This window comes from Flavobacterium sp. A45, from assembly GCF_002001005.1.
Classification (GTDB): Bacteria; Bacteroidota; Bacteroidia; order Flavobacteriales; family Flavobacteriaceae; genus Flavobacterium.
In genome coordinates this window covers 1-57671 of record NZ_MUNX01000065.1, presented here as the reverse complement: position 1 = coordinate 57671, position 57671 = coordinate 1, and the positions used below count along the sequence as shown (strand labels likewise).

At 33.6% G+C, this 57671-nt stretch carries 46 protein-coding genes (1 of these 46 running past the window's edge); 19 read left to right on the top strand and 27 right to left on the bottom strand.

The genetic code is table 11. The features are described from left to right. The 5 genes from B0E44_RS06285 to B0E44_RS06265 all read left to right on the top strand — a co-directional run. Positions 1 to 1033: the 3' portion of a glycosyltransferase gene (locus tag B0E44_RS06285; RefSeq protein WP_217341295.1), read on the top strand. It extends 410 nt beyond the left edge of the window; 1033 of the gene's 1443 nt are visible here — the last part of the coding sequence; its start codon lies beyond the left edge, outside the window; its stop codon occupies positions 1031 to 1033. Positions 1034 to 1101: 68 nt separating this feature from the next. Further along, positions 1102 to 2319, top strand: a complete 1218-nt coding sequence (locus B0E44_RS06280) for a YaiO family outer membrane beta-barrel protein (protein WP_165688774.1) — start codon at positions 1102 to 1104, stop codon at positions 2317 to 2319. Positions 2320 to 2387: 68 nt separating this feature from the next. Further along, the gene (locus tag B0E44_RS06275) at positions 2388 to 4550 is read left to right on the top strand and encodes a DUF4838 domain-containing protein (RefSeq protein WP_124019296.1); all 2163 of its coding nucleotides are present in this window, start codon (positions 2388 to 2390) and stop codon (positions 4548 to 4550) included. Positions 4551 to 5005: 455 nt separating this feature from the next. Beyond that, entirely contained in the window at positions 5006 to 5428 is a 423-nt protein-coding gene (locus B0E44_RS06270; RefSeq protein WP_077371669.1) for a response regulator transcription factor, read from the top strand. Between the two features lie 189 nt (positions 5429 to 5617). Then, positions 5618 to 6967, top strand: coding sequence for a DEAD/DEAH box helicase (locus B0E44_RS06265; RefSeq protein ID WP_077371666.1), 1350 nt, complete (start codon positions 5618 to 5620; stop codon positions 6965 to 6967). A gap of 133 nt (positions 6968 to 7100) precedes the next feature. Here B0E44_RS06265 and B0E44_RS06260 read toward each other — a convergent pair whose 3' ends face one another. Then, positions 7101 to 8210 (bottom strand): lactonase family protein, encoded by a 1110-nt coding sequence (locus tag B0E44_RS06260; RefSeq protein WP_077371663.1) that lies wholly within the window; start codon positions 8208 to 8210, stop codon positions 7101 to 7103. A 180-nt stretch (positions 8211 to 8390) separates the two neighbouring features. Between B0E44_RS06260 and B0E44_RS06255 the strand changes: the two genes are divergently transcribed. From B0E44_RS06255 to B0E44_RS06240, 4 genes are all read left to right on the top strand, one after another. Then, positions 8391 to 10319: a BatA domain-containing protein gene (locus B0E44_RS06255; RefSeq protein ID WP_077371660.1), complete on the top strand. Its 1929-nt coding sequence runs from the start codon at positions 8391 to 8393 to the stop codon at positions 10317 to 10319. 31 nt (positions 10320 to 10350) lie between these two features. Beyond that, positions 10351 to 11604, top strand: a complete 1254-nt coding sequence (locus tag B0E44_RS06250) for a dihydroorotase family protein (protein WP_077371657.1) — start codon at positions 10351 to 10353, stop codon at positions 11602 to 11604. A 9-nt stretch (positions 11605 to 11613) separates the two neighbouring features. Next, on the top strand, positions 11614 to 11943 hold the full coding sequence (locus B0E44_RS06245; RefSeq protein WP_077371654.1) for a hypothetical protein: 330 nt from the start codon (positions 11614 to 11616) through the stop codon (positions 11941 to 11943). Positions 11944 to 12019: 76 nt separating this feature from the next. Further along, on the top strand, positions 12020 to 12667 hold the full coding sequence (locus B0E44_RS06240; protein ID WP_077371651.1) for an alpha/beta hydrolase: 648 nt from the start codon (positions 12020 to 12022) through the stop codon (positions 12665 to 12667). Positions 12668 to 12837: 170 nt separating this feature from the next. Here the strand turns inward: B0E44_RS06240 and B0E44_RS06235 are convergent, their stop codons facing one another. Both B0E44_RS06235 and B0E44_RS06230 read right to left on the bottom strand, forming a co-directional pair. Beyond that, entirely contained in the window at positions 12838 to 13338 is a 501-nt protein-coding gene (locus tag B0E44_RS06235; RefSeq protein WP_077371648.1) for a hypothetical protein, read from the bottom strand. A 7-nt stretch (positions 13339 to 13345) separates the two neighbouring features. Then, entirely contained in the window at positions 13346 to 14110 is a 765-nt protein-coding gene (locus B0E44_RS06230; protein WP_077371645.1) for an MBL fold metallo-hydrolase, read from the bottom strand. Positions 14111 to 14210: 100 nt separating this feature from the next. Between B0E44_RS06230 and B0E44_RS06225 the strand changes: the two genes are divergently transcribed. Beyond that, positions 14211 to 15671: a nicotinate-nucleotide adenylyltransferase gene (locus B0E44_RS06225; protein ID WP_077371642.1), complete on the top strand. Its 1461-nt coding sequence runs from the start codon at positions 14211 to 14213 to the stop codon at positions 15669 to 15671. Positions 15672 to 15784: 113 nt separating this feature from the next. On the opposite strand, the gene bcp is transcribed toward B0E44_RS06225, so the two are convergent. Further along, the gene (bcp, locus tag B0E44_RS06220; RefSeq protein WP_077371639.1) at positions 15785 to 16237 is read right to left on the bottom strand and encodes a thioredoxin-dependent thiol peroxidase; all 453 of its coding nucleotides are present in this window, start codon (positions 16235 to 16237) and stop codon (positions 15785 to 15787) included. A 120-nt stretch (positions 16238 to 16357) separates the two neighbouring features. On the opposite strand from bcp, the gene nth reads away from it, so the two are divergent. After that, positions 16358 to 17008, top strand: coding sequence for an endonuclease III (gene nth / locus B0E44_RS06215; RefSeq protein ID WP_077372030.1), 651 nt, complete (start codon positions 16358 to 16360; stop codon positions 17006 to 17008). A gap of 234 nt (positions 17009 to 17242) precedes the next feature. Here the strand turns inward: nth and B0E44_RS06210 are convergent, their stop codons facing one another. The 8 genes from B0E44_RS06210 to B0E44_RS06175 form a co-directional block, all read right to left on the bottom strand. Further along, positions 17243 to 17827: an RNA polymerase sigma factor gene (locus tag B0E44_RS06210; protein ID WP_077371636.1), complete on the bottom strand. Its 585-nt coding sequence runs from the start codon at positions 17825 to 17827 to the stop codon at positions 17243 to 17245. Positions 17828 to 18202: 375 nt separating this feature from the next. Further along, entirely contained in the window at positions 18203 to 18958 is a 756-nt protein-coding gene (locus B0E44_RS06205) for a family 16 glycosylhydrolase (RefSeq protein ID WP_077371633.1), read from the bottom strand. A 6-nt stretch (positions 18959 to 18964) separates the two neighbouring features. Then, positions 18965 to 21253 (bottom strand): beta-glucosidase BglX, encoded by a 2289-nt coding sequence (gene bglX / locus B0E44_RS06200; protein ID WP_077371630.1) that lies wholly within the window; start codon positions 21251 to 21253, stop codon positions 18965 to 18967. A gap of 73 nt (positions 21254 to 21326) precedes the next feature. Further along, entirely contained in the window at positions 21327 to 22979 is a 1653-nt protein-coding gene (locus tag B0E44_RS06195) for a family 16 glycosylhydrolase (protein WP_077371627.1), read from the bottom strand. A 16-nt stretch (positions 22980 to 22995) separates the two neighbouring features. Further along, on the bottom strand, positions 22996 to 24603 hold the full coding sequence (locus tag B0E44_RS06190; protein WP_254423260.1) for a hypothetical protein: 1608 nt from the start codon (positions 24601 to 24603) through the stop codon (positions 22996 to 22998). Positions 24604 to 24705: 102 nt separating this feature from the next. Beyond that, a complete protein-coding gene (locus B0E44_RS06185; RefSeq protein ID WP_077371623.1) occupies positions 24706 to 26184 on the bottom strand; it encodes a RagB/SusD family nutrient uptake outer membrane protein in 1479 nt (492 codons plus the stop codon). A gap of 10 nt (positions 26185 to 26194) precedes the next feature. Continuing rightward, a complete protein-coding gene (locus tag B0E44_RS06180) occupies positions 26195 to 29239 on the bottom strand; it encodes a TonB-dependent receptor (RefSeq protein ID WP_077371620.1) in 3045 nt (1014 codons plus the stop codon). A 245-nt stretch (positions 29240 to 29484) separates the two neighbouring features. Beyond that, positions 29485 to 32286 carry a triple tyrosine motif-containing protein gene (locus B0E44_RS06175; protein WP_077371617.1) on the bottom strand — a complete coding sequence of 934 codons (2802 nt, stop codon included), beginning with the start codon at positions 32284 to 32286 and terminating at the stop codon, positions 29485 to 29487. Between the two features lie 320 nt (positions 32287 to 32606). Here B0E44_RS06175 and uvrA point away from each other — a divergent pair, with 320 nt between their 5' ends. Beyond that, positions 32607 to 35402 carry an excinuclease ABC subunit UvrA gene (gene uvrA, locus B0E44_RS06170; RefSeq protein ID WP_077371614.1) on the top strand — a complete coding sequence of 932 codons (2796 nt, stop codon included), beginning with the start codon at positions 32607 to 32609 and terminating at the stop codon, positions 35400 to 35402. A gap of 257 nt (positions 35403 to 35659) precedes the next feature. Here the strand turns inward: uvrA and B0E44_RS06165 are convergent, their stop codons facing one another. The 8 genes from B0E44_RS06165 to B0E44_RS06130 all read right to left on the bottom strand — a co-directional run bounded on the left by B0E44_RS06165 (position 35660) and on the right by B0E44_RS06130 (position 44552). After that, on the bottom strand, positions 35660 to 35956 hold the full coding sequence (locus B0E44_RS06165) for a hypothetical protein (protein WP_077371611.1): 297 nt from the start codon (positions 35954 to 35956) through the stop codon (positions 35660 to 35662). Between the two features lie 269 nt (positions 35957 to 36225). Next, positions 36226 to 37908, bottom strand: coding sequence for a mechanosensitive ion channel family protein (locus B0E44_RS06160; RefSeq protein ID WP_254423259.1), 1683 nt, complete (start codon positions 37906 to 37908; stop codon positions 36226 to 36228). A gap of 146 nt (positions 37909 to 38054) precedes the next feature. After that, a complete protein-coding gene (locus B0E44_RS06155; protein WP_077371607.1) occupies positions 38055 to 39524 on the bottom strand; it encodes an oligosaccharide flippase family protein in 1470 nt (489 codons plus the stop codon). Positions 39525 to 39572: 48 nt separating this feature from the next. After that, positions 39573 to 40865, bottom strand: coding sequence for a glycosyltransferase family 4 protein (locus B0E44_RS06150; RefSeq protein ID WP_077371604.1), 1293 nt, complete (start codon positions 40863 to 40865; stop codon positions 39573 to 39575). A 113-nt stretch (positions 40866 to 40978) separates the two neighbouring features. After that, entirely contained in the window at positions 40979 to 41443 is a 465-nt protein-coding gene (locus tag B0E44_RS06145) for a nucleotidyltransferase (protein ID WP_077371601.1), read from the bottom strand. Continuing rightward, positions 41424 to 41612: a hypothetical protein gene (locus tag B0E44_RS06140; RefSeq protein ID WP_077372024.1), complete on the bottom strand. Its 189-nt coding sequence runs from the start codon at positions 41610 to 41612 to the stop codon at positions 41424 to 41426. The genes B0E44_RS06145 and B0E44_RS06140 overlap by 20 nt, the downstream gene beginning before the upstream one ends. Before the next feature lie 78 nt (positions 41613 to 41690). Further along, entirely contained in the window at positions 41691 to 44105 is a 2415-nt protein-coding gene (locus B0E44_RS06135) for a YfhO family protein (protein WP_077371598.1), read from the bottom strand. Between the two features lie 165 nt (positions 44106 to 44270). Further along, the gene (locus tag B0E44_RS06130) at positions 44271 to 44552 is read right to left on the bottom strand and encodes a DUF4834 family protein (protein WP_077371595.1); all 282 of its coding nucleotides are present in this window, start codon (positions 44550 to 44552) and stop codon (positions 44271 to 44273) included. A gap of 375 nt (positions 44553 to 44927) precedes the next feature. On the opposite strand from B0E44_RS06130, the gene B0E44_RS06125 reads away from it, so the two are divergent. Next, the gene (locus B0E44_RS06125) at positions 44928 to 46856 is read left to right on the top strand and encodes a DEAD/DEAH box helicase (RefSeq protein ID WP_077371593.1); all 1929 of its coding nucleotides are present in this window, start codon (positions 44928 to 44930) and stop codon (positions 46854 to 46856) included. 182 nt (positions 46857 to 47038) lie between these two features. Further along, positions 47039 to 47806, top strand: a complete 768-nt coding sequence (locus tag B0E44_RS06120) for a carboxypeptidase-like regulatory domain-containing protein (protein WP_077371590.1) — start codon at positions 47039 to 47041, stop codon at positions 47804 to 47806. A 140-nt stretch (positions 47807 to 47946) separates the two neighbouring features. On the opposite strand, the gene B0E44_RS06115 is transcribed toward B0E44_RS06120, so the two are convergent. The 3 genes from B0E44_RS06115 to B0E44_RS06105 form a co-directional block, all read right to left on the bottom strand. Next, positions 47947 to 48129: a hypothetical protein gene (locus B0E44_RS06115; protein ID WP_077371587.1), complete on the bottom strand. Its 183-nt coding sequence runs from the start codon at positions 48127 to 48129 to the stop codon at positions 47947 to 47949. A 79-nt stretch (positions 48130 to 48208) separates the two neighbouring features. After that, positions 48209 to 48580, bottom strand: coding sequence for a hypothetical protein (locus B0E44_RS06110; RefSeq protein WP_124019295.1), 372 nt, complete (start codon positions 48578 to 48580; stop codon positions 48209 to 48211). Between the two features lie 163 nt (positions 48581 to 48743). Then, the gene (locus B0E44_RS06105; protein WP_077371582.1) at positions 48744 to 49409 is read right to left on the bottom strand and encodes an RNA methyltransferase; all 666 of its coding nucleotides are present in this window, start codon (positions 49407 to 49409) and stop codon (positions 48744 to 48746) included. A 62-nt stretch (positions 49410 to 49471) separates the two neighbouring features. Between B0E44_RS06105 and B0E44_RS06100 the strand changes: the two genes are divergently transcribed. Further along, positions 49472 to 50164 (top strand): NAD-dependent deacylase, encoded by a 693-nt coding sequence (locus B0E44_RS06100; protein ID WP_077371579.1) that lies wholly within the window; start codon positions 49472 to 49474, stop codon positions 50162 to 50164. On the opposite strand, the gene B0E44_RS06095 is transcribed toward B0E44_RS06100, so the two are convergent. Further along, positions 50154 to 51116 (bottom strand): ion channel, encoded by a 963-nt coding sequence (locus B0E44_RS06095; protein ID WP_077371576.1) that lies wholly within the window; start codon positions 51114 to 51116, stop codon positions 50154 to 50156. The two genes, B0E44_RS06100 and B0E44_RS06095, sit on opposite strands and share 11 nt — an antisense overlap. A gap of 228 nt (positions 51117 to 51344) precedes the next feature. Between B0E44_RS06095 and B0E44_RS06090 the strand changes: the two genes are divergently transcribed. The 4 genes from B0E44_RS06090 to B0E44_RS18600 all read left to right on the top strand — a co-directional run bounded on the left by B0E44_RS06090 (position 51345) and on the right by B0E44_RS18600 (position 54947). Continuing rightward, complete coding sequence (locus tag B0E44_RS06090; protein WP_077371572.1) at positions 51345 to 52106, top strand: hypothetical protein; 762 nt, start codon at positions 51345 to 51347, stop codon at positions 52104 to 52106. A gap of 154 nt (positions 52107 to 52260) precedes the next feature. Then, positions 52261 to 53535: a peptidase T gene (gene pepT, locus B0E44_RS06085; RefSeq protein ID WP_077371569.1), complete on the top strand. Its 1275-nt coding sequence runs from the start codon at positions 52261 to 52263 to the stop codon at positions 53533 to 53535. Positions 53536 to 53548: 13 nt separating this feature from the next. After that, the gene (locus tag B0E44_RS06080; RefSeq protein WP_077371565.1) at positions 53549 to 54112 is read left to right on the top strand and encodes a YdeI family protein; all 564 of its coding nucleotides are present in this window, start codon (positions 53549 to 53551) and stop codon (positions 54110 to 54112) included. 253 nt (positions 54113 to 54365) lie between these two features. Then, a complete protein-coding gene (locus tag B0E44_RS18600; protein WP_217341294.1) occupies positions 54366 to 54947 on the top strand; it encodes a hypothetical protein in 582 nt (193 codons plus the stop codon). A 79-nt stretch (positions 54948 to 55026) separates the two neighbouring features. Here B0E44_RS18600 and yajC read toward each other — a convergent pair whose 3' ends face one another. The 3 genes from yajC to B0E44_RS06060 all read right to left on the bottom strand — a co-directional run bounded on the left by yajC (position 55027) and on the right by B0E44_RS06060 (position 57615). Further along, positions 55027 to 55302 carry a preprotein translocase subunit YajC gene (yajC, locus tag B0E44_RS06070; RefSeq protein WP_077371562.1) on the bottom strand — a complete coding sequence of 92 codons (276 nt, stop codon included), beginning with the start codon at positions 55300 to 55302 and terminating at the stop codon, positions 55027 to 55029. 61 nt (positions 55303 to 55363) lie between these two features. Then, positions 55364 to 56275: a transcription antitermination factor NusB gene (gene nusB, locus B0E44_RS06065; RefSeq protein WP_077372021.1), complete on the bottom strand. Its 912-nt coding sequence runs from the start codon at positions 56273 to 56275 to the stop codon at positions 55364 to 55366. A 233-nt stretch (positions 56276 to 56508) separates the two neighbouring features. Further along, complete coding sequence (locus B0E44_RS06060; protein ID WP_077371559.1) at positions 56509 to 57615, bottom strand: Glu/Leu/Phe/Val dehydrogenase; 1107 nt, start codon at positions 57613 to 57615, stop codon at positions 56509 to 56511. Positions 57616 to 57671 lie beyond the last annotated feature (56 nt).

The window sequence follows — 57671 nt, the reverse complement described above, 5'->3', positions numbered from 1 at the left end:
CTCAAAACTTTTGGTCGTTGATAAAGAAAACCGAAAGAGCAAAGCCGATGCCTCCAACACTGGTATTAATTCTACAAAATATCCATTAATTTTATGTACGGATGTTGATTGTATCTTAAAAAATGATGCTATAATAAAACTGGCTAAACCTTTTATAGAAAGCGAAAGAAAAGTTATTGCTACTGGAGCTGGTATCCGAAGTTCCAATTCATGTGAGGTAAAAGACGGATTCCTGGTCAAAATTCATTTTCCAACCGGGTGGTATGCCCGTTTTCAAGAATTAGAATATGTAAGAGCTTTTCTTTTAGGCAGAATGGCTTTGAGCCAAATAAACAGTTTGTTATTAGTTTCGGGCGCATTGGGCATGTTCGATAAAGAAATCGTAATTAAAGCAGGTGGCTATTGGCACAAATCATTGGGAGAAGATATGGAACTCGTTATTCGAATGAGAAAATACATGTACGACATGAAACTTCCTTTTTCGATTCAATATATACCTGAATCCTTGTGCTGGACTGAGGTTCCTGGAAATAAAACCATCTTTATACGACAACGAATGCGATGGGCAAGAGGATTAATCCAAACCTTATTTTTACATAAAAATTTATTTTTTAAACCAAAATATAAAAGAACAGCTTTTTTCATTCTTCCATACTTTTTCGTTTTCGAATTTATGATGCCCATAATTGAAATAGTAGGTATAATTACCACTTTACTCTTTCTTATATTTTTTGAGGTGAATTACCTGTTCTTCTTTTACATTACATTATTGGTCTATTTATTCTATTTAATTCTCACGATTGTATCCATATTTTTGGATGATGTGATTTATAAAAATTATGCTAATACCAAGGAAATAACCATTCTGATTTTAATGGCCATTATCGAACCTTTTTTTTATCATCCAATAAACATATATGCTTCTCTAAAAGGATATTACCATTTTATTAAACAAAAAGAACAAAATTGGGGAAACATGCAAAGGCAAGGCTTTAGCACAAAACCAGAAAAAAACACAGAATTTAAAATTTAAACTCAAAATTAATTATGAGATATAGACACCACATAAAAACTTTCATAATCTTTTTTCTAATATTAGGAATGACAAAGAGCAATTCCGTTTTCGCCCAAAAAATTAATGTGGACAGCCTTTTGACTGTCGCCGTCAAAGAAACAAACCAAGATAGAAACTATGAATCAGCCTTGAAGAAAACCCAATTGGGAATGAAACTGGCACCTGATTATTTGGACTTTTATTTATTGACAGGACGGATTTATCAATTGACAAATGTCAAAGACAGCGCACGCTATTATTACAAGTATGTCATCGGAAAAAATCCTGTTTATGAGGACGCATTTGCCTACCTTATCAATATGGATATTGAAGATAAAAACTATGCAGATGCAATGATTACAGTAGACAAAGCCATTGAAGCACATCCCGGAAAAAAAGATTTCCGATACAAAAAACTCGCTATCTACGAACTGCAGGGAGAAAAGGAAAAAAGTGAGACTTACTTAAAAGAAATGCAGGCGATGTATCCAAAAGATTCCGACTTTAAACTGCATTATTTCATTGCTGATAGCCGACTAAAGTCAGACCGAATTGGGGTTAACTACAACTTCACCACCTTTGACCGATCCGGTTATGGACCTTGGCATTTTGGAAGTCTGCAATATATCAGGCAACGAAATTGGGGATCGGCAATTGCCCGAATTAATTATTCCAAACGATTTGCCGATGGTCAAAGTGTAATCGACGGCATTCAATATGAAGCCGAAGCCTACCTTTTTACAGGCAAAAAAAGCTACTCTTACATCGGCGGTGGTTACAGTTCCGATCCTGTTTTTCCTAAATTAAGACTTGGATATTCCTTTTTCCATAATTTCAACAAAGGTTGGGAAGCCGACTTAGGAGTTCGCTACATTGATACCGATGACACCAATTTTGCCACCGCAGTTGTTGGGGTTGGCAAATATTTAGGCTCGTATTGGCTTAATCTGAGATCCTATTTTCAATTTGACAATAGCACTGTTTATCCCGCCTTTACTTTAACGACGCGTTACTATTTCAATACCCGATTTGATTACTTAACATTAATTGCAGGTTATGGAACCTCGCCAGATGAGCGAACAACTATTGGGCAAATAGAGCAACGCTTATCCCTTGATTCCTTTAGAATTGGAGGAGGTTACTATCGATTATTTGGAGACCATTACGTAACAGGATTACAAATATCTGTGAACGATCAAGAATATACGCCCGGTTCGAAGCAAATCGAAACCGAAATTGCGTTAATGTTCCAATATCAATTTTAAAATATGCAACACAGACAAATCAACATACTAATCATTGTTTTTTTTTGTTCTTTTCAAATTGCAAAATTATGGCACAAAACTCCTTTAATTTAGCAAATACAAAAGACCAGGAAACTATCATATTTGCCAGTAGTGTGCAAACCAAAAACTCTGCAACCCTTTTAAAAACTTATTTGGATCAAGCTTTTGAACATGCATTCACTATTTATGTTGACAAGGTAAAAAGCAATGACAACTCAAAAATAATTCTTGAAATTGCTTCCGATAAAAAAACAATCCAAGAAAATGCTTTTACCATCAAGAGCGACGATAAAAATATTTATTTGATTGGTTCGAACGAGAAAACCTTGCGTTACGCCATATATACTTTGTTGGAAACTTGGGAATTTAGAAAGTATACCACAAAAGACAATTTCATACCTAAGTTAAAGCAAGTTTCGTTTCCTAAAAATTCAAATCAAACATACAAACCTTCATTCGAATACCGCGCTTTGTTTTATCCTGATTGTTATGATGAATCATTCAGAGATTGGCACAAACTTGATTGGCAAATCAATGATTTTGGAATTTGGGGACATTCGTTTTATAAATTACTGAGTGCCGAAACCTATTTCAAAACCAATCCCGAGTTTTTCGCATATTATGAAGGTGAGCGAAACAGTGAATCGCTGTGCATGACAAACGACACTGTTGTAGAAATTATAACAAAAAAAATGAGTGAAATAATTGCTCAAAACTCCGATGCACGTTTTTTTTCGGTTAGCCAAAATGACGATGTTGTTTATTGCGAATGCGACAGATGCAAAGCGTTAAACGAAAAACACGGCGGTCCACAAGGTTCCTTTTATTACTTTCTGAATAAAATAGCTGTTCAATTTCCAAAAACAAAAATCACGACATTAGCCTATCTCCACACCTATAGAGCTCCAGTAAATCTAAATATTGAATCCAACATTTACACTCTTTTTTGCCCAATACAATTGAACCGCGGTCAAGCCATTGCTGAATCTCCAAACAATGCAAACTTTCTCGATATAATAAATAAGTGGAGTACAACCGCACAACACTTTTATTTATGGGACTATACGGTAGAATTTACCAATTATCTTTCACCTTTTCCTAATATTCACACCTTTTCAAAAAACTACAAACTCTTTGAACAAAATCAGGTGAAAGGTCTTTTTGTACAAGGATATGCAGATGTTCCCGGAGATTTATACGAATTAAGACAGTACATTTTGGCAAAAATAATTTGGGACACCAATACTGATGTTGAAGCAGTAACAAATGATTTTCTGAATGGTTTTTATGGAAATGCTGCTCCATTTGTGAAAGGTTATATTGATTTACTCACTCAATATCAAGAAAAAGCAAATCGATATCTGGACATTTATACAGACCCAATTCAAAACAGAAATACTTTTCTCAGCCCAGAGGCTATGGATCAATACGATAAAATCATAAGCCAAGCAGAAAAAGCTGTCATTGACAATCCAACTTTGACAAAACGAGTTTTAAAAATAAGACTGGTTCTGGAATATGTATATTTTGAGCAATCCAAATTTTACGGCAAAGACAAGCACGGAATGTTTGCTGATAAGAACAAAAAAGACCAAGAAAAACAACTCAGCGAAAGAGTATTGAACTTTACAAAAAGCTGTAATGAATTTGGAATCTACGAGCTTAGCGAAGGCGGACTTTCACCCGATCAGTACTATCAGGAGTGGCTGGCTATAGAAAAAAATGCCTGCAACCATTTGGGCGAAAAATACGAAGTCCGTTTTTTAACTCCTCCTGCTGACGAATATAAAGGCAAAGGAACTTATGCATTAGTTGACGGTGTTCGTGGATACAAAAATCCTGCCATCAACTGGATTGGATGGTATGGAACTAATCCCGAAATAGAATTAACTTCAAACAAATTAAATTTCAACACCATCCGAATCAATTCTTTAAACGATCAAAGACATTGGATTTTTACACCTAAAAAAATTAGTATCTACGGACTTAAAAAAGAGAAATGGCAACTTATCACCAAACTGGAAAGTGATGAATTAACAGAGGATTCAGAAATAACCATAAAATCTTGGGAATTTAAATCAGATAAATTCAAGCAATATGAGTTTTTAAAAATTGAAGTCGAAAACCTAAAAGACTTACCTATTTGGAGAAAACGAAAAAACAAAAAACCAATGGTAATGGTTGATGAAATTGAGTTGCACAATAAATAATACTAACCTGAATTCGATTATACTTTTTTTCTTTTTTAGATGATGGCAAAAAAGCAAAACACTAACTGTTAGCCCCGGTTGAAGTGAAAATCCTCCCGATTTTTTTCGGGAGATTGTAACGGAAAACGGGACGATATTTCCAAAAAAGCCTAATCTTTCTGCTCCAAATTAACATTCTACAATTCTTGTTAATTTATATACATTTATTTAAATCCAATGGTGCTTTTTCAATCATTGGACGATTTCCTTATCCTAACTTAATCATTACTAGATACATAAAATTGGGAAAAATTTAAGACTCTTTATCAAAACTTTATGAGGTTCAAAAACAGTAAATAAATGTTTGGCATAGTTGTTGTAAATACAGAACAAATGCATTTCAACAGATTTATTTGCATTTTATGGATTTTTAAAAAATCTATAAACTTCTAAGGGAATGATTAAAAGATAGAAACATGAACAATTCAGATTTAAAAATATTGATTGCAGAGGATGATGTATTAATGATCAAAATCCTTGAATTTATTCTTAAAAAAGAGGGATATCAGGTAACGTCATGCAAAGATGGTTTGAGCGCTATAGAAAAAATTTCCGTACTTATACCTGACTTGATTATTACTGATATTATGCTTCCTTTTCGTTCCGGACTGGAAATAATAGGCTATTCTAAAGAAACTTTTGAAAACATTCCGGTTATAGTGGTTTCATCATTAGGAGAAGAAGAAGGAACAGTCATTGAAGCCTTCAATTTAGGAGCTGATGATTTCGTATCTAAGCCATTTAATCCAAATGAATTATTGCTTAGGGTAAAACGTTTGTTTGCAAAAAAGAATTACAGTATAAAACCAAAAGAATTGGAAGTGAGTATTAGTGCTTAAAACCATTTATTTTGTTTTTTTTTAAACCTCTGATTATTATTTCCCCAAGTAATTTTTCAGGGGTTTTATAAATTTAGGCATTTACTACTATTCAAAATACAACAGTCTATTACGAAATAAAACCAAAGTTAGCTTGAGCTTTCTGTCCTTAGTTTCAAAAAACCTATCTTTGCACAAAATTTACATACAATGAGCACTTTCGAACAATTCAATCTCCCTAAATCAGTACAAAAAGCAATTGATGATTTAGGCTTTACGACCCCAACTCCTATTCAGGAAAAAACTTTTTCTGTAATAATGTCTGGCCGTGATATGATGGGAATTGCACAAACGGGTACGGGTAAGACATTTGCTTATCTATTGCCTTTATTAAAATTATACAAATTTACTCCAGGTCATACTCCAAAAATTGTAATCCTTGTGCCAACACGCGAACTGGTTGTTCAAGTTGTGGAAGAAGTTGAAAAACTGACTAAATATATGTCGGTTCGAACTATAGGAATTTTTGGTGGGGTAAACATTAATACCCAAAAAACAACTGTTTATCAAGGCTGTGATATCCTTGTGGGAACTCCTGGAAGAATCATGGATTTAACATTGGATAATGTTATTCGCTTTGAGGAAATGCAAAAACTGGTTATTGACGAGTTTGACGAAATGCTGAATTTAGGATTCCGCACGCAGTTGACTTCAATTTTGGCCATGATGCCAAAAAAACGTCAAAATATATTATTCTCGGCAACAATGACTGACGAAGTAGATGCAATTTTGAATGACTATTTCGATTATCCAGAAGAAGTTACGCTATCTGCATCTGGAACACCACTTGAAAACATTACACAAATCACATATCAAGTTCCTAATTTCAATACCAAAATCAATCTTCTTAAACATTTATTAGAAACCTACGAAGACATGAGTCGCGTATTGGTTTTTGTGAATAACAAAAAGATTTCTGATATGGTTCATCAACGTATTGAAGAAGATTTTGAAGGTCAGTTTGGTGTCATTCACTCCAATAAATCTCAAAATTACCGTTTGAGTACGATGGCTGAATTCCAAGAAGGAAATCTTCGTGGGTTGATCACTACTGATATTATGGCGAGAGGTTTGGACATTTCGAATATTACTCATGTAATCAACTTCGAGATGCCGGAATTACCGGAATTATATATGCACCGTATTGGTAGAACGGGTCGTGCCGATGCTACAGGTACAGCCATCAGTTTAATTACGCCTCGTGAAGAAGAATCAAAAGTTGCGATTGAAATTTTGATGAATACCGAATTACCTGTTGAAACTTTCCCAGAAGAAGTGGAAGTATCCTTAAAATTAATCGAACCTGAAAAAGACAGACAACCTATTAAGTTTTTGATGAAAAAACAAAAACTGGAAGGTGATGGCGCTTTTCAAGAGAAAAGTAAAAAGAATAAAAAAGTCAATTTGGGGGGACCTGGTGTAACCAAGAAGAAAACACATGGTTCTGTAAATAGAAATATGCTGAAAAACCAAGCCAAAAAACGTAAGGACAAGAAATAATAGTTGGCAGTAGTCAGTTTTTAGTGGTCAGTTAAAACAAATAGCCCATAGTTCTTTTAAACTATGGGCTATTTGTTTGAGCGGAATCCAGATCACTGAATACTAATAAACTGAACTCTGAACACTTTTTTTTTTACTTTGCAAACACCAAACAAACGGGAGAACACAAATCAAAATTTTTCTTTGTATCCGTTAGTGTTCCTTTCTTTTTATTAATCTTAAAAATCACGATATTATTTGTGTATTGATGTGCTACCAAAAGAAACTTCCCTGTTGGGTCTATAGCAAAATTCCTAGGTCCTTTGCCCAAAGTACTTACTTGTCCTTTTGATTTTAATTTCCCTTTTTTCAAAATTTTAAAAATCGAAATGGTATTGGCGTCTCCTCTATTTGAAGCATATAAAAATTTCCCATTTGGAGAAACATGAATATCAGCTGAACTAAAAGTTCCTCTATAATCTTTAGCTAAAATAGTGGTTTCATTAATTTGGGTTAGTTTACCGTCTGCATAACCAAAAGTGGTCAATGCACCGTCCAATTCCTGCAATACATATACGTATTTCCCTTCTTTGCTAAATGTTAAGTGTCTTGGTCCACTTCCAGCTTTTACCGAAACACTGTCTTTTAATGTTAAAACATCAGTAGTTCCTGTTGGATTATAATTATACACATATACTTTATCAGTACCCAAATCATTGCTTAAAACATACTTTTTATCAGGAGAAAAATAAACCATGTGAACATGTGGCTTTTCTTGTCTTTCGGCATTCGCACCTTTACCGTAATGTTGGATAACTTGTTTCGCTTCGGTTAAACTACCGTCTTCATTTTTACCAAAAACTGAAATATTTCCTCCTGAATAATTAGCAACTATTACATTCTTATCATCATTGATGAGATAACAAGGGTCTGCTCCTTTGGAACTTACTGTATTTATTGAACTTGGTTTCCCGCTCACTGCATCAAATGCAAAAGAACTTACAGTACTTTCTCCACCACTTTCATTTACAGCATAAATAAATTTTTCATCCTTGGAAAGCGATAAATAACTAGGATTAACAATACTGTCGGATGATTTTTTTAATCTTATTTGAGCATTATCGGTATCAAATTCATATACGTAAATACCTCTACTGCTACAAGTGTTAGTATATGTACCTACAAGAAGATTTGCTTTGTTTTTTTGAGCCAATATTGGGGCTACAGAAGAAATTAATAAAAGAAATAGGTAAACTTTTTTCATATTTTATAGTTTTCAGAATAGCTAAAATACTTATTTTCTTTCAGAAATACCCTATTTGCTTCCTATTTTGAAAAATAATAACAACATCATACGAAACTGTCAACAAATTTGTATTTTTGACTCACAAAATCTTACGAACTTCATTGTTATAAAATCTCGTGAAGTAAACAAAAACTTAGAATGCACTTTAAACAACCCGAAATTCTATACTTTCTATTCCTTCTGATTGTTCCAATTCTGGTGCATTTATTTCAATTAAGACGTTTCAAAAAAGAATATTTCACCAATGTTCGTTTCCTAAAAGCACTTTCGATTCAAACCCGAAAAAGTTCCAGAATAAAAAAATGGTTACTTCTAGCCTGTAGAATGCTTTTGTTGACCTGTATTATCCTTGCCTTTGCACAACCTTTTTTTGAATCCAAAGACAGTAAAAATGCTAGCAACGAAATGTACATTGTCTTAGATAATTCCTTCAGTATGCAAGCCAAAGGAAAAAAAGGGGAACTACTGAAACGTGCCATTCAGGAACTGTTAGAAGAAACTCCGGAAAACGCCAATTTTTCTTTATTAACCAATAACGACAATTACTGGAATACCGATATCAAAACCATTAGAAGCGAATTGCAAAACCTGAAATATAGTGCTACTCCTTTTCAATTGGATAATATTATTGCCAAAATAAAAGCACATAAATCGGCTTTCAAGAAAGATATTGTAATTATCACCGATGCGGTGGGACTAGATCAAAGTCAATTAAAAAATATTGACACTGATAACGTTCCCTATTTTATTGTTCCAAAGGCAGAACAAAAAAATAATGTGGCTATTGACAGTGTTTTTATTCGCCAAACGCTTGATGATTTTTACGAATTAAGTATCAACACCACAAATTACAGTTCCGATTTCAAACCTGCTCCTGTGGCTTTGTACAATCAAAACAAACTGATTGCCAAAACCATCATTAATTTTAAAAACAAAAAGGAAACTATAAATTTCACTATTCCAAAACAGTCTTTTCATGGTTATGTTTCCATAGAAGACAATGATTTAGCATACGACAATAAATTATTTTTTAGCATTTCAAAAATAAAAAAGACAAACATCATCAGTATAGGAGCACCTGAAAAAAACAATTTCTTAGCCCGAATTTATACTGATGATGAATTCAATTATGGTCCTTTTACGTTAAGCACTTTGGATTATAACAGTATCGACAAACAAGATGCCATCGTTTTGAATGAATTAGACGAAATTCCACAGGCCTTGCAAACCACTTTAAAAGCATTTGTGAACAAAGGCGGAAATCTGATTATAATTCCATCTGAAACGGCTTCGATAACCAATTTAAATACTTTATTGAATCAGTTTGGCTCAACTCAATTCCAATCATTGGAATCAAATGAAAAACTGATTACCAAAATTAATTTCAGTCATCCATTGTTTGCTGGTGTTTTTGAAAATAAAACCAACAATTTTCAATATCCAAAAACCAAAAAGGAATTTACTATTTCAACCACAAGTCCTGCAGTTTTAAATTTTGAGGATCAATCTCCTTTTTTAATAGGTCTACGAAATGCTGTTTCATCAGTTTATGTTTTTTCGGCTCCGATAAATGCTTCAAATTCTAATTTTCAACAGTCGCCTTTGATTGTCCCTGTCTTTTACAAAATGGCTTTAAGTAAACTAAATAATGGCATTAACGCAAACACTATAGGCAAGAATGACTCGTATATTGTTTCTGTTCTTTTATCCAAAGATGAAATTCTGACCGTAAAAAATTCAGAAGAACAATTTATTCCTGTACAACAATTATTAAACAATAAGGTTCAACTATTCTTTAATGATTATCCTGAAAAAGCTGGCAATTACACTATATATGATTCCCAGAATCCAATAGAAAACATCAGCTTTAATTACCCAAGAACCGAAAGTAATTTGGATCAAGTCAACGAAAGTATATTATCCGATTATAAAACAAGTGATTCCATTTCAACCATTTTTGATACGCTACAAACCAGCCGAAGTGACAATCAAATTTGGAAATGGTTTATTATCTTTGCACTACTCTTCCTAGCATTGGAAATGGCAATTATTAAATTTGTGAAATAACAATCCGGTTTCTAAAAATTATAAAAACAACATGAAAATAATCATCCGAGAAGCAAAAATTATCGATCCAAAAAGTCCTTTTAACAATCAGACTGTAGATCTTTTAATTGTAGATGGTTTTATAAAAAAAATAGGAACGGCACTTCCAAATACCGATAATGTCGAAGAACTAAAACTAGACAATCTTCACCTTTCACAAGGATGGTTTGATAGTAGTGTTTCCTTGGGAGAACCAGGTTTTGAAGACAGAGAAACTATTGCAAATGGACTTGATGTTGCAGCAAAAAGTGGTTTTACTGCCATTGCTTTGCAACCCAACTCCTATCCTATTATTGACAATCAAGCGCAAGTAAATTTTGTAAAAAACAAAGCCAATGGTTTTGCGACACAACTCTTCCCAATTGGAGCTTTAACCAAGGAGAGCGAAGGCAAGGATATGGCCGAATTGTATGATATGAAAAATTCGGGTGCGGTTGCTTTTGGCGATTACACCAAAAGTTTAGACAATGCCAATTTGCTAAAAATAGCTTTGCAATACGTACAGGATTTTGATGGATTAGTTATCGCCTTTGCACAGGACGACAAAATAAAAGGAAACGGCGTTGCTAACGAAGGTGTTGTTTCAACCCGATTGGGACTGAAAGGCATTCCAGACTTGGCCGAAGAATTACAAATCGCCAGAAACTTATTTTTATTGGAATACGCAGGAGGCAAAATGCATATCCCAACCATTTCCTCAGCAAAATCGGTACAATTAATTAAAGAAGCTAAAGCAAAAGGATTAAACGTTACTTGTAGTGTAAGTATTCATCATTTGGTATTGACCGATGAAAAACTAGAAGGTTTTGATACCCGCTATAAAGTGACTCCACCACTAAAAACAGAAAGCGACAGACAAGCATTGATTAATGGAATTCTGGACGGAACCATCGATTTAATCACATCCGACCACAACCCTATTGATATTGAACACAAAAAAATGGAGTTTGATATGGCCAAAAATGGAACTATTGGTTTAGAAAGTGCTTTTGGAGCTTTGATGACTGTACTACCATTAGTAACTATAATCGAAAAATTTACTGCAGGAAAAACTATTTTCAGTATTCCAAGTAATGCCATCAATGAAGGAGAAATTGCCAATATTACTTTATTCAATCCTGAAGGCAACAGCATATTCACAAAAGAAAACATACTTTCAAAATCCAAAAATTCAGCATTTCTGGGCACCAATCTAAAAGGGAAAGCCTATGGAATTCTGAACCAAGGAAAATTAATCTTAGGGTAACCAAATAGCATGAACAACAATATTGAAGCTGGAAAAACAGCAGCCATTACCAGTTATATTTTAGGAATTGGCGTATTTATAGCAATGTCAATGAACAGTGGTGAAGACAAAAATGAATTTGCTTCCTTCCATATTCGTCAAGGACTTGGACTTACACTTACTTTTATTTCTTTGGGATTAATTATTAGCAATTTTGACAGTCTGATGATTTCTGTTCCTATGTGGATTTTCGTTTCTGTTTTGTGGACTTATGGTATTTTCAGCGCCATAAAAGGCGAAACAAAACCAGTTCCGTTACTTGGAGAGTTCTTTCAAAAATGGCTTAAAAGTATATCATAAATTTTCATTTCGAAACACATTAACTTTGTCAAAGTTTTGAACTTTGACAAAGTTTCAAAAAACAGAACATTAAAAAATGAATTTATCCTTAGAATATAAAATAAGAGAACCGAAAGTGATTCTCGACAAAAACCCATTATTACTATTGCTTCACGGATATGGCAGCAACGAAGCTGATTTATTTTCGTTTGCAAGCGAGTTACAAAACGAATATTATATTATCTCAGCTCGAGCACCATATGATCTTCAATATGGAAGTTATGCTTGGTATGCCATTAACTTTGATGCTGACCAAAATAAATTCTCCGATAACGATCAAGCTCGAATTTCTAGAGATGTAATTGCCAGATTTATTGACGAATTAGTAGCTAACTATCCTATTGATGCCAATGATGTAAATCTGATTGGTTTCAGTCAAGGCTCTATTTTAAGTTATGCCGTTGCAGTTTCATATCCTGAAAAAGTGAACAAAGTAGTCGCAATGAGCGGTTATATCAATTTAGAAATCGTAGCCGAAGATTACTTAAAAAACGACCTAAGCAAACTAAAAATATTTGCATCCCACGGAACAGTAGATCAGGTAATCCCTGTGGATTGGGCTAGAAAAACACCTGCCATTTTAGAGAAATTAGGCGTTGCAATAACCTATAAAGAATATCCTGTAGGACATGGAGTTGCTCCACAAAACTTTTTTGATTTCAAAAATTGGCTAGCTGAGAACTAGTTATCAGTGGTCAGTTTTTAAGTAATCTGACCTATAGAAACTTATAAAAAAGCGCGCAGTGACCAGTTCGTTAGCAATCTGTCCAATAAAAACTTATAAAAAAAGTGGTCATTTTTTTAGTCATCAGCAATAACTGAACACTAAAAAACTGACCACTGAATACTACCGTTTTACTTTTGGTATATAACAGACTGATTCACTTCAAAAGAAACGCTTTCATCTTCGTTGATAAAGTACTTAAGCAATACTTCGCCCCAATATTCTCCATCGCTGAAATCAGCAATTATCCAGCGGTGATTCAGCACTTTTACTTTATTAATAATAAATTTATTTGCTCCCAATTGCTCTTGTCCCGTATACGGATTTCCTTTTGGATTAGCGTTCAAATCTAATAATTGAGCCGTAACATAAGGAACTAAAGTCGCATAATTTCTGATTTTATCAGACGCAGCCGACTCAAAATAATTTTGGGCATTTTCATTTCTTTCCAATGAAAAATAATTGGAATCAGACAATTTATTGGTAACTGATTGCAAACTGTCTTTTAACTTCGTAGTTGTTTTTTTATACTTATCCTGCTCATAAGTCACCTCTTTGCTTAAATACATATAGGTATAAATATTAAAAACTAAAGACAAAATTAAAGCGTAAAGAAAGAATGATTTTTTCATGAATCTATTAAATTGTAATTTCTAAATTATCGTAAGCCAGAAAAACATTCTCCGGCAGTCGTTTTTGAACTTCTTCGTGAAAACCCAGCATGTGACTAATGTGTGTAAGATAGGCTTTTTCAGGTTGCAACAAAGCTATAAAATCGAGTGCTTCCTGCAAATTAAAATGTGTACCATGTGGCTCTTCTCTCAATGCGTTAATCACCAAAATTTTAAGCTTTTTCAATTTAGCAATTTCAGCTTTTTCAATAGTTTTCACATCTGTCAAATAAGCAAAATCATCAATTCTAAATCCAAAAACCTGAAGATCACCATGCATCACATTTATAGGTACGGCTATTTTATTTCCAATTGGGATAGGCTGGTTATTTTCGATTTCGATAGTTTTTACCGAAGGTGCTCCTGGATATCTATTGACAGTTTCAAATATGTAATCAAAACGCTTTTCAATATTGGCAAGCACCCTTTTATGGGCGTAAATCGGGATTGCACCTTGTCTGAAATTAAAAGGACGAATATCATCTAAACCAGCCGTATGATCGGCATGTTCGTGTGTAAATAAAATACCGTCTATTTTTCGGCAATTGGACGCCAACATTTGTTGCCTAAAATCGGGCCCGCAATCGATAACGTACGAATGGCCATCCCACGTGATCCAAGCCGAAACTCGGAGCCTTTTATCCTTAAAATCAGTACTTTTACAAACTTCATGATCACTCCCAATAATTGGAATTCCTTGAGACGTACCTGTACCTAAAAAATATACCTTCAATTGCGTTGTTTTTTTTTACAAAAATAGGATTAATTTCTCTTTCATTAGAAACCGAATTAGTTAACTTTGTAACATAATCGCCGAATTTAAACAAAAAAAAATGGAAGCCAAAATAAAACTAAAAGGAGACAAAGTTATTGAGCAAATTCCTTCCTTAAAGGACAAAGCACTTCGTATCAATTTGAATGAAAACATATACGGAACTTTTGCTGAAATTGGGGCTGGTCAAGAAACAGTGAGACATTTTTTTAGATCAGGTGGATCATCAGGAACAATCGCAAAAGCAATGTCTGCTTATGATAAAGACTTTAGTGATGCGGTCTATGGAATTGAAGAAGACGGTCGTTATGTAACCGAAAGCCGCCTTAAAAAGATGCTTGCTTTTGAGGTCGAATTGATAGAAGAACGATTAAGCAGAACAAAACATCCCAACAAATTGTTTTTCAGTTATGCCAATACAGTAGCTACAATAGATTTTGCAAAACAATTCAAAGGCCATGGCTGGGTAGGAATTCGATACCAATTGGATCCAACCGAAGATTACAACGAAATTATCATCCATATCCGTTTCAAAGAAACCGATTCCAGATTGCAACAAGAAACATTAGGTGTATTGGGTGTAAATCTAATTTATGGCGCTTTCTATAAATACAATGACCCTAAAAAATTACTGCGCTATTTATACGATCACTTAGACAAAGACCAACTGGAAATTGACACCATCAATTTCTCAGGTCCACGTTTTGCCGATGTTGACAATCGATTGATGAGTTTGCAATTGGTAAAAAACGGGATGACCGATGCGGTAATGTTTAACCCACAAGGAAAAAACGTACTTCCTGCTGCAATCCTGTATAAGAAAAACATACTAGCTTTTAGAGGAAGTTTCCGTCCGGTTACCAAAGTAAACATGGACATGTACAAAGAATCTTTAAAAATGTTTTTGGAAGAAAACAAAGTGGAGAAAGAAAACACTCTGGTGATTTTCGAAATAACACTGTCGAATCTTCGTTCAGATGGAGAAATTGACGAAAGAGATTTTATGGATCGTGCCGAATTGCTTTGCTCTTTGGGACAAACCGTAATGATATCCAATTTCCAGGAATACTATAAAGTTGTAGAATATTTTTCTAATTATACCAAGGCCAGAATGGGGCTTGCAATGGGAGTTAACAACTTAGTGGATATTTTTGACGAGAAATATTACCGTCATTTGAGCGGAGGAATTCTGGAAGCATTTGGAAAATTATTCTATCGCGACATGAAAGTATTTTTGTACCCAATGCTTGGCGAAGAAGGAGAAGTCATAACTTCTAAAAACTTGAAAGTTCATCCTAGAATGAAAGAATTATATAAATTCTTTAAATTCAACGGAAAAGTAGTTGACATTGAAGGTTACAATCCTGAAATACTAGAGGTATTCTCTCGTGAAGTATTGAAAATGATTGGTGCAGGAAAACCAGGTTGGGAAGAAATGCTACCTCCAGGAGTTCCCGAAATCATTAAAGAAAAACGTCTTTTTGGATATCATCCCAATTCGCTTTTGGAAGCGAGTAATTAAGATTTCATTATTCAAAAGAGACATAACTTCATTAAAAAATCCAAGAAAAACAAATTGTATTTCTTGGATTTTTTATTTTGAGAAATGACTCAGGCAAATTCTATAACGTATGGTTATTTCAATATTTGATCAGCGTGAGCTTTGGTTTTCACTTCCGAAATCACTTCATCAATGATTCCTTTTTCATCAATTACAAAAGTAGTTCTGTGAATTCCGTCATATTCTTTTCCCATAAATTTTTTTGGACCCCAAACTCCGAAAGCATTGATTACAGATTTATCCTCATCAGCCAATAACGGAAAAGGAAGTTCATATTTATCTCGGAACTTTGCCTGTGCTTTGGCATTATCGGCACTTACTCCCAAAAGTTCATAATTATTGGCTTTAAAACGCTCAAAATTATCTCTTAAATCACAAGCCTCAGTTGTGCAACCCGGTGTGGAAGCTTTTGGATAAAAGAAAACCACTAACTTTTTACCAGCATAATCGGATAATTGATGTGATTTCCCGTCTTGGTCTATTCCTGAAAATTCAGGTGCTTGATCTCCTTTTTTTAATGTAGTCATGTTTTATAATTTTAGATTGCAAAATTTAGATTTTAGAATATAGATTTCTCATTGCCATTGAATTTTGCTATTGTCATTGCAATTGAAATTTCTTTTCTTTACAATTCAAATCTAATCAAAATGACCAAACAGGAACGCGTAACATTTGTTATAAATACGTTAAATGAACTATATCCTACAATCCCGATTCCTCTAGACCATAAAGACCCATATACTTTGCTCATTGCGGTTTTACTTTCCGCCCAATGTACAGATGTACGAGTGAATCAAATTACGCCTTTACTTTTTGCCAAAGCGGACAATCCCTATGATATGGTTAAAATGTCAGTGGAAGAAATTAAGGAAATCATTCGTCCTTGCGGTTTATCACCTATGAAATCGAAAGGAATTCATGGTTTGTCACAAATTTTGATTGATAAACACAATGGGCAAGTACCGCAAAGTTTTGAATATCTGGAAGAATTGCCAGCAGTGGGACATAAAACTGCCAGTGTAGTAATGTCTCAAGCGTTTGATGTACCAGCGTTTCCAGTTGATACACACATTCACAGATTAATGTATAGATGGAATTTGACAAATGGCAAAAATGTAGTTCAAACCGAAAAAGATGCCAAACGCATTTTCCCCGAAGAATTATGGAATGATTTACACCTTCAGATTATTTGGTACGGACGTGAATATTCGCCCGCTAGAGGCTGGAATTTGGATAAAGACATTATCACTAAAACAATTGGTCGAAAATCAGTTTTGAGTGAATTTACCAAAAAGTGATTTGACCATAAATAATAAATTTCACTAATATCTTAAAAGAGAATAGTGAAATTTATTATTCAAGTCAGCATTATGAAACTTGAATTATCTTCTTATGAAGAAGCTAATTAATTGACAATAATTTCAAAAACCTTATCCTCTATTTTCACTATTTTTAATGCTTTAGAGTAGTTCTTTTCCATATGAAGTATAAATTTTATTTTATATTACAACGGAAGAATTATCCATTTATTATCAATTTGTTAAAACAATTTGATGTTTATCTATAATTTTTCGCAAATTCATTATAGCATATCGCATTCTGCCCAAAGCTGTATTGATGCTCACTCCGGTAGTTTCAGAAATTTCTTTAAAACTCATGTCTTGATACATGCGCATAATCAAAACTTCTTTTTGGTCTAAAGGTAGCTCCTCGACTAATCTACGAATATCAACCTCAACTTGATCGGCAATGATTTGGTTTTCAACTGTAAGGGAATCATCAGACATTATAGAAAAAATAGAAAATTCTTCAGTTTCTCTGAAGAGTGGCATTTTTTTTGATTTTCTATAAAAATCAATTATTAAATTGTGTGCAATTCTCATTATCCAAGGCAAAAACTTACCTTCTTCGTTATATGATTGAGTTTTCAAAGTTTTAATAACTTTGATGAAAGTATCTTGAAAGATGTCATTTGACACCTCTCTATCGGCTACTTTAGAATAGATGAATCCATAAATTTTAGATTCATGTCTTTTGATTAGTACAGCCAAGGCACTTTCGTCGCCTGCCATATAATCCTTTACTAATAAAGCATCTGATTTTTGTAAATTTGCCATAGCAATTCCTTTTTAGATTAGTTAGTTTTTGGGGAATCTTCTAAAAAGTAGTTCTATACTATAGGCTTACGAGGATATTTAGGTTAATTATTTGTCAAATTTAACAAATAATTATCAAAACTAGCAAGAAAAAAAATGATAAATGTTATTTTTTTCATTTCAAATCAATACTTGTGTGGTAAATATAATCTAAATACAAGAATAATAAACACTTGCAATACAGCGTTATACATAATTTATTCAATAAAAATAGAATATAAAAGGGTAAGAATAAATTATTCAACTACTATAAATTGCAGTAGACTATACCTACAAGGTCATAAAGACCTTGCAGGATGGAATACTTTATTTAAATCTTAACTCTTGTTTTATGTTTTACTGATAAACTTTAATATAATCGACAATAAATTCTTGTGGAAATACTGAATCATCAACTGCTGGTCCACCAAAATTGCCACCAATTGCCATATTAACCAAAAAATAAAAAGGTTTATTAAAAGGCCACGTATCTTCGTTTTTTACTGTTGGCTGGAAAGTATAAACCAAATCTTTATCAACAAAAAAATCGATTTTATCTGTAGTCCATTCTATTGCATAGAGATGAAACCCTTCTTCAATATTGCTTATCGCCGTTTTCTTGGTATTAATGGAGTTTCCGTGACTGTCTTGCGTATGCAAAGTTGTAAAAACCATATGAGGATCACGCCCTATGTATTCCAAAATATCAATTTCCCCACATTTTGGCCAACCCACTTCTTTAAAATTAGAGCCTAGCATCCAGAAAGCAGGCCACAAACCATGACCCAAAGGTAATTTGGCTCTAGCTTCAAGACGCCCATATTGAAATTCTTTTTTACTTTTGGTATTGATTCGGGTAGAAGTATATTTATCACCATCCTTTTTGGCGGTAATAATTAAATTTCCCTTTTCTATTCTATGATTTTGATCGGTGTACAACTGTCGCTCATTATTTCCCCAACCACAATTGGGACAACCATCACCAATTTCGATATTCCAAACTTTTTCATTTAAAGTTTCACCGTCGAAATTCTCTTCCCAAACCAATTTACGTTTGGTTTGTTGTCCGAATACAGTCCCGCATAAGAGCAAGATTATCATTAATTTATTCATGTTGTTTTATTTTACAAATTGAAAATCGCCTTTTAATGTCTCTACAGAATTCCCTCCTACAAATACTTTAAAATCTCCAGCTTCGGCTTCCCATTTAGAATTGGCTGTAAAAAACTCGATCGTTTTTTCATTAATAACAAAAGTGACCTTCTTAACTTCATCTGGTTGTAATTCAATCATTTCAAACCCTTTCAATTCCAAAACAGGTCGAGTAACACTTCCAATTAAATCTCTGATATACAATTGAACTACTTCTTTTCCAACTACTTTACTTGTGTTTTTTACTGAAACTGAAACTTCAATTTTACCATTTTTTGAAAAAGATTGAGATGATAATTTCAAATCTGAATACTCAAATTTTGAATAACTCAAACCAAAACCAAAAGGGTACAAAGGTGTATTTTTCTCGTCAATATAATGTGACCAAAAAACACTTTCAGGTTCATTCATCACTGGTCTTCCAGTATTTTTATGATTGTAATAAATAGGTATCTGAGCTACGTTTCGAGGAAAAGTCATAGGTAACTTTCCGCTTGGATTATAATCTCCATAGAGCACTTGAGCAATAGCGTTCCCACTTTGGGTTCCTAATTGCCAAGCCTCCACAATAGCAGGAATATGCTCTTCGGCCCAAGGAATTACTAAAGGACGTCCATTATTCAAAACCAAAACAATATTAGGATTCACTTTATATACAGCTTCTAACAATTCTTGTTGAACACCTGGTAACCCCAAATCAGTTCTGCTTCTACCCTCACCGGATTGCAAACCATATTCTCCTAAAACCATTATAACAACATCTGCATTTTTGGCGACAGTCAAAGCTTCCTCAAACCCAGATTTATCGGTTGTATTTATTTTGGTTTCGAATATAAATTTTGGCGATCCCAAAACAACATCAGCACCTTTAGCATACGTCAACTGATTGTTTTTATAGGCTTGTAATCCTTCTAAAACTGAAACTGCAGTATTATCATCGGCAGCAATTCTCCAACTCCCAAGCGGACTTGTTTTATCATTTGCCAACGCACCTATCAAAGCTAATTTTTGCCCCGACTTTTTTAAGGGCAATAACTCATTACTGTTTTTCAACAACACAATCGATTTTTTGGCCATATCCAAAACTTCCTTTTGGAATTCTGGTTTTCCAACAGTAGCCAACTCTCTTGCTTCATCACAGTATTTATATGGGTTTTCGAATAAACCCAATTCAAATTTAACTCTTAATATTCTTCGAACTGCATCATCAACAGTAGTTTCTTTTACTTTTCCTTCTCTAACCAATTGAGCTAAATAATCTACATAAGCGCTGGATTCCATATCCATATCCGAACCTGCATTTATAGCTAATTCAGCTGCATGCTTATCATTTTTAGCATATCCATGTGCTTTCATTTCTTGAATAGAACCCCAATCTGAAACTACAAAGCCTTTAAATTTCCAATCACCTTTCAGAATTTGTCTTTGCAAATAGGTATTTCCAGTAGCGGGAATTCCGTCGAGTTCATTAAAGGAATTCATAAATGTTCGAACTCCAGCATCCAAAGCAGCTTTAAAAGGAGGTAAAATAACATTCTGCAATGTGGATTCTCCCACATCTACTGTATTGTAATCTCTACCCGATTCGGCAAAAGCATACCCTGCAAAATGTTTGGCACAAGCCAAAATATTTTTATTTGAACTTAAATCACCCTGAAAGCCTTTGACACGGGCTTCGGCAATTCGGCTTCCTAAATAAGTATCTTCCCCTGCACCTTCCATCACACGTCCCCAACGCGCATCACGGGACACATCTACCATAGGGGCAAACGTCCAGTTTATCCCTACTGATGAAGCTTCATCAGCAGCCATCTCAGCAGATTTTCGAATAGCATCCAAATCCCAACTAGCCGATTCAGCAAGCGGTATTGGGCTAATGGTTTTATATCCATGAATGACATCAAAACCAAAAAGAAGTGGAATTCCCAATCGGGTTTGTTCTACCGCTATTTTTTGTAAAGCTCTTACGTCTTTTACTCCTTTTACATTCAGCATAGAGCCTACTAATCCTTTTTTGAGATCTTCATATTTCTTGGCTGCCAATCCTTCTTTTGGAGTAGGACCCGTTACATCCCAAAAACCATTGTATTGGTTAAGCTGTCCTACTTTTTCTTCAAGTGTCATTTTCTTCAAAAGTGTTTCTACTTTTTTATCCAAAGAAATGGCGTTTTTAGAATTTACTTGAGCTTGAACAGCCCCAACCACTAAGAATCCAACAGCTAAAAACAAATAGGATTTTCTAATTATTTGTATCATAACTTACAATTTAAAAAAATAAGAAGATTGAATAACATCCAATCTTCTTATTCCCAATTACTAATTCAAAAACTTATTGATACACTTTTACATAGTCAACCGTCATAGACGACTGAGTAAATGCCGGGTCAATTGCCCCTCCAAGATTTCCACCCATTGCCACATTTAAGATCATAAAGAAATTTTTGTGAAACGGTAAATTTGTATCTGAGTTATCAAAAGTGAAATATAATGCTCCGTCTAAATAAAAACGAATGGTTTTTGGAGACCAAATGGTTTTGTATATATGATATTCGGTATCGGCATTTGCAATTACAGTCGTTTTAACCTGTGCATTACCTCCTGAATTATTAGGATAATGTAAAGCTGATTGTGTTTGAGTAGGTTTTGATCCAACAAACTCCATAAAATCGATTTCTCCAATTTCTGGCCAAGTTCCAGCCGAAGCGCCAAGTGACCAAAAAGCAGGCCATGTTCCAGCACCTTTAGGCATTTTGGCTTTCATTTCGATTGTACCATATTTAAAATCATATAATCCTTGAGTTTTGATACGAGCCGAAGAATATTCTTTTCCGCCAGAAGCTTCTTTAATTGCAGTAATGATAAGGTTTCCACCTTCAACTTTTACGTTTTTAGCTGCATTAGTATAGTTTTGAGCTTCGTTATTTCCCCATCCATTTGAGCCTGTTCCTAAGTCGTAAGTCCATTTTGCAGGATCTGGTGCACCATCGGTATTGAACTCGTCAGACCAAACAAGGTTAGTATATACAGTATCGTCTGCAGCTGCTGGAGGCGATGTAGTAAAAATTTGATACCAAGCCAAATCGGGGTTGTTTGCTTGTACAAAGCGTACTTGCATACGGTTTTCGGTAATAGAAAGAATTTCATATTGAGTAGCTCCAGCATAATACCCCATAAAACCACCATCAGAGAAATTCATAACAGTACCTGTAGTTTGTTTGGCTGCTTCAGGATTTTTGGAAACCACAGAAGTTGAAGGTGCTAAAGCTACAATTTTAGTTCCCGCAGTACTGTATGGAAAACAAGCATCATCTCCACCATTGGTTCCTCCACCTACACTTTTGTATGAATTTTGGAAAAAAGTATTCCCTTTATTATCCTGTTTGTACTCAATTTTTCCATTTACCAATGCAAAGGTATAATCACCATCATAGAAACAAGTAGCTGCTTTTTCAAACGGAGCTGCTTGATACCAATTTGGGAAATAATTTTGAGTAATATCGCTACTATTAGGACCAACACCTAAATGTCCTTTTTCATTAGCTGCCAAATACCATTTTTTTCCAGTAGCAGTTCCTCCTGTAAGTAACATAGTAGATTCGTCATCGCTAAAATTACTCAAAACAGTCACATCAACAGTAGTATTAGAAATAATACCTCCTTTACCAGAAGCCACAATGGTAACCGTATAGGTATTTACCCCAACTGTAGTAAAAGCATGTTCAGCTATTCCGCCAGGAGCTGTTTCGGTAATGCCATCTCCATAAATGTATTTGTATGAAATGGCATTATCTGCAGTGGTCGTAAACTTTACTTTACCAGAACCGTCTCCATCTGGAGCTTGGCCGGTTTTTCCAACAACCTCAACAGTAACTTTGAGATTTGATGGAGCGTCTAATGCGCCAAAAGAGTAATTATCTTCTTGGCAATTCACCATTAGTAGTGCACTAAAAATGGCTATTATATTTAAAATTATTTTTTTCATTTTCCTTTTATTTTAATTAGTTATGAAAATATACATTATCGATATATACTGTATTACTTCCTGATGGAGCTCCTACATAAATAAGTTGTGCAATATGAGCTCTTGTAGTTAAACCTGTAAAATCACTCAAAGGAATATCAAGACTTACCCATGTATTTTGAGCTGGTGCATTAACTGTAATTTCATGCTCTTTGTCATCGCCACCTGCAAATTTTCCATCTGCTCCAAAATCAACCAATTTTACTTTGAAAGTGGTAAAATCTGAAGAATAAACATCGGTGTGAAAATGTGTCATTGCGGTAGCATCAATAGGTGTTGTAGTCGCTTCGATACCAACAAAATCCAAATTGATGTACTTTTTGGCATCATTTCCTCCTAGTACAACTTCTTCAAGAGTAGCATTAGACCATGAAGTTCTCCAAGTATCAACAGCAACATTTGTATAAGCATTACTAAACATCGAAATCACTTTTGAAGCTGCTACTGTAGGTGTAGGCGCTGCAGAAGGTCCTGAACTAGTCGCAGCTTGTTTATAAAAATAAATATTATCAATAAACACAGACCCTTTAGCCCAAGGTGTACCAACAAACTTCAATTGATGAATATCTGCCACAGTTAATCCTTGACTGGTAAATGCCGAAATTGGAATTTCGACAGCATTCCATTGTCCTGCTACAAGATCTTTCACAACAGGTTTTTCACCATTTGTTAAACTTATTAAAGAAGTTTCTAATTTTTGAACATCGGCCGTCCAAACATCCATGTGAATAAATTCCATTCCCGAAACATCAACAGCAGAACCAAATTGTATTCCTTGATAACTCAAGTTAATGTAATTCAACATTTTGTCCCCATTCAAATCAAATTCGGCCCAACTACTACCTTGACCACCTTGTCCCCAATCTGGGAAATAATTTGTACCCGCTACATCAGTATATTTGGAACTATAAATAGAGATTACATCGGCAGCTTGTCTATTTGGTGGTGTTGATGCTGAAGTAGCTGGTTTGTTAACAGCGGTTGCAGTAACATCTTGAGATTTTTCAGTTGTTTTAATTGCAGCACTTTTGGCTACTACACGAATAGTATAAACGCCAGAAGCTTGATAGGTATATGAAACAGATTCTCCTATGTTTGCCGAAATTGGATCTGGTTTTCCAGCTTCACCAAAATACACATCATAGAACAATGCATAATCGGCTTTGGCAGTTACAGTTACTTTATTTGAAACGGTCAAATCATTAGTAATTGTTACTACTAAATTTTCGGGTGCTTTAAATGAAACTACTACTTCTTGAATCACTTCGGTACGTTTACCGTTTAGAGTAGTACCTACAATTTTAGCTTGATACACCCCTTCTTTATAAACGTGGTCAACTGTCGCTCCTGGATTTACATATCCTGGTTCAACGGTACCGTCTCCATAGTAAATTTCATATCGAGAAACACCATCCCCTTTTGGTAAGAATGTTACTTTCCCGGTATTATCCTGCGTAACAGTCGTCAAAGCAGAAATATTTGTTGGAGCTGCAATTGAATCTATATCAACTGAGCTGCTGTCTTCTGCACAACCAATCATGATTGCCAGAACAAAAAGACTTATAATATATTGTATTTTTTTCATTTGTCGATAATTAATGTTTGTTCTTCGGTCAAATGTAATTCGCATATACTATTTGGTATTTACGACCAATTACAGGATATGCTCCTTTCATAATAATAGTTTTTAGTACCCTGGATTTTGATTCCAATTCCCATTAGAGAATTGAATTTCTTGAAGCGGAATTGGGAATAATTCATGTTTTCCTACGACAAATCCAGTAATAGCATTTGCAGCTTTACCTGTACGAACCAAATCGAAGAAACGGAAACCTTCTCCAACAAATTCTAAACGTCTTTCTTTTAAAATTGCATCTGTCAAAGCTGCACCTACTGATGTGATTCTGTGATTGGCATCACCAAAAGCACGATCTCTTACTTGATTTAAATACCCTTGAGCTTTGGTATCATTTATAGCGCCTCTATTTAAAGCTTCGGCAGCCATTAACAATACATCGGCATAACGAATGGCTCTGTAGTTATTTGGATTGGTTAAATTTAAATCCCCTGCAGCATTAGTAGTTCTTACTCTTGGCAAGTATTTTTGATTAAAATAACCTGTGTCCTCATTTCCTTTACCAAAAGTTGCGTTATTAGCAGCTGCCCATGCAGCAATATCAAGTAATGAAGCATTTAATCTAGAATCACCCACTTCAAAAGCATTGTATGTCTCTTTGGTTGGTATATTAAAACTAAATCCAGAAGTGTATTTAGGCCCAGTATAATTTCTAACGCCGCTGAATCCAACAGCAACATTTCCTTCGCTACATTGTAAACATCCAAATCCTGCACCTTCAACATCAGTATATTGTACTTCAAAAATGGATTCTTTACCGTTTTCGCCTTCCATTTCAAACTGAGAAGCATAATCAGAGACTAAAGAATATTTTGAAGAAACAATTACCTGTTCTAAGGCAGCAGCAGCTTGTGAATATTTATTTTGAAATAAATAAGCTTTACCTAATAATGCAAGAGCCGCTCCTTGAGTTGCTCTACCAGTTTCGCTAGCTGTAGGTGCTAAATTTTGTGAAGCATAAATCAAATCGGCTTCAATAGATGCGAATACTTCTTGAACTGAAGAACGTTTTACCGAAGTCTCATCCCCAGTTGTAAATCGTTTGTCTCCATTCATAGGAATTCCTCCAAACCATTTTACCAATTCAAAATGGTAGTAAGCTCTAAGAAAACGAGCTTCTGCAATTATTTGAGCTTTACCTTCAAAATCCGTTTTATCTTTAAATTCTAAAATGTAATTGGCTCTTTGCACTCCTGCAAACATCCAATCCCAAAGATTTTTCAAGTTGTCATTAACTGGCGTATGCGTCATGTCATCAATTTGCTGAAATCCAATCACATCAGTAGGACTTTCACCTCCTGCAAGAGTATTATCTGAAGCAATTTCTCCCATCAGAACATTGATGTAAGTTGATTGTAGCAAATCATAAGTAGCAATTAAAGCTTTGTCATAATCACTTTTAGAATTAAAGAAATTCTCAGAATCTATAGAATATTTTATATCGCGTTCTACAAATTCATCGTTACACGAAATAAAAACTGTAGAGAAAAGCGTTATACAAGTAACTGTAATAAATATATACTTTTTCATTTTTTACAAATTAAAAATTAATGTTTAAGCCCATTAAATACGTTCTAGGAATTGGATAAAAACCATAATCAATTCCAGCACCAATTGGAGCACCGCTTGAAGCACCAGGATCATATCCTTTGTATTCTGTAAAAGTGTATAAATTGTTTACTCCCATATACACTCTAAACTTAGTAATACCTGCTTTTGTTAAATGATTTGGATTTATGCTATAACCCAATTGAATATTTTGAATACGTAAGAAAGAGGCATCCTCTACAAAATAATCAGAGAAAACATTATTTGAAGTTGCACTAGTTGTTACTCTTGGTGCCGAATTACTTGTTCCTTCTCCCGTCCATCTGTCTAAAACGTAATCCAAACGATTTACATCAGTAAGTGATCTTTCATAATTACGTACCATATCGTTTCCATTAGAAGCAAATAAATAGGTAACAAAATCGAAATTTTTGTAACCAAACTGCATATTGAATCCCATTGTTGAAGCTGCAATTGGGCTACCAATATCAGTTCTATCTGAAGTATTAATTACACCATCATTATTCATATCTACATAACGAATATCACCTGCTTGTGCTTCAGCACCCAATGCTATTTGAGACGGAGCTGCATCAACTTCAGCTTGATTCTGGAAAATTCCGTTAGTTTTATATCCATAGAAATAACCTAAAGGTTTGCCAACTTGCATTCTACTTGGGGCTGGTTGTCCTACACCAAATGAACCTCCTTCTATAAAACCAGTTCCATTGTTTACTTCTGTAACTTCATTTTGCAAGAAAGTCACATTATACCCTAAACTCATTGTAAGTTCATTAGAAAAAGTAGTTTTGTAATCAATAGCAAACTCAATACCTGAATTTCTAACAGAACCTGCATTAATTGTTGGTGCACTAGCTCCAGGAGCAGCAGTTCCTAAAATTCCAGAAACGGGAATACTTGGTATTAATAAATCAGCTCTAGTATCAATAAAATAATCAGCAACAATATTTACTTTGTTATTGAACATTTTCAAATCAACACCAACGTCAAATTTTTGTGCTTCTTCCCATTTCAAATCAGGGTTTGGTATTTGACCTGTAGCTAATCCTTGTGTTATCGCATTATTGAAAATATAAGTCGCTTCTCCATTTAATTGAGAAACATATCCGTTGTTAGGAATTTGATCGTTACCAAGAACACCATAACTTCCTCTTAATTTCAAGAAATTCACAGTACCTTCATTACCTCCGAAGAAACTTTCATCTGAAATAACCCAACCTGCAGTTAATGACGGAAAATAACCAATTCTATTGTTTGGTCCAAACTTGGTAGAAGAATCACGTCTTAACATAGCTGATAAAAGGTATTTTCCTTTGAAATCATATTGCGCTCTTGCAAAATAGGACAATCTTCTTTCGTCATACACATAAGAAGAGTTTGGAGCAACTGTAGGTAAACCTACTGCCAAACTAATATCTGCATAGTCCCATGAATTGTAAGGAACATCAAAACCTGTAGCATACAATCCATTTCCATATTCTTTGAATACAGTAGTTCCTAAAACACCTACTACATTATGTTCACCAATTTTCTTAGTATAGGTTCCATAAACATCAACAGAATAGTTATTATCAAACTGTGCTCCTTGTGTAACTGAACTTCTATTTACATCAAAAACTTTACCGCCATAAGAAATTTGTTTTGCAAAGGTTTTTGATTGACCACTTTGAGAATTATACCCTAAAGTTCCTGACAAAACAAAAGAATCGGTAAGTTTATAATCCAACCCAATGTTTCCATTTATTTTTTTTAACTCATAATCATTATATGTATTTTCAATTTGAGCCAATGGATTGATAATCTCTATTCCTAAACCTGGAGTACTTGGTACTAAAGTATAATTACCGTTTGCATCATAAGGAGCAAGAGTAGACGGAACGTTTAATGCATTGAATAAAACAGATCCTAACCCGTTATCATTTATAGTTTTTCTTGATTGTAACGTATAAATAATATTTGTTTTCATTTTTAATTTATCAGATACATCAGCGCTTAAAGCTATTCTTCCTGTGTTTCTTTCAAAACCAGATTTGTCTCCACCAATAATACCTTCTTGATCTAAATGAGATGCACTTACAGCATAGGATATATTTTCAGACCCACCAGAGATTGACAAATCATAAGAAATGATTGGAGCTTGGTTAAGAATTTCTTTTTGCCAATTAGTACCTTTTCCCAATCCAGAAACATTTGGAAAAGGCAAAGAATTTCCACCATTTGCATAACTTTCATTTAACATTAATGCATATTCAGTTGCACTCAAAGTTGGTAATATTCTACTTGCTTCTTGAATACCTGTTTGAGTATTAAATGAAATTTTAGCTTTAGAATTTCTTTTACCTGTTTTTGTAGTTACAAGTATGATACCATTAGCTCCAATAGTTCCATATATTGCAGCCTGAGCATCTTTTAAAACGGTCAAAGATTCAATATCACTTGGATTTAGTGTACTTAAATCTCCTTGATACCCATCAATAATTGCAATTGGTTTGTTCTCTCCATTTGTAGAAATACCACGAATACGAACACTAATATCGGCTCCTGGTGCTCCACCTACTGTAGTTACATTTACACCCGCAACAGTTCCTTGTAAGGCTTGTTCAATTTTAACAGGCTTTAATTCTTCGATGGTTTTACTACTCACCACACTTACAGCTCCCGTTACATTTTTCTTTTTTACACTTCCGTATCCAATTACAACAACCTCATTAAGTGTTTTTGCTTCATCTTCTAATAGAATCGTAATGTTTGAATCGGCAGCAGTTAATTTATATTCCCTCGATTTAAAACCTACATAGGTAAAAACTAAAGTAGCCTCTGTTGCGATTCCTTTTAGCAAAAACTTACCATCAAAATCGGTAGAGAATGTGTTTCCAGTATTCTTGTCCAAGATGTTAACTCCATAAAGAGGTAAACCTGTACTTCGTTCTTTTACTGTTCCTGCTATATCCTTCTTTTGGGCAAAACCAAAAGCTGAAAAAAGCAAAAAGATTATTAATAAATGATTTGACTTCATAATTAGTATGTTTAAGTTAGTGAGTTTCAAAATTATCAAGAATACCAAATGAATTAATAAAATTAACCTCAACAAAAAACATACAATTCAAAAAAAAACTCTTTTTTTTATCAATATCTCATAAAAACTCAACGACTATAACGAATTTAAAAAAAACTATTTTGAGACAGAACCATAAAAAAACCACAACTATCACGTTAATGTTGTGGTAATGTATAGGTGATTTTATGAAAATCCCAATTGACCTATACCTCCATGATATACTCTACAAGCCCTTGATCATGCAACAATTCCATTTTTTTACGCAAACGATATCTTTTGATCTCCACACTTCGTACTGATATATTAAACAAGGGAGCTACTTCCTTGGAAGAAAGATTCAATCTAAGATAAGCACAGAGTCGCAAATCGTTTGGAGTTAAGGTAGGATGCAATTGTTTTATCCGTTTCAAAAAGTCTTTATCTGCATTATCAAAAGCTTCTTTAAAAACGCTCCAGGAATCTTCTTCAGTAATATTTTTATTAATCGTGCTGATTACCGATTTGACATTACTTGTTCCATTTTCGGATGTTTTTTTCAAATCTTCTTTTATGAAAGCTAATAATTCATTCTTGCTGTTCAAACTCATAGTCGAAACTGCCAACTCTCTGTTTTTGGAATCCACATCTTGCGAAAGTTGCTCGTTTCTCAATTTCATTAACTGTTGCTCATTTTCCAGCTCTTGTATTTCTAACAATAAATTATTTTCCTCAATTAGTTTTTCTCTTTGTTTTCTATAATAATTCAAATAGGCTTTGTTTATAAAATGTGCCAGAATCAGAAATGAAATGAAATATATAAAAATGGCTAAATTAGTATTGTACCAAGGCTTCAAAACCGTAAACCCATAAACAGCAGTATTTTGCAATGTAGCATTTGCAAACTTAGCCCTCACTTTAAACTTATAATCCCCAGGAGGAAGATTTTTAAAACTGACAGCTGTCTTAGAACTCCAATCGCTCCAATCCTCTTGAAAACCCTCTAAAGAATATTGATACTCAGCGTTGATGTATTTGTTATACTCAGGAACCGTATAACCAAAAGTGATGTTATTCTCATCGTATTCTAAAAAACCTTCTTCATTTATTGCACTATTTACGGCTCCCTCATTTAATTTATTGGCAGCAACATTAGTTATTGAAACTATATAACTTTTAAAACTCAAATCATTTATATTCATTGTATAAAAACCATCTGTAGTTCCTATAAGATACTCCGAATTGGATATTTGAGTGATATTTTCAAAACCGAGCATCGAATTGGTCAACGAAGCAGGAATTGGAATTACATTTTTCTTAAGCTGATTGCTCAATTTGCTCAACGAAAAATAATGAATGTAATTTTTAGAAAACAACCAAAACTTATTGGAATTGTCTACAATCAATTTTCCTGATGTATATTCGTCTTTTTCAAAAACAGAGCTCAGTAAATTATCCTTCTCAAATTCTTTTGTTTTAGGATTTAATTTAAAGATTCCTTCTTTGTATGCATAATAAATCGAGTTATTGAATTGTATTAAACTAGCATTTTTTCCTTTTTTTGGAGAAGAATAAGCACTAAACGGACTCGCTTTTCGCAATTTGCTATCCACTTGAAATCTAAAAACTCCTTGATTTTCATGACTTACATAAACATCCAAGTCATTCGTGACTGCAAAATACCGAGAAGAATAATCAAATCCTTTTATTTTATTTTTAAAAACCCATTGATTGTTCACTTTTTCCAATACTGACACACCATAATAATTCCCTTGCAACAAAAGGTTTTCTTGATAAGGAACTCTTTCAAATTTCCAGGTTCCAGACTGCAAAAAAATACTTTTAGCGAATGCATTTTCTATAACAAAAGTTCCCGAATCGTGACCACAAAACAAGGTGCCTTGATATTCAAACAAAGACCAAACCTGTCCTTTGGTACCAACAATAAACTTAAAATCCCCTTCGGTATTATAGTTTTTGTAAAAAAGCCCTTGATTAGTTCCTACATACAATTTTCCATTGTACAATTTAGAAGTATAGACTGTTCCCAAAGCCCCTGTGTCATCAGTAAAACTTTTAATTGGCGACTGTAAATTGATACAATTAATACCATTATCGAGTCCCACCCAAAGATTATTGTCCACATCTTCAAATAAAGATAAAGCCGTATTATTGCTCAAACCTTTACTTTGAGAAATATGGTGTTTCAATTTACCTTCTTTGTTCAAAATAAAAACACCATTGGAAACCGTTCCAACAGCATAACTTCCATCCGAAAGTATTAAACTACTGTAAACACTACTCGTTTCTATTTGAGAATCGGCTTCAGTAACAAATTTTGACACCGTCGAACCTACTAATTTGTAGAATCCATTCAATTGAGTTTGAATGAGCAGTCCTTCATTTATGGCAAAAACATTAATAATTCTATTATTTTTCAAAATTGGATTACTTGAAACCAAATGTGCCTTCCCACTTTGTAATTCAAACAGTCCTTCATTTACAGTTTGAAAATAAATAGACGATTTGGTACTATACGATTTAGTGATAATACTCCTAGGTACGATTATCTTGAATTCATTTGATTTTGTATTATAAATATATATACGATTCAAAGATTGAAAAATCACCCATTGGTCGTAATTCAAAACATTCCAAAACTCCTCATCATTCAGAATCTTGTTTTTTATGGTTTTACTAAGTGAAGTGTACTTCAATCGGCCATTGGATTGCCGTGCCCAAAAACCAAACTCCATATAACAACCCGTATAAATGCGATCATTAATTACTTTTACGGATCGAATAATGGTTTCATTTGGCGAAGGATACAATTGCCAATTTGAGCCATTGAATTCTAGGAGTCCATCATTATTTGCTGAAAAAATAAAATGGTCTTGAGATTGTGCAATCATCCAATTTTGATTTCCAGCACTATATAAATTTGGCGGATACTTAATAATTGGAGGTAGCTCTTGCGAAAAAACTACATTGGCTATAAAAAGTAACAGGAAAGTAAATTTTGTTTTCAAATGAAATGTGGTATTTAGATTAGAGGAACTAATAAAAAAGGATACATAAGTAAGTCGAAAGTTTTAAAATCGTAAAGTTAAAAGGCTAATTATAAAACAAACCAATTAAAAATCAAATGATTGCTAACTTTTATACAATTTAAAAATACGACATTATAGCGTTTTTATTGTTTAATAAAAAATAATAATTTGGCACTAACTAGATTATTATCAAATACAAATCACAAAACAAAAATAGACTAAAAAACCAATTTTTGAATATAATTCTTTAGGCAATCTCACATCAAAATTGAGTACTTTTGTGAAAATTCATTTTTAGTATGTCAATTGATATTTCCACACTCGACCCGAAGAAAAACATTATCATAAAAGGTGCACAGGTACATAATTTAAAAAATGTAGATGTTGCCATTCCCAGAAATAAACTTGTCGTTATCACAGGGCTTTCCGGCTCAGGGAAATCAAGTTTGGCTTTCGATACTTTGTATGCCGAAGGACAGCGCCGTTATGTGGAAAGTTTATCTTCCTATGCCAGACAATTCTTGGGAAGATTGGATAAGCCAAAAGTAGAATACATTAAAGGAATTGCTCCTGCCATTGCCATAGAGCAAAAAGTTAACACTACCAATGCTCGTTCTACAGTAGGCACCTCAACCGAAATATACGATTATATCAAATTATTATTTGCCCGAATTGGAAGAACTTATTCTCCTATTTCGGGACAAGAAGTTAAAAAAAACACCGTTACCGATGTAGTTACCGAAGTTAAAAAATTTGACCTAGACAGCAAATGGCTACTCCTCGCCCCTATTCATCTTGAAGAAGGAAGACAATTGGAAGACAAACTAAAAGTCTTATTACAGCAAGGATTTGCAAGGATTTTGGTTAATAATGAAATGATTCGTCTAGATGATTTCACCCCTGCGGAACAACACACTTTAGACCATAAAGATATTTTACTGATAATTGACAGAATTGTCGTCAAAGATGAAGAAGAATTCTACAATCGACTATCGGATGCTGTGCAAACAGCTTTTTTTGAAGGAAAAGGAATTTGCTATTTACAGGAATTAAATTCGGATAAAAGATTTTCATTTTCCAATAATTTTGAATTGGATAGCATTACTTTTCTAGAACCCAATGTTCATTTATTCAGTTTCAACAATCCATATGGCGCTTGTCCTGTTTGTGAAGGCTACGGAAACATCATAGGTATTGATGCTGAATTGGTAGTTCCAAACACTTCACTTTCTGTTTTTGAAAATGCCATATTTCCTTGGCGTGGCGAAAGCATGGGCTGGTTTCGAGACGAGTTGGTAAACCATGCCTATAAATTTGATTTTCCTATCCACAAACCGTTCTTCCAACTTACTGAAGAACAAAAAGACTTGATTTGGACTGGAAATAAGTATTTTCAAGGACTGAATGACTTTTTCAAAGAACTCGAAGAGAAAAATTATAAGATTCAAAACAGAGTGATGCTTTCACGTTATAGAGGTAAAACCAAATGCCATGTTTGTAGAGGAAAACGTTTGAGAATTGAAGCTTCATATGTAAAAATAAATGGTAAAACCGTTTCTGATTTAGTGGATTTACCTATTAAACATTTGGTCGAGTTTTTCAATAACATTGATTTAGATGAATATGAAAAACAAATTGCCAAACGATTATTAATCGAAATCAATAATCGATTATCATTTTTAACTGAAGTAGGATTGAATTATTTGACCCTAAACAGAAATTCATCAACTCTTTCCGGAGGAGAATCCCAACGTATTAATTTGGCAACTTCATTAGGCAGTAGCCTTGTGGGTTCTATGTACATTCTGGATGAGCCTAGTATTGGTTTACACCCAAAAGACACAGAACGCCTGATTAAAGTTTTATTGTCATTACGTGACCTTGGTAATACCGTAATCGTAGTGGAGCATGATGAAGACATTATGAAAGCCGCTGATATGATTATCGATATAGGTCCAGAAGCAGGAACGTTGGGAGGAAATTTAGTGGCTCAAGGCACTTATGACGAAATCCTCAAATCAAGTTCTTTAACCGCTAAATATTTGAACGGTGACCTTGAAATAACAGTTCCAAAAAAGAGAAGACCTTTTAAAAACTTCATTGAAATAAAAGGCGCAAGAGAAAACAATCTGCAAAATATTGACGTCACTTTTCCACTTGATGTCCTAACAGTAATTACAGGAGTATCAGGTAGCGGAAAAAGTACACTTGTCAAAAAAATTCTTTTTCCAGCCATGCAGAAAAAATTGGATAATGCTGGAGAAAAAGCGGGGCAATTTAGTGAGCTTTCTGGTTCTTTTTCTCAAATAAAACACATTGAATACGTAGATCAAAATCCTATTGGTAGAAGTTCACGTTCCAATCCAGTAACTTATATCAAAGCCTATGATGACATTCGAGAATTATATGCCAAAGAAAAGCTTTCTAAAGTAAGAGGTTATCAAGCCAAGCATTTCTCTTTTAATGTTGATGGTGGAAGATGCGAAACCTGCAAAGGGGAAGGATCCATAAATGTCGAAATGGTTTTCATGGCCGATGTGCAATTGCCTTGTGAAACCTGCAATGGAAAACGTTTTAAAAAAGAAGTTTTAGAAGTCGCTTTTGATGGAAAAAACATTCACGACATTCTAACAATGACCATCGATGATTCCATTATTTTCTTTGAAAAAAACAAGCAAGCAAAAATCATCCAAAAACTACAACCACTGCAAGATGTCGGTCTTGGATATGTACAATTAGGACAATCGTCATCGACACTTTCCGGCGGGGAAGCTCAACGTATAAAACTAGCTTCTTTTTTGGTAAAAGGAACTATCAAGGAAAAAGCACTGTTTGTTTTTGACGAACCTACAACAGGATTGCATTTTCATGACATTAAAAAACTAATGGCTTCCTTTGATGCTTTAATCGAAAAAGGGCATTCTATACTTGTAATAGAACACAATCTTGATTTAATAAAATGTGCTGATTGGGTTATTGACTTAGGACCTGAAGGAGGCGAAAATGGAGGTTTATTACTTGCAGTGGGAACTCCGGAAGAAATTGTAAAAAACAAAAAATCAATTACGGCAAAATATTTAAAAGAAAAATTATAAAAAAGCATCTAACCTTTTATCCAACAAAAAAGCCACTCACAATTAATAATTTGTGGTGGCTTTTCATGCAATATCCCTTTATATATTAATTTTAGAAGAATTGTTTGTTATTTTCAATCAATCCAAAATCTAAAAGCAATCTAATATTTTGCCACAGATTTACAGATTTTTTTCTAATTCAATTCTATAATTTTCAAAAACGAAGTACGTCCCAGTCAATCTGTGGCAATCTATTAGCGATTCTAAGACAAAAAGGATTAACCCAAATAACATTTTTCTTCAAAAATTGTACCTTCCTCATCAATTGCTATCAATACTTTCTTATCCTTGGAGGCAACTTGTGTTAAATACAACCAAGGCAAAGACCACATCCCTAATGTTGCACAGCAAACTAAAAAATTTAGACTGTGATTTATTTTTTTGCCTTCTTTATATAAAATGGTAAAAGGCAATTTATCATTTCTCTCTACAACAACAAATCCATTTTGAATCTTATTCGAAATAATTTTTGTAAATAGATTTAATTTATCTTGATTAATAAAATGCTTTTTCATCTTCTGTGTATTAATTTAAATAAGTATTTAGACAAATATTTAAGAATAGCACAAATTTAAGCCACATAAAAGAACTCTACAATACCCACTTTTGGTGATATTGAAAAAAATATTTTATAAATACCTTATTTTTAGACACTTAAAAATGCCTTGCCAACAAAACTGCAAAAATACTCGTTGAACTGAATTTCAATAAAAAATAAACAATATTTAACCTACTAAATTTTTCAGATAAACTATACTAAAACAAGTCAATTTATCTAAAATAACTATTTTTCAACTTTTACGCTAAATGAAGAAGGCTTATACTCTTCATCCAGATAGTGCTTTGGAATAGTTGTTCTATTTCCATCTCGATGCGAATTATAATGCGGTGACATAATTTCAATCCCTGCTTCATTGAAACAATCCTGAATGTTTTGATGCAATTTTGAATAAATTAGAGGCTGTTGATTGGGTTGTTTGGTATAGGCATTTATTTCATAAGCGACATAGAAATCATCCAAACTGGTTTGCAAAACAAAAGGTTCTGGCATTTTTTCTAATAAATCGGTTCTTAAAGCGGCTTCCATCAGTGCTTTGTGAACATCATTCCACGGACAATCATAACCAATGGTAACTGTAGTATGTATCAATAACCCACTGTTATTTCCGAAAGTATTTGCAGAATAATTAATCGAAGAACTTGATAAAACAGTAGCATTTGGAATCGTAATATCTTCTTGTTTTGGAGTTCGAACACGAACAACCAATGAAGTTTTCTCAATAACAGTTCCGCTAACATCACCAATTTTTATAAAATCACCAATTTTAAAAGGGCGCATATACGTTATGACCAATCCCGCTATCATATTGGCAATCGCATTGGAAGAACCTAATGAAAATAATACTCCAACAAATACAGAAACCCCTTGAAATATTGGCGAATTGGATCCGGGTAAATATGGAAAAATAATGATTATCATAAAAGCATAAATCAAAACTTTTATGATGTTAAAAGTAGGCTTAGCCCAATCACTATAAAAACCCTCAATTTTAATTTGGCCCTTCTGAATCTCATCAACAAAAAACTTGATCGCTTTCAAAAGATAACGGAACAATGTTACGATTACCAATATTGAAATTAAATTGGGTAAGAAATCAAGAAACCCCATCAATGCAGTTTTGGCAGGAGAAAAAATCCATTTCAAAAGGGTGGTCGCATAGGCTTCCGTTTCTGGAAAAACACTAAAAATTGCTGGCAACGAAATATAAAATGTAAAAATTAAAACGACTATCCGAGCCAAGGATACAATCTTTAAAACAAATTCCAAATGTCTTTCTGGTGAAAAAACATAAGATTCTTTAATTTTTAATCCTGAAAAATACCTTTCCTGTCTTTTGATAAGAAAAAAACGAAGCCATCTAAACAATTTATTAATTGCAAATACGATTACAACTATTAAGCTAATCAACAATAGTACAAGTCCTATCCTTTTTAGCCAACTCTCAACATCATTATTTTCTTTTTGAAAAAGTACAGTCTTTTGTATAATAGCAAGGTTTTTTTGAGCCAAGTCAAAGTTACTGCTCCCAATTGTTTTCCCGTCCAAATCCGTAACAGACATGACAACAAAATCACTATTGTAAACAATATCAACACCGAAGTCAGATTTGCTTAGTTTCAATGAATCTTTCTTAAAAAAAGGGTCTTCATAAAGTAATACTATCCTACTGGTAATGGCATTAGCTCTATTCTCTGCATTAAAAGATCCAATTTTATTATAGACAAAAAACAAGGTATCTCTAAAAGGTGTTACAGGAAAGCCTTTTAAACTAGGAACATTTTGATGAGATACAGCACTTTCATTTTTAGTGCTGTCTGAGTTGGCAATGCTTTTTTTCGGTTGTGAAAATACCAATATTGAACATCCAAAAAACAAATAAAGTAGTGCAGTTTTAGAATTCATCATAGTCTAAAAGTTTTCCATTAATTCATAAAAAAGTTTCTAGCATTATTATAATATTAGAAACTATACTTACAAATATAAAAAAACTAAGCGACAAAATTTTAAATATATCAAACAGAGAAACTTATGGATTTAAGCCACAATTTAAACTATTTATTCTTCTTGATTTTTAAAAGAACTTTATCCAAAGTCTGATTAATCTCTGGTGAAACAACAAACTTATAATTAATATATACGTAGACAATAGTTACCAAAATTGATTTAAGACCAATAGCAATAATTGGATTTGTTGGAAACCTCCAAAAATAAAACAATAAAAACACAACTAAAGTTATTCCAATAGAATGCAATGTTTCTTTTGTAAATGGATACAAATTCATCCTTTTTACGACAAATAGCAATTTGGCAACACTATAACAGGTAATGGATAATAAAGTAGCAAATGCAGAACCAATAATCCCATATAAAGGAATAAATATCATATTCAGAATCACCGTCAAAACCACCAATCCAACTCCTAAAAACAATACGGCTCTATAATACTTAGAATTAAAAATAATCGCATTGTTATTCCCTAATATTAAATCAAAATATTTTGAAACTCCAATCATAAAAACAACCATAATTCCGCCACCATATTCTTTTGGCATCATTTCATACAGCTGATTGATATTTACAAAAATACAAAGCATCACAAATCCACCCACAATTTGTAAATTAATGGATGTTTTTTTATACAAATCATTCAACTGATCGTGTTTGTTTTCGTGCATCAATTTTGCAGTAATCGGATACACAATTTGATGCATTGCACGGCTTGGCACAGAAATAACCAACGCAATATATGTGGCAACTGAATAAAAAGCAATATTTCCAATCTCCATATATTGATTCAACATAATTTTATCTCCATCCAAAAGTAAATTAGCAACACTGCCCGATAAAATAATATAAGATGTATATTCTAAAATTCCTTTTACATTGTGAGGTATAGTAAATTGGAAAACAGGTTTTTTAATTCGGAATGCGTAAAACATCGTTACCAAAAAAGCAACAAAGTAAATACCTGCAGTCAAATAAATAAAATCAACTACTGTTATCCATTTAAAATAAATCCCTAAAAGAGCTATTAACGAAAATAATCGCAATCCCACTTCTTTTATAAAATTACCAAATACAGAATGCATGTGAACTCTTGCCCAAGCATAAAAAATTTCAAAATATGCCATACAGATTCCAATAAAAGGAATAAGCCAAATAAAATCTTTTACTATTGGATTCTTTTTGGTAACAAAAAAAGAAATCTCATCATAAAAAAACAAACCGATCAACATGATCAGAACGATTAACAAAATAGGAAATAATACAGTAAAAGATAAAAATTCATTTCGTTCTTTCTCTGTTTTACATTGGGAATAAAACTTAACCAATGTGTTTTGCATACCAATGGCAAACAAAGGCATTATTACATTAGCACAAGACAAAATATAATTAGACAATCCATAAAAAGTTTTACCTAAAATGGGAGGAAATAAAAAAAGGGTACTTATTCCTCCAATTCCAAAACCAATATAGGTAATTATTGTATTTTTTAAAGATTGATTTAATACTATGCCCATTAATAAGATTTTAAAATTTAAGGTTTAAAAGTTTAAAGTTGGAGCACCTTAAATCTTTGAATTAATTAATTGTGCCAGATCTTTGGTCAAATTCTTTCTGGAATATTTTTGCAAACCTACACCATAGGATTGTAATTTCCCTTCCAAAAATTGATTATAATAAGAAACAATCGTGTTTTTTAATTTTTCTTTTTCAGTATACTCAAAAAATACTCCTGTATTTGTTCCTGTAATAATTTCAGCAAAATCAGAATCTTTTGGGCCAATAGCAATAATTGGCCTATTAGAAACCATATATTCAAAAAGTTTTCCTGGAATAATGCTTTTCGTTTCTTCCGAATTTATTTCGATAAGCAACAAAACCTGAGAATTTCTTTGATGCTCCACTGCTTCAGAATGGGAAACATACCCTAGATTATTCAGATAAGAATCCAAATTAAACTGTGAAATCGTATCTAATACTTCTTGACTAACAGCCCCAATTAATTTTAATTCCAAATGCGATTTAAAATCTGGGATTTCTTTTAACAATTCAGTCAACGATTCCCATAATATAATTGGATTTCTTTCCGAAAGAAACGAACCTATATGAGCAAGACTAAATTTGCTATCCAAAACATTTTTTGTTGCTGGCTCTGTATCATAACCATTGGTAATAACAGTTATAGGCTTATTGGTTATTGCCTCAAATTCGGTTTTCGTCGTTTTACTGGTAACAATAATAGTATCAGCTGTATTCAAAACACGATATTCAAGTGCTTTGTGTTTTCTTTCGGCTCTAGTTGATAATCGTAATGATTTATGATAACCAATAGTTGTCCAAGGATCTCGAAAATCAGCAAACCAGGTTAGCTTCATTTTTTGTTTTAAAACCAGCCCAATCAAATGCAAACTATGTGGTGGCCCGGAAGTGATTATAGTATCTATATTATTTTCGGCTATGTATTTCTCCAAATAGGCAACCGATGGCTTTACCCAATAAACTCGTGCATCCGGAATAAACAAGTTTCCTCGAATCCACAATAATGACTTTTCAAGAAAAGTTTGCTTTTTCTGGTTTGGAATAATACCAGAACTAATCTTTTTGGTTTTATTTTTAGAAAAAAAAGAAGCCAATTGATAGGGTTCAAAAATTTTATGTTTCAAAATAATTGCTTTATCCGAAACTTCTTTTTCCAAATTCGTGTCAACTATTGGATAAGTTGGATTCTCCGGAATATAAACAATCGGCTGAATGTCAAAATCAGGTAAATATTTTACAAACTTAAGCCAACGCTGAACACCTGGACCTCCGGCAGGTGGCCAATAATACGTTATAATGAGGATTTTTTTTGAGTTCAAAATGGTAATTTATGAATTATGATTGTCTAATATGACTACATCTAAGTTCTGTATTCGATTTTAACGCTTTAATTTTAATACCTAAAATCAACAATCTCATATTCATTTTATATTTATTCCGTTTCATTATTCAATTTTTCGAGTTCTTCGATGTCCAAAATATCTTTGGGTCGGTTTGTGGCTTTTTTTGCAATAATCAAATTATCGTAATCAATAAATTTCACCGGAATATCCTCAATCATTACAACTTTAGCAGCATCAAACAATTCTTGAAATGGCTTATCTTCTAGCCCTTTTACACTTGACATAATATCTAATCTTAGTCCATAATCCAAAGTAAAATCAGTCCATCCAGGAATAAACTGCATCGTTTCAATGGATTCAAAATCTCCTAAACCAATTTCAACAAAAGCATTTCTTAGATTAATCCTGTTTTCTTTAGTATCTTCAATATAAATATCTATATCTCCAGTGTTTCTGTTAAATCCGTATATATTTACAGCAAAACCACCAATTGTAATGTACTTGACATCATACTGGAAAAAAAATTTCCAAATATCAATTATTTGCTGGTTCATTTCCTTTTATTTTCTTTTGACTTTTAGCAGCGCTTCTCATCATATAAGAAACTTCAATAATTACAAATAATCGTTCTAATCGCTCAACATAAGAAAGTGATTTGATTTCGGCTATTCTTCTGGCCTCTAAAACTTCCGGAGAACCATGGTTTAAAATACTTTTTTCCATTCCTTTCATTTTTAGATTTGCATTTAAAAAATTAAAGTCGCTAACAAAGTTACAAAATAATACGGCCAAAATCTATTGCTACATACCCCTTTGTTTCTTTCTCTCAAAGTATATTCCCCCAACTAAAAGCAATAACATCCCAATACAACTAACAAGTGTAATTGCACCTCCCGTTTTTACCACTTGAGGATCAAACTTGAATTCTATGGTATGTTTTCCCGGTGGAACCACTATCGCTCTCAAAGCATAATTGGCTCTTAAAATTGAAGTCTCTTTACCATCTATTAAAGCTTTCCAACCTTTTTCATAATACATCTCAGAGAAAACGGCTAAACCTTCTTTGGTATTGTTTGAAGTATACTTTAAATTATTTGGCAGGTACGAATCCAAGGTTATCGTAGCCGAACTATCTTTGGCGAAAGCCTTACCTTTAATAGAAGTAAATTCATTTTCATTAATTACAGCTATCTCTTTAGAATTGAATTTATCTAAAGCTTTCATCTCTGCATCCGAATTTTTAACCAAATTAACTTTGCTCACGAACCAAGCATTTCCATTGGCATCCGGATTTATAATTGGATATTCTTTACCTTCTTTATCTGTTTGAATCACATACTTAACATTCAACATATTTAGTATTTCCAAATTATTCTTGGCAATTTGATAATCAAATAATTGCTGCATTCTTTTAGGTCTCACCGCACTGTAACCCCCAATTGCTTTATGATAATAGGATGTTCTTGCCTGCATCAATCCCTGTATATCAAACACACGGTAATTTGTTGGATCTTTTAGAATTTCAGTATCCGTTGGTGTTTCTGGAAAAGGCATTTCCACATCTCTGCCACTTATAAAATCTTTATTGGAAACATAGTTTTTATCCACAAAAAATAAATCGGAAACCATGAACAAACCAACCAAAATAATAGCGGTATTTTGGGCAATTCTATTTTTTATAAACAACCACAAAGTACCAGCCGAAATCAGAATAAAAAATCCAGAACGCAATAAGTCAGCACTATATAAAGATTTACGATCGGCTTTAAGGGCATCAACAAAACTCGGACCGTAACTTTCTATCAAATAACTATCACTAGCTCCTGAAAAACTGAACAAACTTTTAGACAAAAACAAAATTATAATCAGTCCTAAACCTACAGCTCCCGATTGCAACAATGGTTTTAATTGTTTTCCTTTTTCCAATTTAAAAAAGGACTGTAACCCCATAATGGCTAAAACAGGAAAACACAACTCCAAAATAACTTGAATAGACGATACCGCTCTAAACTTATTATACATTGGGATATAATCAATACAAAAATCAGTCAAAGCAGGGAAATTTTTCCCCCACGAAAGAAGTAAGGTTAAAAATGCTCCTCCCAAAAATGCGTATTTAATTTTTCTTTCATCAATAAACAAAGCCAAAATTGCTAAAAAGAAAACCACTGCTCCTATATATGCCGGTGCAGAAACAATAGGTTGATCACCCCAATACGTTGGCATCGCCGAAACAAAATCGGTAGCTTGTGCTTCTGGAACACCTTGTGAAATCATAAACTCAAACATACTGCTTTCTGTTCCAACCTTTTCGTTGTTAGACCCTCCAAATAATCTTGGTGCAATTAAGTTGAAACTTTCTGCAATACCGTAACTGTATTCCGTAATATATTCACGGGTCATAGCGCCATCAGTAGTGCTTTTGGTTCCATCGGGTTTAAAGCTCAAATCACTTTTTCCACGGATACTAAAGTTTGCATATTCTACTGTTGCCAATAAATTTCCCGCATTGGCACCAATAGCAATAATTCCTGCGCCAAAAAGTGTTCCTACAGAAATTAAAAGCGATTTGTATTGCTTTGATTTGATTCCTTCATAAATAAAATACCCGGAAAGAATTAATAATAAAATCAGAAGATAATAAGTCATTTGAAAGTGATTCGCATTGACTTCCAATGCCACAGCAAACATCGTGAGCAAACCTCCCAAAATATATTTTCGCTGAAAAACCATTATAAAACCGGCAACAACCATTGGCATATAAGCAATCGCATGTGCTTTGGCATTATGACCCACTCCAAGAATAATAATCATATAGGTAGAAAAACCAAAGGCCAAAGCACCGAAAAAAGCTTTCAGTGGATCTGCTTTTAAAACCAGCATTAAAATATAAAAACTGACAAAGTATAGGAATAGATAATCAGCAGGGCGTGGCAAAAACCGCAATACATCATCGATAGCACCTACATAATCATGAGGGTATTTTGCACCCAACTGATACGTAGGCATTCCTCCAAAAGCAGAATTTGTCCAATAAGGCTCTTCATGATGTGTTGCTCTAAAATCATTTTGTTCCTTGGCCATCCCCGTGTATTGGGCAATATCCGATTGGAAAATTTGTTTTCCCTGTAAAACAGGAAAGAAATAAAGTGTAGAAACGAGAACAAAACCAAGAATGGCCAGTGCGTGCGGAAAGAACTTTTGAAGTTGCTTCATTATATGAGTTTAGATTTTAGATTTCGAATTAACGCTTTTTGATTTAAGATTTTAGATTAGCAATATAAGAATTAATGATTTTGATTACGAAATGAAATTAATTTGATTTTTCAGATAATTCAAGACATCTAAAATCAAAAATCGTTAATCAAAACTCAGAAATCACTAATCTATCTCCTCATAATCGACATAATCCCCAATTTTTTTGGTTTCGCGAGGATTTTTACTATTGGCAGTATCGATTATAATTTCATCATTGTTTGGCGTTTTCTTCCAAGTAGTCTGTTGGGCACGTTGTTGCTGTTGCTGAAAATTTTGCCCCGCTTTTTCAACTGCCTTTTTAACTAATAGCGGCAAAAACAATCGAGCCAAAAATTTAAAAATATAATAGAAAGCGATCATATAAAAAATCGCTTTTATAAAACCTGTAAAAGAGGCTGTTTGCATAATCAAATAATTTTTGGCAAAATTAATAAATCAATATCGAAACTTCGGAGCAATTTTAAAATATCATTCTTAAATAAATGATAAAAAAAAGAGAAAGATGTCTGAAAAACGAGTGAAAAAACATTTTACTGACATTAAATCCATTTCCATTTAAAATCTATACAACTTAAAAACAGTTTTTAAGATATTTTTTTTAACAAAAACTCCTGAATCATGACATAATTTCACAGTGAAAAACGAATATCATAATTTAAAAAGTAAATTAAAAAAGATAATAATCTGATTATCAAAAGCTAATAAAAACCTAATTCTTAAAATTGCATTAGTTTTTATGGATTATAAACAGTAATTTTGCACCCTATTTTAAAAATATATATGAATAAATTTGAACAATTAGGATTGAGTGAATCGTTACTGAAGGCGATTTTAGATCTAGGATTTGAGAATCCGACCGAAGTACAGGAGAAAGCGATTCCCCTATTATTGGAAAAAGACACAGATTTAGTTGCGTTGGCTCAGACAGGGACAGGGAAAACGGCAGCATTTGGTTTTCCAGTTATTCAGAAAATTGATGCCAACAATAGAAATACGCAAGCATTGATTTTATCTCCAACACGTGAATTGTGTTTGCAGATTACCAACGAACTTAAAAACTACTCAAAATACGAAAAAGGTATTAATGTGGTAGCAGTTTACGGTGGGGCTAGCATTACAGAACAAGCGAGAGACATTAAAAGAGGCGCACAGATTATAGTAGCGACTCCGGGTAGAATGCAAGATATGATTAATAGAGGATTGGTAAACATCTCTCAAATTAACTATTGTATTCTTGACGAAGCAGACGAAATGTTGAACATGGGTTTCTACGAAGATATCGTAAACATCCTTTCTACTACGCCTGACGAAAAAAGCACATGGTTGTTTTCTGCAACTATGCCTGCAGAGGTGGCACGAATTGGAAAACAATTCATGACTGACCCTATCGAAATTACAGTAGGTACTAAAAACTCTGGTTCAGCTACCGTATCACACGAATTTTACCTAGTAAATGCCCGTGACCGTTACGAAGCTTTGAAAAGATTAGCTGATGCTAATCCAGACATTTTCTCAGTAGTTTTCTGTAGAACAAAACGTGACACTCAAGCTGTTGCCGAAAAATTAATCGAAGACGGATACAGCGCTGCTGCATTGCACGGAGATTTATCTCAAGCGCAACGTGATGGTGTAATGAAATCTTTTAGAGGAAGACAAATCCAAATGCTTGTAGCTACTGACGTTGCTGCACGTGGAATTGACGTTGATAATATTACTCACGTAGTAAATTACCAACTTCCTGACGAAATAGAAACATACAATCACCGTTCAGGTCGTACTGGTCGTGCTGGTAAATTAGGAACTTCTATCGTAATCGTTACAAAAAGCGAATTGCGTAAAATTTCTTCTATCGAAAGAATCATCAAACAAAAATTCGAAGAAAAAACGATCCCTTCTGGAATTGAAATCTGCGAAATCCAATTATTACACTTAGCAACTAAGATTAAGGACACTGAGGTTGATCACGAAATTGACAACTATCTTCCAGCTATCAATAATGTACTTGAAGATTTATCAAAAGAAGAATTAATAAAGAAAATGGTATCGGTAGAATTTAATCGTTTTATCAATTACTACAAGAAAAACAGAGATATCTCTAATCAATCTTCAGGTTCAGACAGACGTGAGCGTGATGATAGAGATGGTGCTCCAAGAGAAAATAACAATGGTGGCGCTACAAGATATTTTGTAAACATCGGTTCCAGAGACAATTTCGATTGGATGTCATTAAAAGACTACTTGAAAGAAACATTAGACTTAGGTCGTGATGACGTTTTCAAAGTAGATGTAAAAGAAGGTTTCTCTTTCTTCAACACAGATCCAGAACACACTGATAAAGTAATGGAAATATTGAACAACGTACAATTAGAAGGACGTCGTATCAATGTTGAAATCTCTAAAAATGACGGTGGCGGAAGACGTGATCACAACGGAAGAAGTTCTGGTGGTGGATTTGGCGGTGGAAGAAGTTCTGCTCCAAGAAGAGAAGGAAGTTTTGCTCCTAGAAGAGAAGGATCAGGCGGATTTAGAAGCGACAGAGGTTCTGCTCCTAGAGAAGGTGGTTTCGGACCAAGAAGTTCATCTGCTCCAAGAAGAGAAGGTGGTTTTTCATCTGACAGAGCTCCAAGAGAAGGCGCATCAGATAGAGCACCAAGACGTTCTGAAAGCTTTGGTGATGCACCAAGACCAAGAAGACCAAGAAGAGACTAATACAATTAGCAATATAAATCTCCCGAACATTCGGGAGATTTTTTTTTACAATACATCAGCATTCACAAAAAAAGGTTTATTTAGCTTAACAATGTTTGCAGTTTGTTAATTTTCTTATAATTATAAGGTAACAACAAAATATTTAATCCCGTTTTACTACTTTTAAAGTTTTAAATCAGTTTATGAAATATTTTGTACTTTTTTTATTTTTAGTTGCCTCCATAAATTCAGTAGCCCAAACCACTGACATCCCCACAAGAATCTCTGGTACCATTATCAGCGACAATACCGGTACCCCTTTAGCAAATGTGAACATCATCAACATTAATCAAGTTACAGGAACCACTACAGACAATAAAGGTTATTTCGAACTCGCTGTCACCCAAAGCGATACCTTACACATAACCCTACTCGGTTATGAATCATTGCGTGTTCGCGTAACCAATGACTGGGTCAAAAACAAAAAAACTACCATCCAACTTACCCAAAAAGCAATCCCTCTACACGAGGTTGTCATAAGCCCATATTACCTAACCGGTTATCTAGAAATCGATTCCAAATTAATTCCAATAAAAGAAGACTACCGCTATAGCATTTCAGGCTTAGGCCAAGGTTACGAAGCAGGTCAATATGCTCCCGAAGCCTTCGGAAAAGTATTGGGTTCTATATTTAACCCCGCCGACATGCTTTATAATGTCTTCGGAAAAAGACCACAGCAGCTTAAAAAACTCCGTGAGATGCGAAAGGATGACACCGTAAGAAACCTTTTGGAAACCAAATACGACAGGGAAACCATTTCATTGCTACTAGGAGTTACCCAAGATGAAATTGCAGAAATATTAAGCCGTTGCAGTTACTCTGAAGCTTTCATAAAATCTGCCAACGATCTTCAAATCATGGACGCCATAAGCGGTTGCTACGAACAATACAAAATCCTGAAGAAAAAATAGTTAGAGTAACCCGAATTTAGAATAAATAATATTTGAGCGTGTCTCGCAAAGCAAAAACTTTAGCAGAAAATATTTCTTTATTAAAATCTAATGTAATATTATTTTAAAGTGCTTAACAACATATTTAAAGACATCCAAAATCAATCTTTTTTATGTTGTTGTTCCGTGTGATTTTGATTGCCATTAATCATCTTGTCTCCATCGCTTAACCCGTTTGACATTCCAATCATAAAAGCAGTAATAATTAGAATAATTTTTCTTTTTACCCAAAGAATAGGAAGTTTAGATTTCTCCAAACGTGTTTTATTATTATGTTTATACATTTTGTAAATGATAAATGATTATACATTTGTTTTATCATCTTATGCATTGAATTGCATAAATGTCTAGAAAATTAGTTTTCTAGACTATGTATAAACTTGTACATGAGTTGCTGGAAGTAATCATCTCATTTATAAAGATAGATTGCGCAGTATTCGAACTTACTTCTTGATAAAGTAGTGTTCTTGTTTTTAAAAGAACTCGTATTTGAAAACTATAAATATCTTGAAATTCGAGACAAGCAAATAAAATTGGAGACGAAGCCTTTTTGGACGAATTTACCTCACCGAACAGATATAATTCGGAATCTTCATTAACTGATTCGCTTCTGAGAATTACGCTCGAAAATTGATAATAATCTACCGAATTGGATTGAGAATATAAATCACAATCATTAACCATCAGGCCAACAACCAGAAAGAGAGAAATCAGATATTTAAAATATTTTTTCAATCTATTCAATTCGAATTATCGATTTTGGTAAAACTGGAAATTTTATCGCTTAGTATTTTTCCCTGCACGAAAATACAAATAAAACTGACAATTCCAGTCTTAAAATTTCAATAGCAATACTAAAACGCATTTCTAACTAGAACAGCACTTTGAGTTTTTAAATTTATATTTTGGAATTCTCCTCGTAATATCTCGCTTCAATCCTCTTAATATCCTTGATAGATTTCTTAGCCCAATCCAATCGCTTAACAAGAATCTCTTCTTCGGTCAATTCCCAAGCGACATCCGAATTGCGTAATCTATTAGTCAGATTCTGAATAATAATCGCCGCCGAAACCGAAATATTCAAACTCTCCGTAAAACCCACCATCGGAATTTTAAGAAAACCATCTGCTCTCCTGAGAATCTCCTCTGACAAACCGTCTCTTTCGGTACCAAAAAACAAAGCACTAGGTTTGGAAATGTCAAAATCCTCCATCAAGCAATCATTCTCGTGTGGAGTAGTAGCAATGATTTGATATCCCTTATTTTTCAATGTGTCGATACAATTCGTAACACTGTCGTAAGTAGAAATATCAACCCACTTTTGGGCACCCATTGCTATTTCTTTATCTATTCGTTTACCATAACGTTCCTCAATGACATGCAATTCCTGAATTCCAAAAACCTCACAACTGCGCATCACCGCACTCGCATTATGCATCTGAAAAACATCTTCAACAGCAATCGTAAAATGCTTGGTTCTGTCTTTCAAAACCTTTAAAAATTTTTCTTTTCGGTTATCAGTTAAAATATTTTCTAAAAATTCCAGATAATCAGTATCAATCATTTCACATTGTTTTTGGCAAAAATACTAAAAAAGAGTAGTTTTATAATCTAATGTATTTACAGATGAAAAAGAAATTAGTAGTTCTTACAGGTGCAGGGATAAGTGCCGAAAGTGGGATAAAAACATTTCGCGACAGTGACGGATTATGGGAGGGACATAACGTAATGGATGTCGCCACTCCCGAAGGTTGGTATAAAAACTCAGCATTGGTTCTTGATTTTTACAACCAAAGACGCCAACAATTAAAAGAGGTACAACCTAATTTAGGACATCAAATTTTAGCAGAATTAGAAAATGATTTTGACGTTTACATCATCACCCAAAATGTAGATGATTTACACGAACGCGCCGGAAGTAAAAATGTAATTCATTTACATGGAGAACTGCTAAAAGTAAGAAGCTCCAAAAATGAAAATTATATTTTGGATTGGCAAGACGATTTGAATTTTGGAGATATCGACCAACAAGGCAATCAACTTCGCCCACATATTGTTTGGTTCGGTGAACAAGTTCCTGCCTTGGAAGAAGCCATCACAATAACAGAACAAGCAGACTATTTTGCAGTTATTGGTACTTCATTACAAGTATATCCAGCAGCTGGCTTAATCGATTTTACTCCAAAAAAGACTCCTATTTATTATATCGATCCAAAACCCATAAAAATTCCCAATCTTAGAAATCCCCTTGAAGTAATTCCGAATATCGCTTCTGAAGGGGTGCGCATTTTAAAAGAAAAATTACAAACTAATCTATAGCGACTTTATCAAAAGCATTTAACAAGCCTAAGTCCAAGACAGTACTTTTATGGTTTTCACTTTGAGAATACATCGGTTTGAATTTAGCTCCATAAACGACTTCTTCAAAAGTATAAGAAGTTCGGGTTGCCACCGTAGTACTGAACATATCATCAAATATTTTGACAATCACTATAATTTCACCTGAAATTGATTCATAATCCGAAGCTACCAATCCGTATAAAGGGCTTTCATTTGTTATCGGATGAACCAATGTCCAACTCAGCGCCAGCGAATTTATTTTTTGATATTCCAAATCCAAATTGTAAAATTTGTTTGTCATAACTCCATTCTCTTCAATTCGCATCCCAAGAGTTACATTGACTTCGGCATCAATATAATTGGTGTTTTTATAGGGAGCCACCCTAAACATTAATGCTTTACTATCATTAAAAGGAGCAATGATAGCCTGGTGAGAAAATTTCAAAAAAACAGACGGCTTACTGAATCTCCCAAAAAACAAACCTGTCGCTATAGCAAAACTCAACAATCCTATTAAAGCTTCGGCAGAAGACAAGGCACTTGTGTAAAAACCTGTTGGACTGATATGCCCATAACCAACTGTGGTAAATGTTTGCGCACTAAAAAAATAAGCCTGTCCAAACTGAACCCATACATCATCTGTAGTTTGAATTCCGTTGAGATGCTCAATACCAATTCCAAAATAAAGTAACGCAAACACAAAATTGATCGTAATATAAAATAACAGAAGAATCGAAAGAAATTTCCAGGAAGACATATCCAACATAGTATGATACCAACTGATTCTATCCAGAAATCCAATGCCTTTTTTTTTCGCATTTGCAGAGCCATCCTTATTAATAAAACGTCCGCCATAACTGGATGCGCTGCTTCCAAATCCCGTATTGACAAGAGATTTTGCTTTTAAATTCAATCGATTAAATAATGCCATATATCCATTTCTTATTAACCGCAAATTATACAATAAATTCTACTTAACAAGATCTGCTATAATATTTACTCTCCTTTTAAAATTCCAAAACATGTTATTTAAAATTACGAAAAACACCTTTTAACGAAAAATAAAAATATTTTTTAACCAAAAAGTTAAAAAAATGAAAAAAAAGTTATATTTGTCTTTCCTAAACTAAACCAAAATTTAACCAAATACCACTAAATCATGAATTTAAAATTACCCTTAGTCATTGTTCTTTTAGTTTTTACCCAAAGTTTTTTTGCCCAAGAATCCAAAAATGAAACAGTAAGTTCAGAAAGTGCTTCTACAATCACTGCAAAAACAGAAGCTGCTCCAATTGATTTCAAAAAACAAATGCAAGATTTAAAAGATCAAGAAAAAGCCTATTTAGCAAAAGTTGAAGCAGAAAAAAAGGCAGCAGCCGAAGCCAAAGTAGCTGCAGAAAAAGCGGCTAAAGCAAAAGCTGAAGCCGATAAAAAAGCAGCAGAAGAAGCAAAAATAGCTGCAGCTAAAGAAGAAGCCATTGCCGCAAAAGCCAAAGCTGAAGCAGATAAAAAATCTACCGCTGAAGCGAAAGAAGCTGCAAGAATAGCAGCTATCGAAGCGAAAACAAAGGCAGAGGCTGATGCAAAAGCTGCCAAAGAAGAAGCTATTGCAGCTAAAGCTAAAGCAGAAGCTGATGCAAAAGCCGCCAAAGAAGCTGAAAAATTGTCTAATGAAAAAATAGCTGAATACCAAAAAGAAGCTGAAAAAGCTAAAGATGCTCAAGAAAAGCTATTTAAAGATGTCGAAAAACTAAAAAAAGAAAAAGCAGAAGCTGACGCAAAACTTGCAGAATCAGCTAAACTAGCCTTGCAAAAATCGACTCTATTAGAAGAACAAATTGCCAAAGCTGAAGCTGAAGCTGCTAAAAAAGCAGCAGCCGATGCCAAAATAGCGGCAGAAAAAGGAGCCAAACAAAACTAATCCCCTCAAAAAAAACCAAACCTAACTTTTAACCAATTTGAAATTAAAAATCCGTTGTAAACGGATTTTTTTTATTTAAACACATTAGAATCAGAATTTTAATTCTAATAATCTCTTTTTTAAAAATGTTTATCTTTGTCCAAAAACAAATACCATGCAAAATATTATTGATCGCTTTGTAAGTTATGTAACCATAGACACCGAGTCTGACGCAAGTTCAAACACAACACCCAGTACAGCTAAGCAATGGGATTTGGCCAATAAACTGGTCGAAGAATTAAAAACTATTGGATTACAAGACGTTACCATTGACGACAAAGCCTATATAATGGCAACGCTACCTAGCAATGTGGATCATGAAGTACCTACAATTGGATTTATTTCACATTTTGACACTACTCCAGATTTTACGGGTGCCAATGTAAAACCACAAATTATTCCGAATTACGACGGTAAAGACATTATCCTAAACGCTGAACAAAACATCATCCTCTCCCCTTCTTATTTCAAAGATTTATTGCAATATAAAGGGCAAACTATAATCACCACCGATGGAACAACACTGCTAGGTGCTGATGACAAAGCTGGTATTACAGAGATTGTAACTGCTATGGAATTGTTAATTAACAATCCTGAAATCAAACACGGAAAAATCAGAATCGCATTTACTCCAGATGAAGAAATCGGTCGTGGAGCCCATCATTTTGACGTGGAAAAGTTCGGAGCAGAATGGGCCTATACAATGGACGGGAGTCAGGTAGGTGAATTGGAATATGAAAATTTCAATGCTGCGGGAGCTAAAATCACTTTCAAAGGAAAAAGTGTTCATCCTGGTTATGCCAAAGGAAAAATGATCAATTCCATGCTTATTGCTAATGATTTCATTAACGAATTGCCCAAAGACGAAACCCCTCAAGAGACAAAAGGTTACGAAGGTTTTTTCCATGTGCATCATTTATCGGGAAGCATTGAAGAAACGGTATTGGAATTAATCATTCGCGATCATAACAAATTAAAATTTGAAAAACGCAAAGACTTAATTACCAAAATCACTAAAAAATTCAACAAAAGATTTGCCAAACAATTTGGAGAAGACATCGTTATTGCAGAAGTTAAAGATCAATATTACAATATGAAAGAAAAGGTTCTTCCTGTAAAACATATTGTCTTTATTGCAGAAAAAGCAATGAGAGAACTAGGCATCAAACCACTTATAAAACCTATTCGAGGAGGAACAGATGGGTGCCAACTGTCGTATAAAGGGTTGCCCTGCCCAAATATCTTTGCAGGAGGACATAATTTTCACGGAAAATACGAATATGTTCCAGTAGAAAGTATGCAAAAAGCCGTAAATGTAATTGTCAAAATAGCTGAATTGACTGCCAATGGAGCTTATCTAAAAAAAGAAACCGTATCCAAAAAACGTTAAAATCATTTTTTCTATGACCAATAACGATCAATGGGAAACTGAATTAGAACTTTTAAAAACAATTATTGCTAAAACCGAATTGGTTGAAACCAACAAGTGGGGCGGTTGCGTGTACGTATACAACAATAAAAATATTGTTGGAGTTGGTGGGTTCAAAAAATTCTTTACGCTTTGGTTTTTCAATGGTGCATTTTTAAAAGATGAAAAGAAACATTTGATCAATGCCAATGAAGGAGTTACAAAATCATTGAGACAATGGCGTTTTACATCCAAAGAGGAAATTAATGAAAAAGAAATTTTAGCCTACATTCAGGAAGCCATTGATAATGAAAAACAGGAAAAAATAATTAAGCCTGAAAAAACAAAAACTGAAGTTATAATTCCGACGCTATTGCAAAACGAATTCGATTCTGATAGCAATTTAGAAGAAGCGTTCCAAAAATTCAGTCCTTATAAACAAAAAGAATTTATAGAATATATAGAAACGGCAAAACGCGAAGAAACCAAACTTTCAAGAATTGAAAAGATAAAACCAATGATTTTAGACAATATTGGTTTGAATGATAAATACAGGTAGTTCAGAAAACTTAAAATTCGAATAAAAAAAATCTCAAATTCTAATAGAAAAGGAATTTGGGATTTTTTTTTAAGCTATAATTTTTTCACATCTAACTATTTAAAAATCAGTAAAAACTTAACATTAACACATTCAATTATTCATTATATTTGTTAATACAAAAGTAACAATTCAATAACATAGAAGACTCAAAAGAATTACCCTTCTGTCCTTAATACCTTAAAAAAAAAATCACATACTAATACATACTATTATGATAGAAAAAAAAGACGATAAAGCAATTCCCGAAAAAGTAGTCAGCCCTGATACGGTAAAAGACGAAAAACCAGAAATTAGTAAACCTGCCGTTGTAAAACCGAGAGCAACAAGATCAACAGTTGCAAGAGCTACAACCACAAAACTAGCAGTAGCAAAAACAGTTACTCCTAAACCAACTGTTTCAAGTGCTACAACGACAAAACCAACGGTTACAAAATCCACTGCTACACGAACCACAACAAGACCCAGCAGAGCCAAAGTTACTGCTCCTGCAACCGGAGTTGTAAAAAGTAACTCTACTCCCACTATTACTGCAGAAATTAAAACAGAAAAAACAACCGTAAAACCTCAAGAGGGAGAAAAAAAGAAAAAGAAAAACAAAACAAAAATGAAAGAAAAAGAGAAAGAAAAAGAGAAAAAAGCGAAAGCCAAGGCTAAAGAAAAAGCAAAGAAAAAAGCAAAAAAAGCCAAGAAAGCTAAAAAAGAGAAAGCTAAAAAAGCAAAGCTAAAAGCTAAAATCAAAGAGAAAAAAGCTAAAGCAAAAGCAAAAAAAAATAAAAAAAGCAAGAAAAAATAATAGCAGTTTACCAATAAAAAAATCCCAAATTCCAATTAAAAAATCGGAATTTGGGATTTTAAGTTTTATAATTTCTGGATTACTCCTTTTTATTCAAAGCTGCGCTCAATTCCATAGAAATTGAAGAACGCTCCATTTTTAATTTTCCAGCCATCGTTTCAATAACCACTGTAGAATCGGCAAGTTCTGATATCTTTCCGTGAATACCACTTTTGGTAATTATTTTGTCTCCAACTTTTAATGTGCTTTCAAATTCTTTTTCATTTTTAGCACGTTTTTGCTGCGGTCTGATCATAAAGAAATAAAGAACCACAAACATTAATAGAAACGGCAAAAATTGTTGTATTTGTCCCATAATTTAAAATTTAGTTTTTGTTAATTGATTTTATTTTTGTTGTGAAATTTGGTATTGAATATTACATCAAACCTCTTCCAATTTTCACAATTCTTTTCTTTTCTTCAAGCTCTTTTACCAAATTATCCAATATACCGTTGATAAAAATACTGCTCTTTGGAGTTGAATATTCTTTGGCCAATTCCAGATACTCATTCAAAGTTACTTTCACTGGAATAGAAGGGAATTTCAAGAACTCACAAATTGCCATTTTAAGGATAATTGTATCAATTTCGGCAATACGTTCACTGTCCCAGTTTGGTGTTTTATCAACATATTCTTTAGCCAGCTCCGTTTCGTTTAAAACTGTTTTCCTAAACAAATCTTTTACATAAGCCTTATCCTCATTGTCTTTGTATAATTTTGGAACCCTGAAATTATCATCTTCGCCTTGTTTAATTGCCTTTAGCTGTTTGATAATATGAGTATTCACCAAAGGAATATCATCAATCCAAGTCAATTTATCATCTTCCAGATATTCATATAATTTTTCGTTTGGAACGATTACATCCGTGAATATATCAACAATAAATTCTTTGTCTTCTTCAAAAGTATTCACCGAATTACTCATGTATTTTGCATACAGTTCGCTCTCTTTAATAGCATTCAGAAGCAAAATAATGTAATCATCATTTAGAGTCCAATTGTTAATTGAACGATTTTCTAGTGCTATGCTAAGGGAATTATTTTCGGCAAGAATTTGAAAAATACTGTTTTTGATGAATTTCTCATTTGGATTACGTTCTTCTTTTGTAGCCAAATGTTTTTGGCTCGACAAATGTAAAAAAACAGTTTCCTTTTTACATATTTCAATCAAAGAAGAAAGCATGATAAGGTATAAATCTTGAATGGCGTCAATACTATAAAAAAGAAATTTTTCTTCTTTTTCCAGATTATCAGAACCGTTTTGATGCATCGCATAAATGGATTGCATGACTTTAACGCGGATGTGTCTTCTATTTACCACCTTGTAAGAACTTTTTAAATTAGTTTGCAAAATTAAGAATTTCATCGCTCAAATGAAAATTTATAGCTGCTTTATTTTAAAAAAGTGGTCAGTGGACAGTTCGTTAGTGATCAGTATTTTGCGCATAAAAAAAGTGTTCAGCATTTTAATAAAATACTAAACACTCTTTCAAAACTGAATACTAAAAAACTGAGTACTGATTACTTCTTACCGTTTTCTATCTTTCTTAAATCGATTCGATTTTGTGCAATAGTTAAAGCTGCTTGATGAGTTGTTATTCCATTTGCAACAGCGTAGTCAAAAATTTCCAATGTAGTATTGTAGATATTTTCGGTTTTACGCATAATCTCTGCTTTGTCATAATGAGCCAACTCAGCATAAACATTAATAATTCCACCAGCATTAATCAAGAAATCAGGAGCATAAAGAATACCTCTTTCTTGCAAAATTAATCCGTGTGTATTTTCATTAGCCAATTGATTATTGGCTGCACCAGCAATCACTTTTGCTTTTATTTTATTCACGGTAACATCGTTAATTGTTGCTCCCATCGCACAAGGCGCATAAATATCAACATCGGCACTATATAAATCATCACCTGTAAATATTTGAGCTCCATATTTTGTTGCTACTTCATACAATTTCTCTTCATTGATATCAGCAATAATAACTTGAGCTCCTTCTTTAGTTAAATACTCAACCAAAGTTTCACCTACGTGTCCAATACCTTGAACCAATATTTTTTTACCTTCTAATTTTTCAGAACCAAATTGTTGTTTTGCAGCAGCTTTCATTCCCATGTAAACCCCGAAAGCAGTAATTGGAGAAGGATTACCTGCTCCACCTCTTTCTTCAGAAATTCCTGTAACGTAAGGAGTTACATCTCTTACTAAATCCATGTCTGAAGTTTCCATTCCGACATCTTCAGCCGTAATATATCTTCCACTTAAAGAATGAACAAACTCTCCAAATTTACGCATCAATTCAGGAGTTTTTTGAGTTTTTGCATCACCCATAATAACCGCTTTTCCACCACCAATATTCAATCCTGTGATAGCCGCTTTATAAGTCATCCCTCTGGATAGACGCAAAACATCATTCAAAGCTTCCCATTCATTGGCATAATTAAACATACGAGTTCCTCCTAATGCAGGCCCCATAACCGAATTATGAATACCAATAATTGCTTTTAATCCTGTATCTTTGTCGTTACAAAAAACAATTTGCTCGTGATCATTAAAAGACAATTGTCCAAAAACTGGATCCATTTTTTGAAGTTCTTTCCCAGTGGTAACAGTAGCATCCATAGTACTATTTATTTTTAGTTAAAAATTACGAATTTATCAAAAAGACAAGCCAAACA

Excerpts from the sequence above, each read along its gene's own strand:
- B0E44_RS06280 (WP_165688774.1), top strand. The coding sequence starts at position 1,102 with ATGACAAAGAGCAATTCCGTTTTCGCCCAAAAAATTAATGTGGACAGC.
- B0E44_RS06275 (WP_124019296.1), top strand. The coding sequence starts at position 2,388 with ATGGCACAAAACTCCTTTAATTTAGCAAATACAAAAGACCAGGAAACT.
- B0E44_RS06270 (WP_077371669.1), top strand. The coding sequence starts at position 5,006 with ATGAACAATTCAGATTTAAAAATATTGATTGCAGAGGATGATGTATTA.
- B0E44_RS06265 (WP_077371666.1), top strand. The coding sequence starts at position 5,618 with ATGAGCACTTTCGAACAATTCAATCTCCCTAAATCAGTACAAAAAGCA.
- B0E44_RS06260 (WP_077371663.1), bottom strand. The coding sequence starts at position 8,210 with ATGAAAAAAGTTTACCTATTTCTTTTATTAATTTCTTCTGTAGCCCCA.
- B0E44_RS06255 (WP_077371660.1), top strand. The coding sequence starts at position 8,391 with ATGCACTTTAAACAACCCGAAATTCTATACTTTCTATTCCTTCTGATT.
- B0E44_RS06250 (WP_077371657.1), top strand. The coding sequence starts at position 10,351 with ATGAAAATAATCATCCGAGAAGCAAAAATTATCGATCCAAAAAGTCCT.
- B0E44_RS06245 (WP_077371654.1), top strand. The coding sequence starts at position 11,614 with ATGAACAACAATATTGAAGCTGGAAAAACAGCAGCCATTACCAGTTAT.
- B0E44_RS06240 (WP_077371651.1), top strand. The coding sequence starts at position 12,020 with ATGAATTTATCCTTAGAATATAAAATAAGAGAACCGAAAGTGATTCTC.
- B0E44_RS06235 (WP_077371648.1), bottom strand. The coding sequence starts at position 13,338 with ATGAAAAAATCATTCTTTCTTTACGCTTTAATTTTGTCTTTAGTTTTT.
- B0E44_RS06225 (WP_077371642.1), top strand. The coding sequence starts at position 14,211 with ATGGAAGCCAAAATAAAACTAAAAGGAGACAAAGTTATTGAGCAAATT.
- bcp (WP_077371639.1), bottom strand. The coding sequence starts at position 16,237 with ATGACTACATTAAAAAAAGGAGATCAAGCACCTGAATTTTCAGGAATA.
- nth (WP_077372030.1), top strand. The coding sequence starts at position 16,358 with ATGACCAAACAGGAACGCGTAACATTTGTTATAAATACGTTAAATGAA.
- B0E44_RS06210 (WP_077371636.1), bottom strand. The coding sequence starts at position 17,827 with ATGGCAAATTTACAAAAATCAGATGCTTTATTAGTAAAGGATTATATG.
- B0E44_RS06205 (WP_077371633.1), bottom strand. The coding sequence starts at position 18,958 with ATGAATAAATTAATGATAATCTTGCTCTTATGCGGGACTGTATTCGGA.
- bglX (WP_077371630.1), bottom strand. The coding sequence starts at position 21,253 with ATGATACAAATAATTAGAAAATCCTATTTGTTTTTAGCTGTTGGATTC.
- B0E44_RS06195 (WP_077371627.1), bottom strand. The coding sequence starts at position 22,979 with ATGAAAAAAATAATTTTAAATATAATAGCCATTTTTAGTGCACTACTA.
- B0E44_RS06190 (WP_254423260.1), bottom strand. The coding sequence starts at position 24,603 with ATGAAAAAAATACAATATATTATAAGTCTTTTTGTTCTGGCAATCATG.
- B0E44_RS06185 (WP_077371623.1), bottom strand. The coding sequence starts at position 26,184 with ATGAAAAAGTATATATTTATTACAGTTACTTGTATAACGCTTTTCTCT.
- B0E44_RS06180 (WP_077371620.1), bottom strand. The coding sequence starts at position 29,239 with ATGAAGTCAAATCATTTATTAATAATCTTTTTGCTTTTTTCAGCTTTT.
- uvrA (WP_077371614.1), top strand. The coding sequence starts at position 32,607 with ATGTCAATTGATATTTCCACACTCGACCCGAAGAAAAACATTATCATA.
- B0E44_RS06165 (WP_077371611.1), bottom strand. The coding sequence starts at position 35,956 with ATGAAAAAGCATTTTATTAATCAAGATAAATTAAATCTATTTACAAAA.
- B0E44_RS06160 (WP_254423259.1), bottom strand. The coding sequence starts at position 37,908 with ATGATGAATTCTAAAACTGCACTACTTTATTTGTTTTTTGGATGTTCA.
- B0E44_RS06155 (WP_077371607.1), bottom strand. The coding sequence starts at position 39,524 with ATGGGCATAGTATTAAATCAATCTTTAAAAAATACAATAATTACCTAT.
- B0E44_RS06145 (WP_077371601.1), bottom strand. The coding sequence starts at position 41,443 with ATGAACCAGCAAATAATTGATATTTGGAAATTTTTTTTCCAGTATGAT.
- B0E44_RS06140 (WP_077372024.1), bottom strand. The coding sequence starts at position 41,612 with ATGGAAAAAAGTATTTTAAACCATGGTTCTCCGGAAGTTTTAGAGGCC.
- B0E44_RS06135 (WP_077371598.1), bottom strand. The coding sequence starts at position 44,105 with ATGAAGCAACTTCAAAAGTTCTTTCCGCACGCACTGGCCATTCTTGGT.
- B0E44_RS06130 (WP_077371595.1), bottom strand. The coding sequence starts at position 44,552 with ATGCAAACAGCCTCTTTTACAGGTTTTATAAAAGCGATTTTTTATATG.
- B0E44_RS06125 (WP_077371593.1), top strand. The coding sequence starts at position 44,928 with ATGAATAAATTTGAACAATTAGGATTGAGTGAATCGTTACTGAAGGCG.
- B0E44_RS06120 (WP_077371590.1), top strand. The coding sequence starts at position 47,039 with ATGAAATATTTTGTACTTTTTTTATTTTTAGTTGCCTCCATAAATTCA.
- B0E44_RS06115 (WP_077371587.1), bottom strand. The coding sequence starts at position 48,129 with ATGTATAAACATAATAATAAAACACGTTTGGAGAAATCTAAACTTCCT.
- B0E44_RS06105 (WP_077371582.1), bottom strand. The coding sequence starts at position 49,409 with ATGATTGATACTGATTATCTGGAATTTTTAGAAAATATTTTAACTGAT.
- B0E44_RS06100 (WP_077371579.1), top strand. The coding sequence starts at position 49,472 with ATGAAAAAGAAATTAGTAGTTCTTACAGGTGCAGGGATAAGTGCCGAA.
- B0E44_RS06095 (WP_077371576.1), bottom strand. The coding sequence starts at position 51,116 with ATGGCATTATTTAATCGATTGAATTTAAAAGCAAAATCTCTTGTCAAT.
- B0E44_RS06090 (WP_077371572.1), top strand. The coding sequence starts at position 51,345 with ATGAATTTAAAATTACCCTTAGTCATTGTTCTTTTAGTTTTTACCCAA.
- pepT (WP_077371569.1), top strand. The coding sequence starts at position 52,261 with ATGCAAAATATTATTGATCGCTTTGTAAGTTATGTAACCATAGACACC.
- B0E44_RS06080 (WP_077371565.1), top strand. The coding sequence starts at position 53,549 with ATGACCAATAACGATCAATGGGAAACTGAATTAGAACTTTTAAAAACA.
- B0E44_RS18600 (WP_217341294.1), top strand. The coding sequence starts at position 54,366 with ATGATAGAAAAAAAAGACGATAAAGCAATTCCCGAAAAAGTAGTCAGC.
- yajC (WP_077371562.1), bottom strand. The coding sequence starts at position 55,302 with ATGGGACAAATACAACAATTTTTGCCGTTTCTATTAATGTTTGTGGTT.
- nusB (WP_077372021.1), bottom strand. The coding sequence starts at position 56,275 with ATGCAATCCATTTATGCGATGCATCAAAACGGTTCTGATAATCTGGAA.
- B0E44_RS06060 (WP_077371559.1), bottom strand. The coding sequence starts at position 57,615 with ATGGATGCTACTGTTACCACTGGGAAAGAACTTCAAAAAATGGATCCA.